The 57671-nt window shown below is 36.2% G+C and carries 58 protein-coding genes and 1 tRNA gene (2 of these 59 cut by a window edge); 18 read left to right on the top strand and 41 right to left on the bottom strand.

What is annotated here, in order from left to right; all coding sequences use genetic code 11:
- The 17 genes from nuoL to tpiA all read right to left on the bottom strand — a co-directional run.
- Nucleotides 1-1638, bottom strand: the 5' portion of a protein-coding gene (gene nuoL / locus CUN60_RS03445) for an NADH-quinone oxidoreductase subunit L (protein ID WP_102950692.1). Its footprint begins 369 nt before the window's first position; only the first 1638 of its 2007 coding nucleotides appear in the window; it begins with the start codon at nt 1636-1638; its stop codon lies off the left edge, out of view.
- Nucleotides 1639-1655: 17 nt separating this feature from the next.
- Nucleotides 1656-1961: an NADH-quinone oxidoreductase subunit NuoK gene (nuoK, locus tag CUN60_RS03440; protein WP_102950691.1), complete on the bottom strand. Its 306-nt coding sequence runs from the start codon at nt 1959-1961 to the stop codon at nt 1656-1658.
- Nucleotides 1958-2605 (bottom strand): NADH-quinone oxidoreductase subunit J, encoded by a 648-nt coding sequence (locus tag CUN60_RS03435; protein WP_102950690.1) that lies wholly within the window; start codon nt 2603-2605, stop codon nt 1958-1960. The genes nuoK and CUN60_RS03435 overlap by 4 nt, the downstream gene beginning before the upstream one ends.
- A 9-nt stretch (nt 2606-2614) precedes the next feature.
- Nucleotides 2615-3094, bottom strand: a complete 480-nt coding sequence (nuoI, locus tag CUN60_RS03430; protein ID WP_102950689.1) for an NADH-quinone oxidoreductase subunit NuoI — start codon at nt 3092-3094, stop codon at nt 2615-2617.
- 4 nt (nt 3095-3098) lie between these two features.
- The gene (gene nuoH / locus CUN60_RS03425; RefSeq protein ID WP_102950688.1) at nt 3099-4145 is read right to left on the bottom strand and encodes an NADH-quinone oxidoreductase subunit NuoH; all 1047 of its coding nucleotides are present in this window, start codon (nt 4143-4145) and stop codon (nt 3099-3101) included.
- A gap of 9 nt (nt 4146-4154) precedes the next feature.
- On the bottom strand, nt 4155-6509 hold the full coding sequence (gene nuoG / locus CUN60_RS03420; RefSeq protein ID WP_102950687.1) for an NADH-quinone oxidoreductase subunit NuoG: 2355 nt from the start codon (nt 6507-6509) through the stop codon (nt 4155-4157).
- A gap of 31 nt (nt 6510-6540) precedes the next feature.
- On the bottom strand, nt 6541-7836 hold the full coding sequence (gene nuoF / locus CUN60_RS03415; RefSeq protein WP_102950686.1) for an NADH-quinone oxidoreductase subunit NuoF: 1296 nt from the start codon (nt 7834-7836) through the stop codon (nt 6541-6543).
- A 14-nt stretch (nt 7837-7850) separates the two neighbouring features.
- Nucleotides 7851-8354, bottom strand: a complete 504-nt coding sequence (locus CUN60_RS03410; protein WP_102950685.1) for a hypothetical protein — start codon at nt 8352-8354, stop codon at nt 7851-7853.
- Between the two features lie 2 nt (nt 8355-8356).
- The gene (locus tag CUN60_RS12885) at nt 8357-8527 is read right to left on the bottom strand and encodes a hypothetical protein (protein WP_158649273.1); all 171 of its coding nucleotides are present in this window, start codon (nt 8525-8527) and stop codon (nt 8357-8359) included.
- Between the two features lie 18 nt (nt 8528-8545).
- Nucleotides 8546-9019, bottom strand: a complete 474-nt coding sequence (gene nuoE / locus CUN60_RS03405) for an NADH-quinone oxidoreductase subunit NuoE (RefSeq protein ID WP_102950684.1) — start codon at nt 9017-9019, stop codon at nt 8546-8548.
- Nucleotides 9019-10272: an NADH-quinone oxidoreductase subunit D gene (locus CUN60_RS03400; protein WP_102950683.1), complete on the bottom strand. Its 1254-nt coding sequence runs from the start codon at nt 10270-10272 to the stop codon at nt 9019-9021. The genes nuoE and CUN60_RS03400 overlap by 1 nt, the downstream gene beginning before the upstream one ends.
- Entirely contained in the window at nt 10259-10861 is a 603-nt protein-coding gene (locus CUN60_RS03395) for an NADH-quinone oxidoreductase subunit C (protein ID WP_102950682.1), read from the bottom strand. The genes CUN60_RS03400 and CUN60_RS03395 overlap by 14 nt, the downstream gene beginning before the upstream one ends.
- The gene (locus CUN60_RS03390; protein WP_102950681.1) at nt 10861-11346 is read right to left on the bottom strand and encodes a NuoB/complex I 20 kDa subunit family protein; all 486 of its coding nucleotides are present in this window, start codon (nt 11344-11346) and stop codon (nt 10861-10863) included. Before CUN60_RS03390 ends, CUN60_RS03395 begins: the two co-directional genes overlap by 1 nt.
- Nucleotides 11337-11696 carry an NADH-quinone oxidoreductase subunit A gene (locus CUN60_RS03385; RefSeq protein WP_102950680.1) on the bottom strand — a complete coding sequence of 120 codons (360 nt, stop codon included), beginning with the start codon at nt 11694-11696 and terminating at the stop codon, nt 11337-11339. The genes CUN60_RS03390 and CUN60_RS03385 overlap by 10 nt, the downstream gene beginning before the upstream one ends.
- Before the next feature lie 25 nt (nt 11697-11721).
- Nucleotides 11722-11807: transfer RNA gene (locus tag CUN60_RS03380), tRNA-Leu, on the bottom strand.
- An 8-nt stretch (nt 11808-11815) separates the two neighbouring features.
- Entirely contained in the window at nt 11816-12211 is a 396-nt protein-coding gene (gene secG / locus CUN60_RS03375) for a preprotein translocase subunit SecG (protein WP_102950679.1), read from the bottom strand.
- 49 nt (nt 12212-12260) lie between these two features.
- Nucleotides 12261-12995 (bottom strand): triose-phosphate isomerase, encoded by a 735-nt coding sequence (gene tpiA / locus CUN60_RS03370; protein ID WP_102950678.1) that lies wholly within the window; start codon nt 12993-12995, stop codon nt 12261-12263.
- Between the two features lie 148 nt (nt 12996-13143).
- Between tpiA and CUN60_RS03365 the strand changes: the two genes are divergently transcribed.
- Genes CUN60_RS03365 through CUN60_RS03350 form a run of 4 tightly spaced genes read left to right on the top strand, consistent with a single transcriptional unit; the run spans nt 13144 to nt 16344 of the window.
- Nucleotides 13144-13692 (top strand): inner membrane-spanning protein YciB, encoded by a 549-nt coding sequence (locus tag CUN60_RS03365; RefSeq protein WP_102950677.1) that lies wholly within the window; start codon nt 13144-13146, stop codon nt 13690-13692.
- Complete coding sequence (locus CUN60_RS03360) at nt 13682-14554, top strand: phosphorylase family protein (protein ID WP_102950676.1); 873 nt, start codon at nt 13682-13684, stop codon at nt 14552-14554. Before CUN60_RS03365 ends, CUN60_RS03360 begins: the two co-directional genes overlap by 11 nt.
- A 15-nt stretch (nt 14555-14569) precedes the next feature.
- Entirely contained in the window at nt 14570-15445 is an 876-nt protein-coding gene (locus CUN60_RS03355; RefSeq protein ID WP_102950675.1) for a phosphorylase family protein, read from the top strand.
- Nucleotides 15442-16344, top strand: a complete 903-nt coding sequence (locus tag CUN60_RS03350; protein WP_102950674.1) for a LysR substrate-binding domain-containing protein — start codon at nt 15442-15444, stop codon at nt 16342-16344. The genes CUN60_RS03355 and CUN60_RS03350 overlap by 4 nt, the downstream gene beginning before the upstream one ends.
- Here the strand turns inward: CUN60_RS03350 and CUN60_RS03345 are convergent.
- A complete protein-coding gene (locus tag CUN60_RS03345; protein ID WP_102950673.1) occupies nt 16341-17162 on the bottom strand; it encodes an FUSC family protein in 822 nt (273 codons plus the stop codon). The two genes, CUN60_RS03350 and CUN60_RS03345, sit on opposite strands and share 4 nt — an antisense overlap.
- Entirely contained in the window at nt 17141-18067 is a 927-nt protein-coding gene (locus CUN60_RS12880; RefSeq protein ID WP_158649272.1) for a hypothetical protein, read from the bottom strand. The genes CUN60_RS03345 and CUN60_RS12880 overlap by 22 nt, the downstream gene beginning before the upstream one ends.
- 180 nt (nt 18068-18247) lie before the next feature.
- Between CUN60_RS12880 and CUN60_RS03340 the strand changes: the two genes are divergently transcribed.
- On the top strand, nt 18248-19261 hold the full coding sequence (locus tag CUN60_RS03340; protein WP_102950672.1) for a hypothetical protein: 1014 nt from the start codon (nt 18248-18250) through the stop codon (nt 19259-19261).
- On the opposite strand, the gene CUN60_RS03335 is transcribed toward CUN60_RS03340, so the two are convergent.
- Genes CUN60_RS03335 through ppk1 form a run of 6 tightly spaced genes read right to left on the bottom strand, consistent with a single transcriptional unit; the run spans nt 19258 to nt 25708 of the window.
- Complete coding sequence (locus CUN60_RS03335; RefSeq protein ID WP_102950671.1) at nt 19258-19773, bottom strand: hypothetical protein; 516 nt, start codon at nt 19771-19773, stop codon at nt 19258-19260. The genes CUN60_RS03340 and CUN60_RS03335 overlap by 4 nt on opposite strands.
- Nucleotides 19774-19808: 35 nt before the next feature.
- The gene (locus CUN60_RS03330; RefSeq protein ID WP_102950670.1) at nt 19809-21101 is read right to left on the bottom strand and encodes an NCS2 family permease; all 1293 of its coding nucleotides are present in this window, start codon (nt 21099-21101) and stop codon (nt 19809-19811) included.
- Between the two features lie 21 nt (nt 21102-21122).
- Nucleotides 21123-21905 carry a PhzF family phenazine biosynthesis protein gene (locus tag CUN60_RS03325; protein ID WP_102950669.1) on the bottom strand — a complete coding sequence of 261 codons (783 nt, stop codon included), beginning with the start codon at nt 21903-21905 and terminating at the stop codon, nt 21123-21125.
- Between the two features lie 6 nt (nt 21906-21911).
- Nucleotides 21912-22913, bottom strand: a complete 1002-nt coding sequence (gene holA, locus CUN60_RS03320) for a DNA polymerase III subunit delta (protein ID WP_102950668.1) — start codon at nt 22911-22913, stop codon at nt 21912-21914.
- Nucleotides 22894-23421: an LPS-assembly lipoprotein LptE gene (locus CUN60_RS03315; protein ID WP_102950667.1), complete on the bottom strand. Its 528-nt coding sequence runs from the start codon at nt 23419-23421 to the stop codon at nt 22894-22896. The genes holA and CUN60_RS03315 overlap by 20 nt, the downstream gene beginning before the upstream one ends.
- 1 nt (nt 23422) lies before the next feature.
- Nucleotides 23423-25708, bottom strand: a complete 2286-nt coding sequence (ppk1, locus tag CUN60_RS03310; RefSeq protein WP_102952434.1) for a polyphosphate kinase 1 — start codon at nt 25706-25708, stop codon at nt 23423-23425.
- A gap of 276 nt (nt 25709-25984) precedes the next feature.
- On the opposite strand from ppk1, the gene CUN60_RS03305 reads away from it, so the two are divergent.
- From CUN60_RS03305 to nadD, 8 genes are all read left to right on the top strand, one after another.
- Nucleotides 25985-26371, top strand: coding sequence for a hypothetical protein (locus CUN60_RS03305; protein WP_102950666.1), 387 nt, complete (start codon nt 25985-25987; stop codon nt 26369-26371).
- 258 nt (nt 26372-26629) lie between these two features.
- Nucleotides 26630-27055 (top strand): protein YgfX, encoded by a 426-nt coding sequence (locus CUN60_RS03300; RefSeq protein ID WP_102950665.1) that lies wholly within the window; start codon nt 26630-26632, stop codon nt 27053-27055.
- The gene (locus CUN60_RS03295; protein WP_102950664.1) at nt 27031-27966 is read left to right on the top strand and encodes a bifunctional folylpolyglutamate synthase/dihydrofolate synthase; all 936 of its coding nucleotides are present in this window, start codon (nt 27031-27033) and stop codon (nt 27964-27966) included. Before CUN60_RS03300 ends, CUN60_RS03295 begins: the two co-directional genes overlap by 25 nt.
- Complete coding sequence (locus tag CUN60_RS03290) at nt 27945-28283, top strand: glutamate ligase domain-containing protein (protein WP_102950663.1); 339 nt, start codon at nt 27945-27947, stop codon at nt 28281-28283. The genes CUN60_RS03295 and CUN60_RS03290 overlap by 22 nt, the downstream gene beginning before the upstream one ends.
- 39 nt (nt 28284-28322) lie before the next feature.
- Complete coding sequence (locus CUN60_RS03285) at nt 28323-29111, top strand: SPOR domain-containing protein (protein WP_102950662.1); 789 nt, start codon at nt 28323-28325, stop codon at nt 29109-29111.
- Nucleotide 29112: 1 nt separating this feature from the next.
- Nucleotides 29113-29673 carry a CvpA family protein gene (locus CUN60_RS03280; RefSeq protein ID WP_102950661.1) on the top strand — a complete coding sequence of 187 codons (561 nt, stop codon included), beginning with the start codon at nt 29113-29115 and terminating at the stop codon, nt 29671-29673.
- Nucleotides 29674-29675: 2 nt separating this feature from the next.
- Nucleotides 29676-31139, top strand: coding sequence for an amidophosphoribosyltransferase (purF, locus tag CUN60_RS03275; protein ID WP_102950660.1), 1464 nt, complete (start codon nt 29676-29678; stop codon nt 31137-31139).
- The gene (gene nadD / locus CUN60_RS03270; protein WP_102950659.1) at nt 31136-31756 is read left to right on the top strand and encodes a nicotinate (nicotinamide) nucleotide adenylyltransferase; all 621 of its coding nucleotides are present in this window, start codon (nt 31136-31138) and stop codon (nt 31754-31756) included. The genes purF and nadD overlap by 4 nt, the downstream gene beginning before the upstream one ends.
- Before the next feature lie 35 nt (nt 31757-31791).
- Here the strand turns inward: nadD and CUN60_RS03265 are convergent, their stop codons facing one another.
- From CUN60_RS03265 to CUN60_RS03230, 8 genes are all read right to left on the bottom strand, one after another.
- Nucleotides 31792-32628 (bottom strand): DUF6671 family protein, encoded by an 837-nt coding sequence (locus CUN60_RS03265; RefSeq protein ID WP_102950658.1) that lies wholly within the window; start codon nt 32626-32628, stop codon nt 31792-31794.
- 49 nt (nt 32629-32677) lie between these two features.
- Nucleotides 32678-33139: a MarR family winged helix-turn-helix transcriptional regulator gene (locus tag CUN60_RS03260; protein ID WP_102950657.1), complete on the bottom strand. Its 462-nt coding sequence runs from the start codon at nt 33137-33139 to the stop codon at nt 32678-32680.
- Between the two features lie 113 nt (nt 33140-33252).
- The gene (locus CUN60_RS03255; protein ID WP_158649271.1) at nt 33253-34683 is read right to left on the bottom strand and encodes a TolC family protein; all 1431 of its coding nucleotides are present in this window, start codon (nt 34681-34683) and stop codon (nt 33253-33255) included.
- Nucleotides 34676-35806 (bottom strand): HlyD family secretion protein, encoded by a 1131-nt coding sequence (locus CUN60_RS03250; RefSeq protein WP_102950655.1) that lies wholly within the window; start codon nt 35804-35806, stop codon nt 34676-34678. The genes CUN60_RS03255 and CUN60_RS03250 overlap by 8 nt, the downstream gene beginning before the upstream one ends.
- Nucleotides 35807-35809: 3 nt before the next feature.
- Entirely contained in the window at nt 35810-37522 is a 1713-nt protein-coding gene (locus CUN60_RS03245) for an ABC transporter transmembrane domain-containing protein (protein WP_102950654.1), read from the bottom strand.
- 205 nt (nt 37523-37727) lie between these two features.
- On the bottom strand, nt 37728-40136 hold the full coding sequence (locus tag CUN60_RS03240; RefSeq protein ID WP_158649270.1) for a putative inorganic carbon transporter subunit DabA: 2409 nt from the start codon (nt 40134-40136) through the stop codon (nt 37728-37730).
- 8 nt (nt 40137-40144) lie between these two features.
- Nucleotides 40145-42403: an NADH-quinone oxidoreductase subunit 5 family protein gene (locus CUN60_RS03235; protein ID WP_102950652.1), complete on the bottom strand. Its 2259-nt coding sequence runs from the start codon at nt 42401-42403 to the stop codon at nt 40145-40147.
- Nucleotides 42404-42497: 94 nt separating this feature from the next.
- The gene (locus CUN60_RS03230; protein ID WP_158649269.1) at nt 42498-42941 is read right to left on the bottom strand and encodes a MarR family winged helix-turn-helix transcriptional regulator; all 444 of its coding nucleotides are present in this window, start codon (nt 42939-42941) and stop codon (nt 42498-42500) included.
- Between the two features lie 134 nt (nt 42942-43075).
- Between CUN60_RS03230 and CUN60_RS03225 the strand changes: the two genes are divergently transcribed.
- Together CUN60_RS03225 and ilvD are read left to right on the top strand one after the other, a co-directional pair.
- Nucleotides 43076-44068: an L-threonylcarbamoyladenylate synthase gene (locus CUN60_RS03225; protein ID WP_102950650.1), complete on the top strand. Its 993-nt coding sequence runs from the start codon at nt 43076-43078 to the stop codon at nt 44066-44068.
- Between the two features lie 25 nt (nt 44069-44093).
- A complete protein-coding gene (ilvD, locus tag CUN60_RS03220; RefSeq protein ID WP_102950649.1) occupies nt 44094-45776 on the top strand; it encodes a dihydroxy-acid dehydratase in 1683 nt (560 codons plus the stop codon).
- A 58-nt stretch (nt 45777-45834) separates the two neighbouring features.
- Here ilvD and alkB read toward each other — a convergent pair whose 3' ends face one another.
- From alkB to CUN60_RS03185, 8 genes are all read right to left on the bottom strand, one after another.
- Nucleotides 45835-46488, bottom strand: a complete 654-nt coding sequence (alkB, locus tag CUN60_RS03215) for a DNA oxidative demethylase AlkB (RefSeq protein WP_102950648.1) — start codon at nt 46486-46488, stop codon at nt 45835-45837.
- Nucleotides 46489-46499: 11 nt separating this feature from the next.
- Nucleotides 46500-48035: a cryptochrome/photolyase family protein gene (locus tag CUN60_RS03210; RefSeq protein WP_102950647.1), complete on the bottom strand. Its 1536-nt coding sequence runs from the start codon at nt 48033-48035 to the stop codon at nt 46500-46502.
- A 1-nt stretch (nt 48036) separates the two neighbouring features.
- On the bottom strand, nt 48037-49452 hold the full coding sequence (locus CUN60_RS03205; protein WP_102950646.1) for a cryptochrome/photolyase family protein: 1416 nt from the start codon (nt 49450-49452) through the stop codon (nt 48037-48039).
- 66 nt (nt 49453-49518) lie between these two features.
- Nucleotides 49519-49617: a TIGR03643 family protein gene (locus CUN60_RS13060; RefSeq protein WP_222593292.1), complete on the bottom strand. Its 99-nt coding sequence runs from the start codon at nt 49615-49617 to the stop codon at nt 49519-49521.
- Entirely contained in the window at nt 49614-50333 is a 720-nt protein-coding gene (locus CUN60_RS03200; RefSeq protein WP_102950645.1) for an SDR family NAD(P)-dependent oxidoreductase, read from the bottom strand. Before CUN60_RS03200 ends, CUN60_RS13060 begins: the two co-directional genes overlap by 4 nt.
- A 411-nt stretch (nt 50334-50744) precedes the next feature.
- The gene (locus CUN60_RS03195; RefSeq protein ID WP_102950644.1) at nt 50745-51869 is read right to left on the bottom strand and encodes a hypothetical protein; all 1125 of its coding nucleotides are present in this window, start codon (nt 51867-51869) and stop codon (nt 50745-50747) included.
- The gene (locus CUN60_RS03190; RefSeq protein ID WP_102950643.1) at nt 51856-54048 is read right to left on the bottom strand and encodes a sensor histidine kinase; all 2193 of its coding nucleotides are present in this window, start codon (nt 54046-54048) and stop codon (nt 51856-51858) included. Before CUN60_RS03190 ends, CUN60_RS03195 begins: the two co-directional genes overlap by 14 nt.
- Nucleotides 54045-55319 carry a DNA cytosine methyltransferase gene (locus tag CUN60_RS03185; RefSeq protein ID WP_222593291.1) on the bottom strand — a complete coding sequence of 425 codons (1275 nt, stop codon included), beginning with the start codon at nt 55317-55319 and terminating at the stop codon, nt 54045-54047. Before CUN60_RS03185 ends, CUN60_RS03190 begins: the two co-directional genes overlap by 4 nt.
- A gap of 683 nt (nt 55320-56002) precedes the next feature.
- Here CUN60_RS03185 and CUN60_RS03180 point away from each other — a divergent pair.
- The 3 genes from CUN60_RS03180 to CUN60_RS03170 form a co-directional block, all read left to right on the top strand.
- On the top strand, nt 56003-56944 hold the full coding sequence (locus tag CUN60_RS03180) for an aromatic ring-hydroxylating oxygenase subunit alpha (RefSeq protein ID WP_102950642.1): 942 nt from the start codon (nt 56003-56005) through the stop codon (nt 56942-56944).
- 64 nt (nt 56945-57008) lie between these two features.
- Nucleotides 57009-57428: a nuclear transport factor 2 family protein gene (locus CUN60_RS03175; protein ID WP_102950641.1), complete on the top strand. Its 420-nt coding sequence runs from the start codon at nt 57009-57011 to the stop codon at nt 57426-57428.
- Nucleotides 57428-57671: the start of an SDR family NAD(P)-dependent oxidoreductase gene (locus CUN60_RS03170; RefSeq protein ID WP_222593290.1), read on the top strand. 485 nt of this gene lie beyond the right edge of the window; only the first 244 of its 729 coding nucleotides appear in the window; its start codon is at nt 57428-57430; its stop codon lies beyond the right edge, outside the window. Before CUN60_RS03175 ends, CUN60_RS03170 begins: the two co-directional genes overlap by 1 nt.

Raw genomic sequence — 57671 nt, 5'->3', positions numbered from 1 at the left:
AGTAGATAATGAATGCATCATCATTGCAATTGGCGATAACTCTCCTTTTGCCATTGCCTCACCAGTAAATTCTTTAAAGAAGTCAGCATTAAAAATAACATTTTGATAAAAATCACCCGGAACGAACTTGCTAAATGCAATCCAACCAATGATAACAGATGGAATAGCCAAAAGTATCAATGGAACAGTAATTACCCAAGGAGATTCATGCGGTTCTACCGGACCATGATGTCCATGATCATCATGACTATGGTGATCATCATGTGCATGACGGAATCTTTCCTCACCATGGAAAGTCATGAATAACTGGCGGAAACTATAGCATGCAGTTACAAATACCGCTGCATATACACAGAATACCACAAAAGAACTACCGTATAGTCCATGATGATGTGCATTTTCTGCAGCTTCAAGAATCATGTCTTTTGAGAAAAACCCAGCAAAAGGCGGAACACCAGCCAGTGCCAGATTACCAACTATGGTTACTAGATAAGTAATTGGCATGTATTTCCACAAACCACCCATCTTACGCATATCCTGTTCATGGTGCATACCCACGATTACTGAACCTGCAGCCAAAAATAACAACGCTTTAAAGAAAGCATGTGTCATCAGATGGAAAATACCTACTGAGTATGCTCCACAGCCTAAAGCAACTGCCATGTAACCTAACTGAGATAATGTCGAATAAGCCACAACTCGTTTAATATCAGTCTGAATAAGCCCAAGTAAACCAAGAAACAAGGCATTGATTGCACCAACTATGGCGATAAACGACAAAGCTGTTTCTGATAAATCATACATTGGCGACAAACGTGCAACCATAAATATTCCAGCTGTTACCATTGTTGCCGCATGGATCAATGCTGAAATCGGTGTCGGACCTTCCATTGAGTCAGGAAGCCAAACATGTAATGGAAACTGCGCAGATTTACCCATTGCACCAACAAAAAGTAGTAAACAAATTACAGTTATAACACTCCAACCAGTGCCTAGGAAAGTTTGTCCAGTAATTTCATTTAATTTTGCAAAAACCTCAGCATAATTCAAAGTACCAAAGTAAGCAAGCACTAGCCCAATTCCTAGCAAGAATCCCAAGTCACCAATACGGTTAATCAAGAATGCTTTCAAATTGGCAAAAATCGCTGATTCACGCTTAAAGTAAAATCCGATCAGAAGATAAGATACTAAACCAACACCTTCCCAACCAAAAAATAGCTGGATAAAGTTATTAGACATTACTAGCATGATCATCATGAAAGTAAATAATGAAATATAACTGAAGAATCTGGTATAACCATCTTCACCAGCCATATAACCGATAGTATAAATATGTACCATCAACGATACAGAAGTTACAACTGTAAGCATCGTTGCAGTCAGACTATCAATCAATACACCTACTGAATAAGTTTGATTACCAACAGTCAACCAAGTGTATAATGGACCATCAAAATATAAGCCATTACTCAAAACTTGATTTAAAACCATTACAGAACATACTGTTGAAATCAGTACACCCAAAATACATAACAGCTGACTTAGTTTTTTGCCAAGTGCACAGCCAAAAAGCCCAACCAGAGTTGATGAAACTAAGGGAGCCAGTATAATCGTCAAATATAAATGCATGCTATTCATTTTGCTACCCTTAAAAATTAACCCTTAAGCTGATCCATGTCGCGAACATTGATTGACCGTAAGTTACGGAAAAGGATAATCAATATTGCAAGACCAATCGCTGATTCTGCTGCTGCCACCGTTAAAGTAAAAAAGACAAATATTTGTCCAGCAACATTATGTAAAAAACTCGAGAAAGTAACAAAATTGAAATTAACCGCAAGAAGCATTAATTCAATTGATAGTAATACTACTATGATATTTTTACGGTTTAGAAAAATACCCATAACCGAAATAGCAAACAGTATTGCCGACAAAATAAGATAATGATTCATTCCTATCATTGTTTGTCTCCTGCTGTTTCCTGTTTATTTTCTTCGCTAGAAATTTCTTCAACTTCTGCTGCCATCTTAACCATTGTAAACCTAGTTTTGCTATCAACCGCAACCTGTGCGGCAATATTTTGATATTTAGCTTGCTTATCAGTCTTACGTAGGGTAAGAGCTACTGCAACTACCAAACCTAGTAAAAGAATCATTGAAGCTAATTCAACCGGGTACGAATACTGTGTATATAACACCCAACCAAGCTTATTAGCATTACTGATTTTACTTTCTGGATCAACATTAGCAACACTTGTTACAACTGGGTTTTTTACTATCACGAGTAACATCTCAAGTAGTACAACTACCCCCAAAACCAATGCTAATGGCATATTTTTCCAGAATCCTTTGCGTAATGACTCAAGATCAACATCAAGCATCATGACCACAAATAAGAATAGTACCATTACAGCACCAACGTAAACTAGAATCAATGTTAGTGCCAAAAACTCAACATTTAACATCATCCATAGGCAGGCTGAAGTTACAAATGCTAAAACTAGAAATAACGCAGCATGAACCGGATTTTTAGCAGTAATAACCCTAAAACCACTAAATAACAGTATCGCTGCAAAAACATAAAATAATACACTTACTATATCCATATTAACCTCTTAGCGATACTTATGATCTGCTTCTTTAACTTTAGCAATAACACTTTCGTATTTATCACCAATAGCTAGAAGCATTTCTTTGGTATAATGCAAATCACCACGGTTTTCACCGTAATACTCGTGAATTGGTGTCTCTACAATTGCATCAACAGGACACGCTTCTTCACAAAAACCACAATAAATACACTTAATCAGATCAATATCATAGCGAGTAGTGCGACGAGTACCATCATCCCGTTCATGAATATCAATCGTGATTGCTAGTGCCGGACATACTGCCTCGCAAAGTTTACAACCGATGCAGCGCTCTTCACCATTTGGATAGCGACGTAATGCATGTAATCCACGAAAGCGAGGAGATTGTGGAGTTTTTTCCTCTGGATAAATAATAGTTGGCTTTGGACGTAACATGACACGCCAAGTTACTGCCATCCCTTTTAATAACTCACCAAGCAAAAAAGTTTTAAAAAATCTCTTCATACTTTTACTTCCAAATAGTGAATGGAGAAACCATCCATACAGCTATAACAAAAATCCAGACTAGGGTAATTGGTAAAAATATTTTCCAACCTAAACGCATAATCTGATCGTAGCGATAACGTGGAAATGTTGCACGATACCAGATAAAACCAAATAATAGTATTAATACCTTAATTACCAACCATGCCATTGATTCATGTCCAAGTATACCCCAATTCCGAGGGAATGGTGATAACCAACCACCAAGAAACATTATTACAGTCAAAGTTGAAACTAAGAACATATTAGCATATTCGGCTAACATAAATAAGGCAAACGGAGTACCCGAATATTCAACGTGGAACCCAGCAACAATCTCTGACTCACCTTCACAAACATCGAACGGAGCACGATTAGTCTCAGCAACACCTGAAATAAGATAAACCAAGAACATTGGAAATAAAGGAATAAGATTCCAAGAAAGAATTGATCCAGCAAATTTGCCATATGCCTGACTATTTACTATATCAATAAAATTTAAGCTACCTGATACCATAATTACCGCAATCAAAGCAAAGCCCATTGCTAATTCATATGAAATCATTTGTGCCGTAGCCCGAACTCCACCAAGGAACGAGTATTTTGAATTACCTGCCCATCCCGCCAGAATAATTCCATAAACACCAAGAGAGGATACTGCAACAACATAAAGTAAACCAGCATTTACATCAGTAAAATATAATTCAGGGTTAAAAGGAATTACAGCCCAACACGAAAGCGCACAAAAAAGAATAATAATCGGTGAAAAATAAAATACACCACGTGACGCTTTATAAGGAACAATAATTTCTTTAAACACAAATTTGAATAAATCAGCAAATGGCTGAAATAACCCAAATGGTCCAACTCGGTTAGCTCCAATCCGCGCATGCATGAATGCCAGAATCCGACGTTCTGCCAGAGTAAGGTAAGCAACAGATAGAGTTAAGGGTACAATGGTCAGTACAGCCTTGATCAAATGCCAGATGGCAAAAGCAAGATCATGTCCTAAATAATGTTGTAAAAATTCCATATTGCCCCCTTAAGCCAAACTTAATTCAATTGGATCATAGGTACCAGCAAACCCAATTGTACTTTGATTTTTAGCTAATAACACCATGGTTTCCGGAATAGTTTCACATACAGCCAGATTAAATTGTTTCTGAGCGTGTGACTGCTTAACAGTAACATTAGCATCTGCTTTAAAACTTAGTTTTTCAGCTAAAACTGGTGATACAGTCAATGTTGGTAGTTTAGCCCATGGAGTTTGCTGTAATGCATTTGCCCTACGAGTAATACTATCTGCATTATAAATACCAGTAATTGCAAAACGAACTAACCCATTTAAGTCAGGTTTATTTATCGAAACTGGCTCTACTTTTACCTTATTATTCAAATAACTTGCAGTATCGTTTAAATTAGCTATTTCCGAACGGACATCTTCAATGCTATTATGATCAAATCCATCAAGATTGAATTTATTAGCTAAAACACGGATTACTTTCCATGCTGGCTTAGCTTCACCCATTGGGCGAGTTACACCATTAAATTTCTGCCATTTACCTTCCATATTTACATATGACCCAGCGGTTTCAGTAAATGGAGTAACTGGAAGAATCACATCTGCATATTGAAGCATATCTTCACTGATATAAGCTGTCATAGCAATTACTGATTCTGCTTTGCTAAGCGCGGCTATTGCAGCTTGTGAACTGAAACTATCTAGCTCAAGTTCAGTATTAAATAATACATAACCTTTGCGTGGACTTTCAAGCATTTCCCTAGCATTTAATCCTTTGGCATTATAGCCGTTAAATGCAGCGCGATATGGCGTAAAGCCAACTAATTGCGCACCAACTTCATTTGCTAGTGAAGGTAAAACTCCATAATGTCCACCAGTAAAATTAGCTATTTCTTGTGCCAAAATTACTACTTTAGAATAGTCAGGAAGAGTCCGTGCAACACGACCCAAAATAATTGTACCTTGATTTTTAACTAAACTTTCAGCAATCTGTTTTGCTTTTGAACAAGTATCAACATTCATCAAATTAATTTCAGTTGATTTTCCAGTAATCTCACTTACATATTTAAGAACTTGAGCAAGTTTATAGCTTAGTTTACGTGGATCAACTACCGACTGTGTCATCACTTTTGCCAGAAGGTCTTCTTTAATTACATTGATTGTGTGTAATTCGGTTCCTTTTTTGGCTGCCTGACGTAAGCGTTGTGCAATCAATGGTTGTTCTTCGCGAAGAACACTACCTACCACCAATACAGACTTACTACTAGCTAGTTCATTTACACTAGAACCAAGATAACTAACACCTTCAACTTTACCATCCAGATTGAAATCTATCATATCCAGACGATAATCTAGATTGCTAACTCCAATTCCACGCATGGCTTTTTGTAATAAGTGTAACTCTTCAGTAGTTGAAATAGCTGATGCCAAAACACCGATTGCATCACTACCATGATCATGTTTAACGCCAGCCATACTTTTTGCTGCGTAGTCAATAGCAGTTTCCCAATCAACTTTAATCCATTTACCATCTTGCTTAATCATCGGGTTAGTCGCACGCTCTTCGTGATATAAACCTTCATAACTATAGCGATCGCGATCAGAAATCCAGCATTCATTAATATCTTCATTCTCATAAGGTAATACGCGAACAACTTTATGATATTTATCAATTTGTGCTACCAGATTACTACCTAATGCATCATGTGGAGATACAGTCTTACGCCGTGATAACTCCCAAGTTCTTGCGGTATCTTGAAATGGTTTTGACGTTAGTGCACCTACTGGGCAAATATCAATAATATTGCCTGATAATTCGCTATCAACTGTTTTACCTAGAAACGGCATCACTTCAACATGGTTATTACGATAACTCATGCCTAATTCCTGATAACCAGCGATTTCATCAGTAAAACGAACGCAGCGTGAACAGTGAATACAACGTGTCATTTTGGTACGAACTAATGGACCAAGATCCTTATCCGTTACCGCACGCTTTTCTTCATGGAACCTTGATTCCGAACGTCCATAGCCTACTGCTAGATCCTGTAACTGACATTCACCACCTTGATCACAAATCGGGCAATCAAGCGGGTGATTAATCAAAAGAAATTCCATTACCCCTTTTTGCGCTTCTACTGCCATCTTGGAAGCAGTCATAACCTTCATACCCTCGGTAATCGGAGTAGCACAAGCCGGGACCGGACCTCTGGCTTTTTCAACTTCAACCAGACACATGCGGCAATTTGCCGCAATCGATAATTTTTTGTGGTAACAGAAGTGAGGAATATATTTACCTTCACGCAAAGCGACTTCAAGAACTGTAGCGCCCTGTTCGCCTTTTACTGCTTTACCATCTAATTCAAATTCAATCATTATTGATTCCTAACAACAACTATCTTCGGCATTAACACCAGCGATGATTTACCATACATTTTTTGTTTTCGATATGATATTCAAATTCATTTCTAAAATGCTTAGTAAAACTACGTACCGGGAAAACTGCCGCATCCGACAAAGCACAAATTGTACGTCCTGCCATCTGATTTCCAAGACTATTCAATAACTCAAGGTCTCCAGCTCTTCCCTGCCCAGTTTCAATACGATGAACGATCTGATATAGCCAGCCTGTTCCCTCACGACATGGAGTACATTGGCCACAACTTTCTTCATGATAAAAATAAGAAAGTCGCTCAAGTGCTTTAACCATACAGACATCTTCATCCATAACAATCACAGCACCAGATCCAAGCATAGAACCCGCTTTGGCAATCGAATCATAATCCATATTACAATCCATCATGATTTCTGCTGGTAAAACTGGCGCTGACGATCCACCAGGAATTACAGCTTTCATTTTTTTACCGCCACGCATACCACCAGCCATTTCTAGTAATTTGCTAAACGGCGTTCCCAAGGGAATTTCATAATTACCAGGACGCTCTACATGTCCAGAAATTGAGAATAATTTAGTTCCACCATTATTTGGAATACCCTTATCCATAAATGTCTGTCCACCATCACGTAGAATAAATGGAACTGATGCAAGAGATTCAGTATTATTAATTGTAGTTGGCTTACCGTATAAACCATAACCAGCCGGGAAAGGCGGCTTAAATCGCGGTTGACCTTTATGCCCTTCAACTGAATTTAATAATGCAGTTTCATCGCCACAAATATAGGCACCATAACCATGGTGGGCATGTAATTCAAACTCAAATCCGGAGTCCAGAATATTTTTCCCTAAAAAACCTGCAGCACGCGCCTCTGCAAGTGCTTCCTCAAACCTTTGATACAGCTCAAAAATCTCACCATGAATATAGTTATAGCCAGCTGATGCCCCGATCGAATAACCAGCAATAATCATACCCTCAATTACTGCATGGGGATTAAATGCAAGAATATCACGATCTTTAAAAGTACCAGGCTCACCCTCATCACTATTACACATGATGTATTTTTGACCAGGCATTGTACGTGGCATAAAGCTCCATTTAAGTCCAGTCGGGAATCCTGCACCACCACGACCACGTAAGCCGGATGTTTTCATTTCTGCAATAACTTCTTCAGCAGGAACTTTTGAACCAATGATACGCTTAAGCGCCTGATAACCACCGCGCTTGATATAATTATTCAATTTCCAGCAATCGGGATCATGCGTATCCACATCGGCAAATATAACACCGCTATGATAAATTGCCATATAAACTCCTTGGCTTAATAAATTATACCTATCCTGAAATCAAAAGTATTTGCACTCATGCTAGGATTATAGGTATTAATTGTATATGAGTAAATAAATTGTGTTGTCAATACTTTTGTAATATTATATTGTATGCTAGGACTAAAGCTCCACAAAGTATTAGTATTGCTTTGGTCTGGGTAATTATTTGGTGATACAAAGGATGATTTCGTATTTGAAAATAAAACATTAGTATCAAATCGAAATTTTAAAGTATCCCTAATCGCATCATATTCAGTTATTAACCCCGGTCCATATGCATCAGTATAATCAACCTGAGAAGAGTCATAGCCCGTACTCAATGATTGACCTATATGTTGCATTCTTACATAGGGAATAAGGTTAAGCTTATTTTCAAGAGTAAGAAATGCGTATCCTGCATTGATAGACAGACTAGCCCCTGTAACCTTATTTAATACACTACTGGTACGGTTATAATATAGTACATATCCAGCACCAGCTGATAACCATAGCCCCATATCTAGTAGGGCTTCAGCATGAATATCAATACCCCGGTTGAATCACCATCACCATAAATAACATTATAGTAGCCAAGAGTCAAGTTATTATCATAACGTTGAAAGGGACTACTTTCCGCCGCATAAACCAAACAACTTCCATTTAACAGTACTACTAATAAACTGATTCTCATCAGCCTTCGCGAGTACAACTACATTAATTCCGCTAATTTTTTATCAATTGCTTCAGGAGTCATAAAACTACACATTTTATGATTATTTAGCAACAATACCGGAGCATCACCACATGCCCCCATGCACTCACCTTCCATCAAGGTAAATTTACCATCCGAAGTAGTCTCACCTACTTTTATACCTAATTTGTCTTCAAGGTATTCAATAGAATTAACCCCACCACGCAATGCACATGGAAGATTAGTACAAACGGTAATTTTATATTTACCAACTGGCTTGAGATTATACATCCCATAAAAAGTTGCTACCTCCATCACTTGAGTAGCAGGTATCCGTAAATAACTAGCAACAAACTCCATTGTTTCTGGAGATAACCAACCTAATTCTTGCTGAGCAATTCTCAGCGCAGACATTGTTGCACTTCTACGTTGTTCTGCTGGATATTTAGCCAACTCAACATCAATTTTCTGTAATGATTCCTGAGATAACATTATCTATCAATCTCCCCAAATACGATATCTTGAGTACCAATAATTGCAACTACGTCAGCAATCATATGTCCACGACTCATTTCATCAAGCGCCGCCAAATGAGCATAACCCGGTGCTTTAATTTTTAAGCGGTATGGTTTATTGCCACCATCGGAAACAAGATAAATTCCAAACTCACCTTTAGGATGTTCAACAGCCTGATAAACTTCACCTTCAGGTACATGCATACCCTCAGTAAACAATTTAAAATGATGAATTAGCTCTTCCATTCCGTATTTCATTTTTTCACGATGCGGTGGAGCTACTTTGTGATCATCAACTATAACTGGACCAGGATTATTTTTTAGCCAAGCCACACACTGTTTAATGATTTTATTCGACTCACGTAATTCTGCTACACGTACCAAATAACGATCATAGCTATCACCATTTTTACCGATTGGAATATCAAAATCTAAATCAGCATATACGTCATACGGTTGTTTTTTACGTAAATCCCAAGCTAGACCTGAACCACGTACCATAGGACCAGAAAAACCTAAATTTAAAGCACGTTCTGGGGTAACAACACCAATACCAACTGTCCTCTGCTTCCAAATCCGGTTATCAGTAATTAAGGTTTCATATTCATCAACACATTTATCAAACCGATTTGCAAAATCTTCAATAAAATCAAGTAAACTTCCTTGACGTGCCCTATTTAAAGCATCAATCTGTTTTTTAGTTTTTACTTTTGATTCTGTATATTTTGGCATAGTTTCAGGTAAATCGCGATAAACACCACCTGGTCTAAAATATGCCGCATGCATCCGAGCACCTGAAACAGCTTCGTAGCAATCCATAAGATCTTCACGCTCACGGAAAGCATAAAGGAATACCGCCATTGCACCAATATCTAGAGCATGTGCACCAATCCACATTAGGTGATTCAAGATACGCGTAATCTCAGCAAACATAACCCGGATATACTGAGCACGAATAGGAACTTCAAGCCCCATTAGCTTCTCAATAGCTAGACAATAAGCATGCTCATTACACATCATTGATACATAATCAAGCCTATCCATATATGGCAAAGCTTGAATAAATGTCTTATGCTCAGAAAGTTTTTCAGTCGCACGATGCAGCAATCCAATGTGTGGATCCGCACGCTGAATTACTTCACCATCTAGCTCAAGTACCAAACGTAAAACCCCGTGGGCAGACGGATGTTGCGGCCCAAAATTCAGGGTGTAGTTCTTAATTTCTGCCACCGTAGCCCTCCTCACGTATAATGCGCGGTGTAATTTCACGCGGCTCAATTGTTACCGGTTGATAAATAACGCGCTTTTGTTCTTCATCATAGCGCATCTCAACATATCCTGATAAAGGGAAATCCTTACGGAATGGATGCCCAATAAATCCATAATCAGTAAGAATCCGACGCAAATCCGGATGCCCCTCAAATACAATACCATATAAATCAAAAGTTTCGCGTTCAAACCAATTAACTGAGCTCCAGATATCAACCACAGAAGGCACAATTGGAAATTCATTATTAGTAGCAAAGGTTTTTACACGTAAACGCCAGTTATATTTCTGTGATAAAAGATGGTAAACAACTGCAAAACGCAAGGCATCTTCAGATTTTTCTTCGTTTTTATAGCTTAAATAATCAACCCCACAGACATCCTGACATTGCTCAAAACTAAGTTTATCATTTAAAGCAAGCTTATTCATAAGCTCAATTAATCGATCAGGGCTTACCTCAATGGTAATTTCATTATAATGGCGATATAAATTACTGTATATATTACCAGCAACCTCAACTAAAGCTGCTTCCAGTCTATCTAATTTACTCATCAGGCACTCTTTCTGGCAATTGTAGAATCACGACGAATTTTATTTTGCAACTGGATTATTCCGTACATCAGAGCCTCAGCAGCTGGTGGACATCCAGGAATATAAATATCAACAGGAACAATGCGATCACAGCCACGTACAACTGAATAAGAGTAGTGATAATACCCACCACCATTAGCACACGACCCCATTGAGATTACCCAACGCGGCTCAGGCATCTGATCGTAAACTTTGCGTAAAGCAGGTGCCATTTTATTACAAAGCGTACCCGCAACAATCATAACATCTGACTGACGTGGAGAAGGACGAAAAACCGCCCCAAAACGATCTAGATCATAACGAGCAGCACCAATATGCATCATTTCCACTGCACAACAAGCCAAACCAAATGTCATTGGCCAAAGCGAACCTGTCCTCGCCCAATTAATCAACTTATCAGCGGTAGTTGTAACAAAGCCTTCTTTTAGAACTCCCTCTATTCCCATTCTAACGCTCCTTTTTTCCAGACATATACAAAGCCAGCGATTAATATCGTCAAAAATACCGCCATAACGACAAAGCCATACATTCCCAGATGACGAAATACTAATGCCCAAGGTAATAAAAATGCAACCTCAAGATCAAATAAAATAAAAATAATCGCTATCAAATAATAGCGAACATCAAATTTAACCCGTGCATCCTCAAACGCCTCAAAACCACACTCATATGGCGAATTTTTCTGATCATCAGGCTTATGACGACCAAGAAGACGTCCGGCAACAATCATTATGGATCCCATAATAGTCGCCAGCAACATAAAGAAAAGAATTGGAAAATATGAAGTATAAACCATTGTATTCCCTTAAAATATTAACTTATGGTGCCGACAGTGAGATTTGAACTCACACAAGCTAAGCTTACCACCCCCTCAAGATGGCGTGTCTACCAGTTTCACCATGTCGGCAAAAATCATCAATCTGGAATCTGATTCCCTGTTTCTTTTTTAGCTGTGGCTGCTTTCTTACTAGTTGATGGCTGACTGGCAGCAACTTGCGATGCAACCACTTGACTCGCTGAAGTCTTACCTGCATTTGTCATATTTGCCATAACCCCAAGATCGCCAACACGCCCATTACTTGAGATAAGAACCAAAGCTAGGGTAGTTACAAAAAATATTGCTGCACCAATTGCTGTTGAGCGGCTTAAAAAATTAGCTGAGCCACTAGCACCAAACAAAGAGGAAGAACCACCAGAACCGAAGGTAGCACCGGCATCCGCACCTTTACCCTGCTGAAGTAAAACCAATATAATTACAGAAATAGCTGAAACTATCTGAATAATCCACAATAACGTTTTTATAATTTCCATATAAGCAATAAATCTAAAAAAATCACGTTAAAATTAGAAACATAACAAACTAAACATTCTCACAAATTGCTGTAAAATCGGCTGTTTTTAGCGAAGCCCCACCCACTAATACCCCATTAACATTGGCAATAGCAAGTATTTCATGTGCATTTTGACTAGTTACACTTCCACCATACAAAACAGCTATTTTAGCATACGGGAAGTTTTTTTGCATGTAGCTGTGAATAAAATCCGCTACTTCTTGTATCTCAAGAAGAGTTGGAATTTTGCCAGTACCGATTGCCCAACACGGCTCATACGCTATAATCATTTCTTTTAGTTGAGGAATTTGCATCAAACCAGACAGTTGCTCTTCAATAAACTCCAAATAATCGCCTGCCTCACGATTAAAGATTGATTCTCCAACACATAAAATTGGTACAAGTTTATTATCAAAAGCATTAATTAGTTTATCAACAAGAATCTGCCCATTTTCACCAAGTAAACTGCGCCGTTCGGAGTGACCAACTAAGACATAGTTAACTCCAGCATCTTTTAGCATGCTTCCATTGATTTTTCCAGTATAAGCTCCGCAATCACGGTAATGACTCAAATCCTGGGCAGCAATTCTTATCAATGAGTTATTAAGAAGAATATGTTTTGCCCAGACAATATACAGATATGGTAGTGCCAGCACAACATTTGATTTATTTGTAGCAGGGTGATTAGCATAGTAGCTCAAATCAGAATTAACCTTATTTAGGTCACCATTCATTTTCCAGTTAGCTATAACCAGTTTACCCATTTCTAAATTCCCCAATATAGAAACTCATTAAATCTGACACGATTTTAGCACGAACAAGTACCTTAAAATTTCAAATTATTTTTTTAATTATCTAAAAATCCAGTATAATTGTCTATTCCTAGCGGTTTTTATATATATAAGTGGTCTTATGCAAAATAATCTTTTTTTTGAAATGCTGCCATTAATTGGCTTTTTCGCCGTTTACTATTTTACCAAAAACATTTACCTCGCAACTGGAATCTGTATTGTCCTAAGCTGGTTACAATTAGCACTATACAAGATAATTTATAAACGAATTGGTAAAAATACTTGGCTTAGCACATTACTAATAACAGTATTTGGTGGCTTAACAATCATTTTCCATAATAAAACCTTTGTCATGTTAAAACCAACCGTCCTTTACTGGATTATGGCGGTATCTCTGCTTGTTTCAGCAAAGTTAGGTAAAAACAGCATTAAACTACTCCTAAACGAACATATTTCCATTAGTGACAGAGATTGGTCACGCGTAAATTTAATGTGGGTTGCTTTTTTTGTAATAATGGGAATACTTAATCTAATAATTGCGTACTCATTCAGTGAGTTTGTCTGGGTCAAATTTAAAGTATTTGGTGGATTTGGCTTAATGCTTATCTTTACACTAATTAGCGGACTGTTTATTTACAGCAAAACACGGAAGATGCAGAATGAACTATGATAAATTAAATCCATTTTTCCAGAACCTTGAAGTTGACTATCTCTACCATTTGGGCTTTGATTCTGGACAAAATCTGGAACAAATGTTTGGTGATGTGGAGTATGTAATCCTCACTAGATCATTTAACAATGCAGATACAATTGCTAACGAATTTACGAAAAAATTCTACAGTATAAGAGATACTGATGTTAGATGTAAAACAATTGGAAAAAGAGAGCGTTACCACATCCATAAAATTCATAATAGTCTGATTGTTTCCCATGGAATTGGTGTACCATCACTATTAATCTGCCTAAATGAAGTAGTTAAACTACTCTGGCATGCCAAGGTAAAATCACCCAAATTCTTTAGAGTTGGACCATCTGGCGGTCTTGGTGTAAATCCAGGGCAAATAGTAGTCGGAACGGAAGCAGTCACCAACACATTGGAGGCACAGTTTGAATCAATTGAATTTGGTCAGTTACATCATTATCCAACACAGTTCTGCCATGCTTTAACTCAAGATTTTATTAATGCAATCAATAAAAATGAAACCGCCTCAATTGTTACAGGAAAAATAATTGGTGGAATGGGCTACTATAATGGGCAAGCCAGATTAAATGGTGCTATGCCATTAAGCTATACCCCTGAAGAGCAACAACAATATCTGCATAAAGCTTATAACCAAGGAGTCAGAAGTTTTGATATGGAAGCGACTGGTTTTGCTGGATTTTGTAATCAATTGGAAATCTCTTGTTGTGAGATAAATGCTGTATTGGTTGATCGCTTTTTAACCGATGAAATTTATATTTCCAAACAGGAACAAATTCTCCATTTCAAAAAAGCAGCAAATCTTGTAATTGACTATGTAATTAATCATTAACCAGCAGGTTCTATAATGCAAATAAATTCGCTACTAAAAGATCTTAAAGAAAAATATCTATATCTACTGGAACTAGAACTTACAGATGAGATTATTGGTAAATTCTCGGGGATAAAATATGTATTATTACAGGGAAGCAACGACCGAGCCAAAAACCTAGCACGAAAGCTGGCTCTAAGGTTTGCAAAAGTGCACCCGGATTTTTTTGAACCCAAAGATATCACGCCAACCAGCAGATACAAGATCTACCGGGTTGGAAATATACTATCCGTTTCACATGGAATGGGAAATACTTCTGTAATAGCCTTATTACATGATCTAACTAAAATACTTTACTATGCGGGCAATACTGACCTTGAATATATACGAATTGGTACTTCAGGGGGTATAGGCGTTGATCCAGGAACAGTCGTAATTACAGAAAAAGCATTTATGCCAAATCTAGCAGATTACTTACCATTACCATCTCTGGACAGAAACATTAATACACCTACCTGCTTTAATAGCAGACTTGCTAATGAAATACATAAAGTGCAACCTCGCGGTCTGGACTTTCAGGTTATTCTGGCAAATACAATAGCTGCAGATGACTTTTATCTTGGGCAGGGGCGTTTTGATGGTGCGATTACACCAAAATATGATCTCGCTTTCCGTACTCAATATTTGGAGAAGGTACGTGCCTTAGGTATCAGAAATTTTGAAATGGAATCCACTGCCCTTGCTGCCTTTTGCAATCAGGTGGAAATACCGGCAACGATGCTGGCCGTTACATTAGTGAATCGCTTACTTGGCGATCAGGTAACTGCAACTCCTAAAGAGCTGGCTGAATTTTCAGATCGCTCTCAACTAGTCGCGATTAACTACCTAAATACAAAATCCGACCTTATATGATCAATTTCACATTAACCGATCTAAAATATCTAGTAGCGTTAGCAGATGAACAACACTTTGCCAAGGCTGCCCAAAAATGTTTTGTCTCGCAGCCAACCCTATCAATTGCCATAAAAAAGTTGGAAGATAATCTGGGAATTACCATTTTTGAACGTGAGAATCACCGGGTGCTCATTACTCCATCAGGGGAAGAAATAGTAAATCAAGCGCGAAAAATAATTCTTGAAGCTCACAATTTACTTGATATTGTTGAAACCAATCAAAACCCATATAAGCAGCCACTTAAAATTGGTGCAATCTTTACTATTGGTCCTTATATTTTTCCGAAATTGATTCAGGAAGTCATCAGCAAGGAATCAAAATTACAACTGATAGTTGAGGAAGGCTATACTGATGGACTTACAAATAAATTACTAAAAGGTGAATTGGATGCAATTATTCTTGCAACTGAGACCAATCACCCAGAGTTAACCCAAATTGAATTATATGATGACAAACTGGCTGTCATTTGCGCTAAAGATCATAAGCTTGCAAAAATAAATAAAATCAGCGCTTCGGAATTGGAACAGGAAACCTTTCTCTTACTTGGATTAGGCAATTGTTTTCGTGACCAGGTATTAAAAATCTGCCCAGAATGTAATACAAATGCTAGCAATGGTATTGGTCTGATAACTGCAAGCTCGCTAGAAACAATTAAATTTATGGTAGCCATGAACATTGGGATTAGCATCTTGCCAGAACTGGCTTTAAAAAATCTTCCCAATGAAGTAAAAATCAAGCCCTTACCAAAGCCAGCACCGAGCAGAAAATTAAGCTTGGTATACCGCAAGAACTTTGCACGCTTCAATATTCTACAGAAAGTTCAGCAGCTGTTACAAAATCAACTAACAAATAACTAATTACAAAGATTATCTATAGGTAGCGACTTCTTATCCTGCAATACCCTTTTCTGACGACAAAGCAAACTAAAACCCATACTATTTAGCCAATCGTAGAGGCTAGTGAGTTTATTCTCATAACGTTCAATCAGATCAATAGTCTTAGTTTGTTCACTATAACCATGAAGACAGCTCTCTTTCAGTTCCTCCAACCGCTTTAATTCAATAATAAGAGGTTCTACTATTTTATTAAGTTTGCTGATCGTAACTAAATCACTCTCAGACATTTGTCGGATATTATCCCATGAGTTGATAACTAGCTCATCCAATCGTTTTGCTTCAACCAGAGCAATTGCATTATTATAATAACGGCTAAAAACAAAATACTCGTAGAATTGACAGATTGTAACCCCTATCAAAACGCATAGTCCACGATTAGCAATAAATGAAATTTCATTATTGATAAAAAGATTCATATAATCAAAATTAACACACAACATAATGCTAACTAACAGGATAAAATAAGTGTATTCTTGTAAAGCAGTAAAGGCAACCCCATAAATCAAGATTAGTGCTATAAAAACCAGAGTATTTGGATTATAATGGAGAAATAGCCATAAAATCAAGCTTATCAATAAGCCACAAATAGTCCCAAGAACGCGCTGGCGAGCTTTATTAATGGTTAATCCAGGGCTAAATGGTCCAACAATAGCCAAAATCGAAATCGGTATCCATAAGCCATCATCCCACTGACTATATTGATAAATAAATGCCCCAGTTGCAATCATTATGACAACGTGGATGATCCGGCGGTGAATTAGCTGCTCACGGCTTGGCATAGCTTATTCCAGTCTGATTTGATATTGTCATAAATACGATAATGATAACGTAAAGTATTATTAGCATCACTACTTATTGTAGCGGCTTCTGGAATCGAATTTCCTAGTTCAACTGCCAGAAAAAGTAACTCAATATCACGCCTAATTACACTTAATTCCTTTGAACTAACTCTTTCGCGCATTAATAAATCTGCCAAATAATAGTGATAGTAACTCAGGTATCGGGTAAGTTTTACAGCTGGACGAAGCTGTTCTTTTTTCAATAATCTTAGTACATTATTTGCTGCTAAATAATGGCGAAAAACTTCGCGTCCACGATGATTGTCAGAGTCTTCAAGCATCTTTTGTATGCTTTCTAATCCGCGAATAATGCTACTACGCCAAATTCGATGATACAAATTAGGAAGTAATTTATGTGCCCAAAACGTAATAAAAGCAAATTCCCAGATAAACATCAAGATATTCAGAATCACATAAAAATTACCTGTGTTTATCCCTTCAAGTGACATAACACCTAGCATAAGGAGGACACTTACTATCGGAAACAATTGCGGAGCTTTACTAAGAAGTGAATATAGAATAAATGCCCAACCAGCAACCACGATAATAAATGCCAGCTTAAAATAGACATAGCTAGAGAATAGCCCAATTGTTATCGAAATTAATATAATATAGCCCAGATAAATAAGATCTTTCTTCTTAAAGGTATTTATCGTTGGCATTTCTATAATCAGAACTCCCGCCGCGGCTACTAACATAATTAGAGGTGCTAGTGGGGGTTGCAAAAACATATTGGCAATAAAAAGTATCACAGCTGTATATGTTGCTTTTAGCCCTAAAAATCGCGAATACCAATAGGGGTCATATTTATCAAACCAGTGATTTAAGCGGGAAAGTAATTGCATTAAAATAACACATCAAATAGAAGCATAGTATTTCATTTTACCATAACGTCGATTATCCAGAATAGATGATTTTAGAAGTTAAATGACCATCAGCATAGCTAAACCCACAAAAATCACTCTCATCTAATGCTTACATTCAGTAGAATATTGTATGATTATTAAACTTGAAGGTAAATTTAGATGGAAAATAAATTCCATAACTTGATTTTAGCTACTATTAGCGCTATATCAATAGCAAGTTGCGATAAAAAACCCATAAATTCCAGTTGTAATAGTCCATCAATACAGCAAGAGTTAATAAGTCGGGCAAAATTTGTAACGAACGATAATCTTGTAAGTGAAAGCATTTTAACAATAAAACACTTAAATTCTGCTAATAAATGTGAAGTATCGATAAAATATCAGCATGTCATTTTTACCAATAAACAACTGGCTATAAATTATAACTATCAAATAAATAATGCCAATGGCAGCATTATAAGATTTGATCCAGAAAGTAAGCATAACTTACTCAAAAAATGGTACGCAGAAATTCCGGACGTTATAAATTTCCAGAAAACCCAAAGTGGTTATCTGACAATTATTCAGCTGCAAAACATGCAAAGACATAATCAGACACAGTCCCTATACCTTAATAACCAAGAAATTCGCCTCGAGAGCACTGGCTTTTCAAGCATAACTATTGATAAGAAATTTATGATTAATCATAGTGAAGTATTTCTAATCTCTGCCTATCATAACCAAAATCTAGATAAAAATACTGATCATAGTTATCTAGTCGCTATTGAATCCATCAATCACTTTGCTACAACTAAAGCATTTTCATACCAGCAAAACAGCTTCGTACAAACAGGAGATAGTTTAAGATTTAATGGATTAAATCATAAATGGTATGCTGAATCAACAGATTACCCAGTTTATCTTTATCAGAATAGACAGTTATTAAAAATAAAATCGACCTTACCTGACAGCTATTACCTTAATAAATTCAACAAGATAACCGCAGAACAAATTATAAAACAGGTAAAAGCGGATGGATGTCTTAATGGTGATCAGTTTTACTCTTCTGATATATGTAGTCAGAAAAAAATTCGCTACTGCCAAGAGTTTCAGCTTATAGGTCAAAAAAATAAAAGCCGGGCATATACCCAGCTAAAACAAATGTGCGCCCCATATCAATTTTCCGAATATTAATGATCCACAGGAACGGGTGCCGAAGAATTAGCTGAAGCGGAAGCATTAGCCGAGCGATCTTGAATGGAAGTATTCTGGCTGTCCAAAATTGGCTGATATTTCTGCAAGTCAGCCAAAGGCATTTCAGTGTTTAATGGTGGTGCAACCTGCACTAGTGTTGACTCGATAAAATCGTTAAATTGATAACGAACAACATAACCGGATTGAGTCTGACTCTCCTGCATCACGGTCTTACAAACCTCCTGATTATTGGTAACAGTAACGTATTCAGGATGTTTCTTACTATCAAACATACGATTGAAAAAATTACTATTTTTATTTTTCACCTTCTTGCTTGTTGTTACCTGATGACACTCTTTCGTAGGTACCTGAGTAGCCACCATATTCGGAGTAACGGCAAGAATCCGAATATTTTCCGACTGGTTTTCTCTAATATTTTTCAGATAGTATAGTCCCGCTCCGGCACCAATAACAACAATTACAGAACCAATTACAATTTTTGATACTGCCATAATAAATCCCTTATAAATCTAGCTTAAACTTAATTTTAGTTAATAAAAAACCATCCACTGCAAACTATCGCTACGATAATCAATGTAACCGACAGTTCATTATATTTGCCCAAGAGTAATTTTAACAGCGTGTAAGATAAAATACCAAATATTGCTCCCGCAGTAATCGAAAAACATAATGGCATCATCACAATAGTCAACATACTAGCAACAATATCTTCAAAATTTGTCAAATCAATTCTTCTAATATTTGAAAGCATGATTAGCCCAACCACCATTAATACTGGGGAAGTTGCAGCATCTGGAATAATCGCAATTAAAGGTGACAAAAAAATGAATGGTAGACATAATAAAGCAGTAATTGCTGAAGCAATCCCGGTACGAGCCCCATTATGTATAGCAGCAGAACTCTCAACAAAAATTACACTGGGAGAGATGCCAATCAAACTAGATAAAACCCCTCCAAAGCTATCGGTAATTAATGCCCGCTTCAGATAGGTTACTTTCTTATGCTGATTATCAAATTTTATCTGCGATAGCAAGCCCATTGTTGTAGAAGTAGCATCGAAAAAATTAACCACGAATAATGATAAAATCGCAGGTAGTACGCTTAATTTGAAAGCTTTTGCGACATCAATCTGCATGAAAAGGCTAAAATCTGGCATTTCGAGAAATTTATGTGGTAATGTTTCTGGATGGATAAATGCATTAATAAGTGTAATCAATATGATTGGTAATAAAAACGCATAATTTTTATGCTTGATAAAAAACACTGCTGACATAATAAAGCCAAGACAACACAGGATGATATCAATGTTAAACTTACCAATTCCAATGAGGGTATTTGGATTAGCAACGATAAGCCCAATATTTTTAATACCAATCATGAAGAGAAAAAAGCCGATTCCAGCACTTAATGCGATTTGCAAAAATTCAGGAATTGCATGAATTATTACTTGCCGAATTTTACTCACAGAAAATACAAAAAGAAGAAGACTAGAAAAAAGAATGACTCCCAGTACTGTCGGGATATCAAGCTTTTCATGTAAAATCAACGTATAAGAGATAATCGCATTTATCCCCATACCTGGTGCTAACACAAATGGTAAACGAATAAAAAAGGCAGCAAAAAGCGTCATGATAACGATGATAACAACCGTTGAAGTTATGGCTGCATTAAGCGGAAACCCAGCACCATCAGCATGAAGAATTATCGGATTTACGGCAATTATATAAGCTATTGCCATAAAATTAATAACCCCTCCGATTACTTCACGCGATAAGGTGAATTTATGCTCACCATCCAAACAAAATAGTTTTGCTAACATCTATCAGTCTTCCCCGCTCTCTTATAAATAAAATACATTTCCGGTTAGTTTGATCGTATCATTCTCAAACCTTACATCAAGCACACAGCTATTATCTAAATTACCCCCCTGAATAACTTTAATACTCGCTGAAAGAGCATAGCCCAGCGCAGCTGCCGCAACACCAGTTGCACTATCTTCAATCTTCTCATCCAAATGATTAAAGTTTCTAGCAAATATTACCTTATCTTCCTGATAATAGGCATAGATGCCATTAATTGCGACGTGTTCATTCCATAAATTTAGTGCGGCTAAATCAGGTTTTAATGAAAATAATTTTTCTTTACTATTTATTTTAACAATTAGCTTAGGGCTTCCTACCGAAGCAACTAATGGCTTAATGAGAATATCATCTAGATCTATGCCAAGTAATTTACTAACATCATCAATATACCCTCCCCCATCACGAATAAACTCGGGGACTAACTCAAGGAAAATTACCTCTCCATTATCTAAAGAAGCGGTGAGTATTTTCCCCATTGAGCTTACAATTTGGATACAAGTACTATGAGGGTTTCTAGCAAAAAAGACCTTTGCGGCAGCCAGCGAGCCATGTAAACATAATGGACTTTTCTTATGTGGATAGAAAAAAGAAAGTTCTAATTTACTTCCATCCATACTATCAATAAATACACATACGGGTACGTTTTGTTCAAATGCAAATTGCTGCCGTGCGACTTCATCCATAGTGTCACTTTCAATCACATAGGCAAGATTACCAGTTTTTGCATCACTACCAAAGCATTTTAATTGAGTTATAATCATTGCTAACTATTGCCTGCCAATGCAAATATCGGTGACCAACTTCTCAAGAAGCGTCAGAGCATCTTCCTGCAATATGCCCTTCACCGCCATATCAATTTTAGCTAAATCATCTAGATACCCTAATATTTTTACATAAGTAAGTCGGCTAGCAGCCTTCTCAAAGGCAACGATTGAATTACCCCAGATTCGTAATGTTCCAGCAATAGCCCGAAAATTTGCTTCTGTTTTTTGTAAATTTTTTATTTTTATAAGCTTACGCAAGTCTTCACCAAGATTCCAGCTCATTAAGATTACTTCTTCATTTGCAATACAAACATGCTTAAAGATCTTGTGTGTTAATGTAAGATTACCTAAAAGATAGGCTTCAGACAAAGCATAGATACTATAATTTGAATTATCAATTAAATGTAGCTGAGCATCTTCAAGAGTAATTGTGTAGGGTGGCATAAATAATAGCGATAGCTTATTAATTTCTTGATTTAACTGAGTAAGATTTCCCTGATTTAATTCAAGTAGAAGCCCCAAAGCATCCTCATTAATAGTAAAATTATGCTCTCCAAGTTGACATTTAACAAATGCACTTGCTTCAGAAGCATCTCCAGTCAAAATAAAAACAAGTCCAGCTTTATCATAATATTTTAACCAATCATTAGCAAGATCTTTTTTATCTAGCTTATCACAAGTGAGAATCAGATAATTATTTTCATCCAATAAATCATATAATATTAATAATTTTTTTTGCTGTTCAAGAGTTGGTTTAGTTTTAAATGAGACAAGTAGAAGATTTTTTTCAGCAAATAATGAGCTACTTCGCATTATATCTTCAATTATTGCAAAATCAAAATAACGATCCGCTATAAATGACTGAAAATGCGCATTGGCGAGCAATTGTGAGACTTTTTTAACCAGTAGCTCCTGTATTGGAAAGCACTCTTCATTGCCACTAATTAACATGGCATACCCGTCAAGAGAAGGTACTTTTAACCAGCTAACGAGATTCTGAGGCATAAGCTGGGGAAACTAATGGTGCGTCATGAAAATACACGATCCTGCGTATAAGTGCATTAATAACATTCTGATGGAGCTGATCCCAAGTATTTTCTTCCTGCTGCTGTGATGACAGAATTAAACTATTATTATATGCCATAACCTGCTGATTTTGTACTATAATATCATTACCAAGCTGATCACCCTGCAAATTATAAATACGAGCTGTGACACGGTATGTAAGGATATAACTAGCAATTTGACCAACACTATTAAAATCGAGTGTATCACGACTAGTTTGTTCATTACTAACACTAATAACCACTTCAGCACTTTCCTTATTCGTTACAAGCATGGTCAGAGACTCTGCCTTGATCGTATTTTTCAAACCAGGACAAATAACAGGAGTATCACAATTCAAAAACACTGTTTTAAAAGGAAAACTATAACTACCAGCAACACCACGCAAATGAAAACCGCAGGCGGCTAAAATAAAAATAAACGACAATAATAGTAAATTTTTTAACATGTTAACCTTTAATAATCGGCTTTTTCAAACGTGGCTTAGGAGTAGTTTTTTCAGCTGGCTTTTCATTAGCTGTAGCTCGAGAGTTACGCTTTCGCGGGGTGGTGGTAACCATAGCAGAATCTTTTTTCACTGAAGGCACCGGAGCTTTACTATTAGCTCGTAAGGCTTCTACCTGTTGGGTAAGCTGCATAGCTAAAGTTTCCTTAAAGATGGGAACACCCAACTTATCCATCAAAAATTCTTGGGCACAAATCCGCTTACCAGTCTGTTCAACTGGTGAATAGCTACCATCGGCATTCATATGCCATGAATTCACATTATCCTGCATATAAAGCTTCAAGCTCTCGTCAATTATCCGCCGTTTGATCTTATCATTTAAAATCGGGATACAAGTTTCGACTCGTTTAAAGAAATTGCGTTTCATCCAATCAGCAGAGGCAATAAAAACATCTTCGTTCCCAGAATCGTAAAAATAAAAAACCCGATGATGTTCAAGAAACCGACCAACTACCGACCGTACAGTAATATTATCTGAAATTCCGGGTATTAAAGGGCGTAATGAACATGCTCCGCGAACAATCAGCGTAATTTTAACACCAGCTTGTGATGCCCGGTATAACGCACGAATTATTTGATTTTCAACTAGTGAATTCATTTTGGCAATTATTTCTGCCTTCTTGCCACTTAATGCATTAAAGGTTTCACGCTCAATTGCCTTCATAACCATATCATGAAGAGTAAATGGAGATTGAAATAATACCCCTAAAACCCCTGCCTTTCCTACACCAGTTATCTGACTAAAAATATTGTCAACGTCACGGGCGATTTCCTTATTTGTAGTTAGTAAACCGAAGTCAGTATAAATTTTTGCAGTTGTTTGGTGATAATTACCAGTACCAAGATGAACATAATGTCTTAGTTGCTGACCTTCTTTGCGAATAATCGTCAGCATCTTTGCATGAACTTTGTAGCCCATAACTCCATAAACCACGTGCGCACCAGCCTCTTCAAGCTGATTTGCCAATTCAACATTGGCTTCCTCATCAAAGCGTGCAAATAGCTCTATCGAAGCAACCACCTGTTTACCCGCACGGGCTGCTTTAATCAAATTCTGCACAAGTTCGGAGTCATTCCCAGTTCGATATACTGTCATTTTAACAGCAAGTACATTCGGATCCTCTGCCGCGCGACGAGTTAATTCTACTACAGGATCAAAGGACTGATATGGAGTATGTAATAAAATATCTGTTTTGGTCATCGCCTTAAAAATATCTGGCTCAGAGACCAATTCTTTAGGCAACCCAGGATTATAAGGTGTAAATTTAAGGCTATCATTATCTACCAGATTAGCAACTTCTGACAATCGAGATAAATTAACTGGACCGTTAACCCAATATAAATCGGGTTTACTCAAATTAAATTGTTTTAGTAGTATATCGGTAAATTTGTCTTCTGGCTGACCGTTCGAAACATCTAGTTCAATCCTTGAACATTCAGCATATTTACGTTTTAATAACTCTCGCGTAACGGCATGGCGTAAATTTTTCTGATCAGAGTTAACATTTATGTCCGCGGCTCTAGTAACCCTGAATGGATAACAGCCCCTTACTACCATTCCATAAAAGAACTCATTTACATGCTGGCTAATAATATCTTGTAACAGGATAAAAACATGCTTATTACCAGATAATTCTGGCGGTAATGCAATAACCCGCGGTAAAATCCGCGGTGCCTCAACAATGGCAATCTTTGATTCACGCCCAAACTGATCCTTACCATCCAATTCAACTGCAAAATGTAAGCTTTTATTCGGCACTCGGGGAAATGGATGTGATGGGTCAATGCTTATAGGAGTAAGAACTGGTTTTAATTCATTAATAAAATAGTTATATGCCCATTTTTGCTGTTCTTTATTCCAGTTTCTTGCCTGTAAGATAAAAATATCCTGTTTATTTAAGGCAGGAATCATCGTATTATGATAAATAGAGTAAATATCACTATATAACTTGTACACTTCACTACGAATAAGCGCCAACGCTTCAGTAACCTTCAAACCATCGGCGAGCAGTTTGGTTGGTTGCTCTTTTTCCCATTTTAGTAATCTAGCAACTCGCACTTCAAACAATTCATCGCAGTTCTTGGTAACAATACAAAGATAACGTAGCCGTTCAAGTAATGGCACATTAACATCAAGCACTTGCGCTAAAACCCGGCGATAAAACTGAATCAGTCCAAGTTCCCGGTTAAGCATAACTTCGCGATCGTTGAGGATATTTATAGTAGTCATAGGCAAAAACTTATACATTGTATTGTAAAATTAACAGATAGTAATTGCTACCTTAGCACATTACGCAGCTCCCCAATTTTAACATAATCTTATACATAATTACCTTAAAATGTAAACACTCCTTAGTGTAACAGCCTCAACATGAAGCAACCCGAAGAACAGCTGCAATAATGACTGCATATCAGATCATTAGCAATGCCAACCTGATATTAATATAAGCAATTAGCTAAAAATCAGCTATAATCGCTTTCTAAACAGTAAAAGGAATGATTAATAATGTTTTATGTGGTTGAGAGATCAATAGTAGTAATAAAGCCAAAACAACCTTTACTTGACTGGATAAATTCAAGTCTTGCAATTAGTGAAGGAACAATGTTAACACTCGAAAGTATCCGAATTGACTGTAATTCATATCTAATACCCGAAGTAGATGCAATTGAAGATGGCATCAGCTACGTTGACGATAACTTTGAAGCATTATTTCACCTTGAATTAGCCTCATGGTCTGAAGATCAGAATACCTGGCCTAATGAACTAAGTCTAAAAATGTTTTGGGAATGGTTTGACATCGAAATTTCACCAACACTTATAGATCTAACTGAAGACAATGGTGTGGAAACAGAGTCAGATGTAGAGGATGATTCACCTGAAACAGTTCACTAAATAATTGTAACCTAGCTTAAGAACTAGAGATAAAAATATAATAAGACTCGTCCGGACTTAATAGACCTCTTTCCTAACTTGCTTCTTTAACTCTGGTACGTTGTCATAAGGACTTCTGCGATATTCATGTACTTAAGTGTACACTCCGTTTCTCAAAGTCCTTATTCCTAGTCTAAGAATGAAATAATGGGTTATGAAAGAACTCTAATGTTAATCGGCTAATTTTGTAACATCAAACTTTTTAAGTATAAACCCTATATGTCAGATGAGCTATTAAGCATCTCGATTACTAAACGTAAATCTAACTGGTTAGTTTTTTTTGCTATAGTATCTATAATTATACTTATGGCTTCAGCCGCAAACATAATGAACTGGTATAAGCTACTGCTGGTGACGGTACTCATGCTTTGGCTATTGATTATTGCTTATCAATATTATTTCTATCATCCCGAAAAAATTGACCTGCTTTTAGCCATCAACAATGCCATTGTCTGGGAAAACAATCGCACCGAATTATATGACATTGTAAAAATAACTACTCTTAGCTATTTTTGTACAATTATCGGAATTAAAACCGCTACCAAAAAAACAAGATACCTATTAATAGCATTTAATAATATCCCTGTAACAAAATATAAAGCTCTAAGAAGACATATCAAATGGCAGCCGACAAGCAGCAACTAATTGACAAACTCCTTGCAACAGATAACTATAGTGCACCACTATCAGAAGTCAAACAGATTGCAGAAAAGCTGAGAATTACCCCTCAGTATCCAATCGTACTCATTGGTGGCACAAATGGCAAAGGTTCAACCTGTGCCTTTTTAACAACAATACTTAGTAATGCAGGCTACAAGGTTGGCACATTTACTTCACCACATGTATTTGACTATAATGAAAGAATCTGTCTCAATAATAACCCAGTAAGTGATAGCGAACTTGAAGATACTCTTTCGCAGGTTATAGCTGCAAGTGAAAAAAATCTTGGATTATTTAAATCATTTGTTCTCGCCAGCCATTTAATTTTTAGTGAACATAAGGTTGATATAGCAATTGTCGAAGTTGGTATTGGTGGACTTAATGATGCGACCAATATTTTCACCCCCAGTATCTCAGCTATCAGCTCAATTGGGATGGATCACTGTGAATTACTTGGTAATAGCATCGAAGAAATCGGATTAAATAAGGCTGGCATTTTCAGAAGCAACCAACCAGCATTAATCGCAGGAAGTAATATTCCTGAGTCAGTAATTAAATATGCACAGTCAATAAATGCCAAACTACAGATTATTAATCGCGATTTTAGCTATAACAGGCAACAAATCAGCTGGGATTTCATATCAGAATCACTTTGCTATTATGGACTACCGATGCCAAGTTTGCGTGGGAATGAGCAGCTAAATAATGCAGCTCTTAGTATTGCAATATTAAATAATATCCGGAATAGATTCCCAGTAAATCTAGGGCAAATAAAATCAGGTTTATTACAAACATCATTGATCGGCAGATTTCAAGTTTTACCTGGCACCCCCAAATTGTGCTTGATACTGCACATAATCCGCAAGCAATTGAGATGCTCTTACAAAATATGCTAAAATTACCCTTTACCAAACATAATTTGGCTGTTTTTGGCTGTGCCAAAGATAAAGATTGGCAACAGGCACTAAGAATTATTGGTGATAAATTTGATCACTGGTATTTGGCTAGGATACCAAACGACAGAAGCTCTGAAATTAATGAAATCAGGGATTTTCTGCTTAAAAATGGCTATAAGCCATCACAGATTGAATGCTTTGATGATATTAGTATGGCAGTAAATAAGGCTTATTCACAACTTGAAAAGGAAGACCGACTAGTTTGTTTTGGTTCATTCTTGGTTGTAGAATCAGCATATAAAATCATAAAAAGCTAGTTATAAGTTACTTTCAATTACAAAAAAAGAATAAAACAAATGCAACCAAAGTATACGCACAATAAAAGCAATATTATAAAAATTACAGAAGAGGCAAAGCGCAAATCAAGACAGCGCCTTATCGGCAGTATAATTCTTCTTGGGATTGCGCTATTTGTTTTACTAAATGTTACTGCAAAAGTAAAACCAATTGCCATCAACCCAGATGTAGTTGAAATAAAAAATAAAGCTGCAAGTGGTACAAATTCGACAACACTGATGGTCAAAAATAATGCCAGTGCAAATGTAAGTAATGCATCTGCTCCAGCAAGCATGCAAACTCAAAATGAAAGTATTGATCAAATAGCTGCAATTGCAGCAAGTACGCCAGTGAACAGTAAGAAATCTGCTTCTCAAGGAGCAGGATACAAAGCTGGTGTAGTTAATCGCAACAATAATGATACAACAGAAAATCAAGATACTGCTGTAGCTCCAGCAACTGTCAAAAAGCCCAGTTCTACACCAGCAAAAAAGCCAAAACCGAAGCAGTCAAATCCTGAAGACATCCTAAATGGTCTAGTAGATAATTCAACTAGTAAAAAGATGAATCAACCTCAAGGACTAGGCAAAAGTTACATTCAATTTGCTGCATTAAAAAACCAAAATAAAGCAGATCAATTACAGCAAGTACTAGCAAGTAAAGGAATAAATGCATCGGTTCAAGAAATCGAAACTGACAATGGAACACTCTATCGCTTACGTGCAGGTCCATTTAGCCGCGAAGATGCAGTTCAGAAATTACAGCAAATAACCGGACAAGGCTACTCTGGAATAGTAACAGGTAGCTAAAATGCCCCACTTAAGTAATTATGATTTTCTATTTGCATCCATAATCCTAATATCTGCAGCCTTAGCTACCATTCGTGGCGGGGTTTCCGAATTACTCTCGATAAGCACATGGTTTATAGCACTTTTTGTTACCCGTAATTATGCAGAACTCATTGAAAGATATATTCCAGAAATAATCAGCAATGAATTATTTCGCTCACTTATTACCTATATAATTTCATTCATAGGCGTAGCTATCATAATCACGCTACTCAAAATGATCTTTAATAAGGCAATCGCCAAAAGTGGATTAAGTGGACTAAATTATCTTCTTGGCGCGTTATTTGGTATAGTTCGAGGAATAATCATCTGTTCCCTATTAGTTATTCTAATGGAAATGTTTAGTATTGATAAAGATCGCGGCTGGAATAGTTCATGGTTTTCACCAATTTTAACCCCGGCAGTTAATATGATAATCAGTGCCATCCCGAAAAATATGGAAAATCTTAACAACGAAATTGGCAAACATGCTACGACAATAATTGAGCATGAAGCAAATAAACTTAAAGAGTCTGGAAAATAATTATGTGTGGAATTGTAGGAATAGTTACTGATCACCCAGTAAACCAGCTACTATATAATGCTTTAAAAGGTGTTCAGCATCGTGGTCAACAGGCCGCTGGCATGGCAACCATGGATGGCAACCTGATGTATCTAAAAAAAGGTATCGGGCTGATTAAAGATGTCATTTCAAATTATGATCTCTCTTACCTACACGGCAATATTGGTATTGGACACGTAAGATTTCCAACCGCAGGTTCTGCAGACGATCCTGAACAGGCACATCCATTTTATGTAAATTCACCATTTGGGATTATGCTCGCACACAATGGTAATTTGACCAATACCAAACAATTACGAGAAGAAGTTTTACATAAAAACCACCGTCATGTAAGAACCAAATCTGATTCAGAAGTACTAACCAATGCTTTTGCTTTTGAATTACAGCAATCAACGATTAACAATGAATTAGATAATCAGGCAATCTTCAAAGCCATTGAGAACCTGAATCAACGACTAAAAGGTGGTTACGCAGTAGTTAGCATGATTGCTGATTATGGTTTAGTTGGCTTCAGAGATCCATTTGGCATTCGTCCACTGGTTCTTGGTAAAAAGATCGAAGCAGATAACTCGATTAGCTATATGCTAGCATCAGAAAGTTGCACACTTAATAGCACAGGCTACGACCTAATTCGAGATGTAAGCCCAGGCGAGGCAATTATCATAACAGCGGAGGGTAAACTTGAAAGCAAAATCTGCCATCCCAACCCAGTATTAAATATCTGTATTTTTGAATATGTCTATCTGGCACGGCAAGATTCTGTCATTGAAGAAGTTCCCGTTCAACTAGCACGTAAAGCCCAAGGACATTATTTGGCACAAACAATACGTGAATATTATCCAAATCTGGAAATTGATGTAGTCATTCCAGTACCCGACATTGCTCGTCCGGCGGCAATTAGCCTAGCGATGGAGCTTGGCGTACCATATCAGGAAGGTTTTGTAAGAAACCATCTGGTAGATAATGAACCACACCCCCAAAATTCAGAACAACTACAGGTAACAGTTCAAAGCATGTTAAGCCCAATTGAGCTTGAATTTAAAAATAAAAATGTACTCCTTGTTGATGCATCAATTGTTCGAGGAACCAACTCAAGAGAAATTATCAAAATTGCTCGCAATGCTGGAGCTAAAAATATTTACTTTGCATCAGCTGCACCACGAATCAAATTCTCGAGCGTTTATGGAATCGATATGCCAGCCTATAATGCTCTCGTTGCCCATAATAAGACCGATAGTGAGATAGCTACTGCTATTGGTGCTGATCTGGTAATTTATCAGGATCTCGAAAACCTCAAAAAATCAATCAGGGAAATTAACCCAGATATTCCGGGCTTTGAGGCTTCGTGCTTTGATGGCAATTATATTACCAACGATATTGATGATGAATACTTGCTTTCTCTGGCAAATGGTGCATTTCACGCATGATAATTTTATTTGGTGGAACATTTGACCCAATTCATAATGGACATCTTAAGCTGGCACTACACATTGCTAGCAAATTCAACTGCAAAGTTGATTTACTGCCATTAAATGGAACACCAAATTATAAGCCAGCCCCGGTCGCCAGTTTGAAGCAACGACTGGAAATGTTAAGATTAGTTGTCACTATGTACCCGGAACAACTCCAACTAAATTTAAGTGAAACTGAGTACCATGAGTATAGCCCAAGCTATCTTACACTTTCTCGATTAAGAGCTAAGTATGGTAAAGAAGAAAGCTTTTTTTTCATAATTGGTGGGGATTCGCTTATTAGCCTCTCAACGTGGGATAACTGGAAAGAATTATTTAACCTGACTAATTTCATTGTTGCTATGCGCCCGGGATATACAGTTGAAAATCTTGATAACGAAATTATCAAACGCCTTATAGACATCAGGAACTACAATCAAAATATGCCTGCTGGTCAAATAATTATCACTGATTTCACCCCAGTAGATATCTCCTCAACCCAAATCAGAAAACAGCAGAAAAACTTGGATAGTATCGCTGACATGATACCAGAATCAGTCAACTTATACATTCAACAGCAAAAATTATATTAAATTTCCCAGCAGCTAGCAGCTTTATTGCCAATCAGTTATGGATTACAATAGTCGCAATATTTTGGATCAGCAAACTGTTTTGACAAGTCAATTACTTCTTTTTCAAGGTAATCACACTTGATGCATTTATGTTCACGATATTTTTTGATTTTGGTAGGTAAACCACACAATTCACAAAGTAGATAGCCACTTAGACTGGTTATACCAAACCCTGGAGTATCACATGACTTGCAGTGGGAGATAACTCTTTTTGCAAGCTTATTAGCAAGCAAACTGATCACTTTCATACGACTTGGATTATTCATTGCGCGCATGTCAGTTTCCAGCTTTAATTTGCCATATTTATGAATATTCTCAGCTACTAACTGATCAAGAGTTGCACGATCTTTAATACCTTTCGCGATTACTATATTCTCGGCTTTAAGTATCAGGGCATGTGATGGAAACATCACTTTATCAAGAAATTTACTATAATCATGATTAGGCTGATCAAACTCATAATCTGCAAGATTAGTTTCCATACTAATTTCATAATCGCTGATAAAATAATCATTCACACGATCATAAAACAATAGCATTTCGGTATCTGAATTTGCTAGTAGGTAATTTGGATGGGGTCCAAAAGCACCTTCACTACTAATCACATAATCATAGTTATATTGCTCTGCGGCAACAATTGCTTTTTGCTTTAGAGTTTCATAGGCAGTTAAAACCCGCTCAACTTCACCACTAAAAGTTCCAAATTGATCAGTATTGAAATTATCGATAACTTCAAGCCTACAGCCAACAATTTCTTCAAAGGGTTCTTGGATGGCTAGCTCTTTTTGATGCATTGAAGCAAGCAATACTTTTTTATTCTGATACGGACTCATGATTTTTATCTTTTAAACCTATATCTAACTTATGGGAATTTATTATTACTTACTCTTTATCACGATGAATAGTTTTTTTCCATTCTTCGGCAATATTTGCTGACATTTTGGTAACAAGACTACCAAAAGCTGCTCGCTCCTTATTACTAAAGCCAGCAAAACATAATTCCAGCACGCGATTTTTTTCTGCAATTATCTGTGAATACAACTCTCTGGTTTTTGCCGTAGGGAATAAATGCCAAACTCTTTTATCCGTTACGTCCTGCACTTTATTTATTAATCCAGAAACTATTAATTTCTGTACTGCCTTAGTAGTGGTAGTTTTATCAACTTTTAGGCGAAAAGACAGGTCAGCAAGGTTAATTCCTTCATTTTCACAAATTCGGGTAATGTAAGCAAACTGCCCCTTTTGTAGTGAATAGTTTTTAAAACTAGCTTCATAAATTGTATGAATCTCACGAACAATATTGTCCAAATCCCTCAGTAGAGTGGAAATTAAACTTGAATCCATAATTACCCCATTAGTAAGCAGTTGAAATATCAACCATTATTTTAATAAATTATTCAGAACAGCGTCAAAATAATTTACTTTGACTATGTCTTCCAGACTAAACATATATAATTTCAATTAAATTGTGGATAAGCTTTAGTTAGATGAACATTGTTCCCGGTAAGGAAATTATATTCAATTAGTGCCTGATAGTTTCCAGCTATAACGTTGATATAATTCAAATATGAGTTAGTTGCATTATCCTCACGCAAATTAAGCATAAAGAAATTACTATCCCCATTCTGCACTCGTCTATTTTCGGCATTTAATAAATCAGTTGCTAGTTTATTTTCTGTTTTAGACATGTCAACTTGACTAGCCGTTGCATCAACTGAATAATGTAACGTTTCAAGCTGTGCCTTTAGCTGATCAAGAAGTAACTGCCTATCATTTAGTAATTTGCGATAACTAGCTTCAGTTTCTTTATCCATACCTTTTCCGTAGCTCCGCTCAAGAGGCATCGAAAAATTTAGTTTACCAACCGCTTCCTGCTGATTCAGTTGAAAATATGACGAAGTTGCGGTATCTGAGTTATTTTGATTATATTGAACAGATAAATTTAATTTTGGTAACAAGTAGTTCCCAGCAAGCTTTTGCTGATTTACAATCTGTTGCAGCTGAGTTTGAATAATTTTAAATTCCGGACGATTTTTAACCGCATTATTTACCTCATCAACAATTGGCTGTTCAGGAATTTTATTAACTTCTGGCAATGTCTTGGGCAAAAGATTCTGATTTGGTGTAACAATATTACATCTTTGGTCGCGATAATATAAGGCTAGATATTGTGAAGCCTTATTAAAATAATCTTTTGCAGAAGTAACTTTCATTTTTCGCTTTAAGACGTTATTATAGTTCTCTTTCACTGATATTTCTGCAATATCACCATTTTTAAATCTTTTTTCAAGCGCATTTTGTCTCGTTTCAGCAATGTGTAATAACTTCTCATATGCTTGAAGCTCTGCACCAGCAATTACCCACCCCATATAAGCTTTCATTGCTTCAGTTTTTACCAGCAGTCTTGATAAATCCAACTCATAATCCGATTTTTCTTTATCTAGCATCGAGTTATATAAATTTAAGCGTTCTTCATCCATAGTAAAACCACTCAAGAGATTCATCTTTAATCCAACAAATTGCCTTCCCAGTGTTGAAGTAATTTGGGCAGAATCATATTGTGGAGTATAGCCACCAGAAATATCATATCCGGCATAAGCAGACACCGGAGAACCATAGAACCTTTTTTCTAATGCAATTTTCTGGTAAGTGGTATTATAGGTACTACCTTGTCGTTGCAAAGCATCAGCATCAAGCCTAAAATCAAATGGAGCCTCATTTTTTTTAACCTTACCCTGATTTAATTCCTGCTGAATAACTGCGCTTAGAATTTTGGGATAACAGCTGTTAATTGAGCTTTCAATTCTTGATATCTGAAGCTCATAAGCACCAGCACCCCATGGGGCTATTGATGAAAATAAATATAATAACCCCCGTAGCTTATTCACCCTTATCCTGCTTCTCATCCTTGCCTCCATCTTTGGTAGCACCATAACCTCCATCAGCACCATTCTTACCATGAAACAATGTCGCACTATTATTTTTGTTATTTATCGCAATTGGGAATCCGTTTAATTGTCGCCACATTTCATAGCCGAGTAAAACACGGTTAAGCTGGATATATCCCCGAGCTTGAGCACCCATCCGTAAAAAATTACGCGAAGGCCAAGCCTGATCATTAGGGTCTGGCTCGACTAGCACCCGGAACATACCATTTGAACTTGCGGCATAATCAACAACTTTTACAACTCCACCAAAAGTACCAATTGATACTGATGGCCAACCACTAAACTGAATAGATGGCCAACCATCAAAAACTAGCCGCACATGACGACCAGGGCTAACCAAAGGAACATCATTTCCACTTATATATAGTTCAACTGCAATATTATCCGTATCCGGGATAAAAGTTGCCAAAGCGTCACCAACTTTTACTACCTTCGTAGCCGAACTAGATAAAGTATTAACAATCGTTCCATCACGATCTGCCAAAATTATCTGACTATTTTGCTTTGATAACGATGATTGTGATTTAATTAATTGAGCTTTATAGTATTGCTGGTCGGCTACTGATTTCTGATAATTAATCTGTGCTAACTCAAACTCTCTTTTGGAGGTCAGTCCATCACGATAAAGACGCTGTTGGCGATCAAAATTACTCTTAGCAAGTCTAGTTGCCTCAATCGCAGAATTTAACCTTAATTCCATCGCTGAAACTTCTGAATTAAGGCGCTCTAACAGATATGGATCAACATCAATAATCTCAGCAACTTTGTCACCCTTTTTTACCTTGCTACCATCACGAACATACCATTTGCTAACTCGTCCATTAACTGTTGATACTATTTGCTGTACCCTGTCTTCCGGATGTAGCGCCGTTATTTGCCCTGGTCCAAAAGAAGTCTGTATCCAAGGTAAAAAGAGACTGCCAATGAAAAATGTTACCAGAACCAATATTAATATTGACAACCCTGGAAAAAACCTTGAAATAGCTGTCCTATCAATATTTTTAAACTTTGCCGCATCTTCAATCTTGTATACCTGGTGCTGTTTAACGTAATCAAGCTGCATGAATTATGATTCCTTCAATACTTTTCTTACAATCATTTTAAACTGGCTACTATCAGTAGCATGATAAGCTTCACGGCTTGCCAGTAAAAGGAATTTATCATAATGAATATGATTATCTTCATTTTCAGAAAAGCATATTAGCGTAATATCTGTGCTTCCCGTGATATAGTCAAGAATCTGCTTCTGAATCTTCTTATCAATCCGATCAAATATCTCAGAAATAACAATAACTTCGGGATTGATCAAGATTGCCTTAACTATTTTTAGGATAATTATCTGTTGCTCATGTAATGGATAGCCATCACCAATTAACATTGTTTCATATTTTTTAGGTAGGCTATGAATAAAATTACTCAATCCAGTAGCGCCAAGAATATCATTAATTTGATTATACATTGAATCTGCGATACCAAACTGGAGGAATTCACCAATAGTACAACCAAAAATATTTGAACTATTAACCATGTGAATTTTATCTCGCAGATAGTGCTGGTCATAATCAGCTGCATGAATCCCATAAAACTCAACAAAACCACTATCCGGATGAATATATTGATTCAAAAGATTAGTAAGAATCATTTTTGCATTTTGATCAACCGTTAGAATAAGATTTGACTGTCCTTTACTGATAGCAAAGTTATAAAAGTAACTTCTACCAAAATCATCGGTATAGGATACATTATTAAAGTTAATAATTGGATTCTGATTATCAGCTTGAATAGGAGTTGGACTACTATTGATTTTACCAAAATGTTCATCATCAATAACAAACACATGGCTCATTTCATCAAGTGAAGCCATCAAATTATAATACTTATCATAATAAATACTAAGTTTTGATATCCCATACAATGAAGTAGTATATAAAATCTCTGCAGCTACTAGCTGCCCCAAGCTTAACTGCCCCTGAATAACCAAAATTGAACCAACAGTAACCAGAGTTACCGTGATCGCGACATAAAGTAAGGTTAAAATAATTAACTGGGTAAAAGAAATATTCCAGTATTTACAACGGGCACGAATATAGGTTTTTATCAGATCTAAGCCCTTGTCTAATGCATAGGTTTTCGTTGTTCTACTTTTAAAGAACCCACTCATCCTAAATACATCGTCAATCCATGCAAATACTGCAAATTTAGCTTCTGATCTTGCTACTGCATAACCAACAGCTTTTTTAGTAAATAATGACCAGCTAAGCCAAACAATACCTAAAATAATCAAATTAAGGATCAAAAAATATGGGTGATAAAAACTCGATAAAATAAAGCTTACAATAATAGTTAATAAAACTAAAAAACCTTCAACAATAATGTCTGATACATTATTTTGGATATTAAAAATCTCAAAATAACGACTACTCAAATCACTACTGTTATGGGCACGAAAACTCTGGTGATCACTATAGATGGCTTTTAATAATATGTCTGATGCTATCCGTGAAAAAGAGCTTCGCTTATAGATTTCAATCAGAAATTTTTGTAATACCCCAAGTAAAGCCGAAAAGCTTATCAAAAACAGGAGGATTAGCCCAAGAATTAACACTGGAGTGATCTGGGCAGTATAGATAATGGAGGTTATCAAGACCTGAATCGATAATGGCAAAGCAAGATTAAGCAATGCAACTATCACCCCATAAGTAATAATCAGCGAGAAAAATTTCTTATCGCGAAATATCAGATAACTGGCAGCTTTTTTTAAAGTTTCCTTACTTTGCATAATTTCCAATTCGTTTATTTATAATATTTAGTCATAGTGATTTTTAACCAAGGCTATCATTACCAATATCAGGTCGATAGCCATGACTTTAACAAATTTAAGTTGCAATGTCAACTATCGACACTATTTAATCAATGAATCTTTTAAATGACAAATTAAAACAACTAGCTAATACCTAGATATACCTAAAATAGATATACACCTGCTATTTATGATCTTTTGCGTAATTTTCAAGTCCAACTTCATCTGGATCAAGTACTACTAAATGCGCCCAACGACCATTAAAGATATTTGCGACTGCCGGTGATTCTGTCAATATCTTAGCAACAAGTTCCCGACTGGCATAAATAATTACCAATAGTCGCATTGGCTCATGAACCCTTGAATCAAGACAACTAAGACTTTGTATTGGTAATCCAATTTTAAAGTCACTAAAGTTACCTTCCATTACACCAAAGCCACCTACTACGTTATGGATTGCTTTATTTCCACTACCATAAATCTCATGATCAGTCGATGAGAAATAATATTGGCTATTAATCCAATGCCCAACTAATACAGGGGCATTCAGAATAAAAGAAAGTATTTTACCATCACTATCCTCTGCTGGCTCATATGAATGGAGAAAGGTTCTTCTTTGTAACTGAAGATTTGCAGTAATTTGACGTGGTCCAATAATGAAAGCTGCATTATTAGCCAAAGCAATCTCAGGAATTAATTCCGCCCAATTCGTTTGCCGTATATGGGGGCTATCATCATTATTAAGCACCATCATACGTTCAAGTCGAAGTAGTTGGCAGGCACTATTAATATCTGATTTAACCTTTTCAAACTCCTCCCCTTGAAGGCTACTCATAGTATCCAAGTTGTAGTATTCAAACTCATCTGTAGTGGTTAGATGACAACTACTAATAAATACTGTATCATCTGGAATACTTATTGAAAATTTTTCAGACAAGATTCTACGAACTTGAGAATTATTTGCGGCCTGACAGAATGCTATTGCATTGGGAATCCCACCATTTCCCCCGCAAGCACCGCAGTCAAGACTAGACTGAAAAGGATTATTTTGACTCTCAGCTTTATGTCCAGCAATAATTACAAATGGTGCAAAATTTTCTGTAAGCCCAATAGCCTTAAAAACAAAGCTCAAACTTTCTGCAACCCCCTCCTGCGTAAAACCTCCGTCTTTAGCAAATATATCAAGGCTTTTATCAGAGAATTCATTTTTCCCTCTAAGCTTCTTCTGTAAATTTTTAACATAGCGATAGATAGGCTCAGGGAAAAATGTTTTCCCAAGTAAAGTAGTGCTAAACCACCCACCTATTGCATCAAAAAGAACAAAAGGAGAGAAAAAACCCGACTTACTTTTATTTATAGCTGAAGCAAAAAGATTCCATGAGTTTAGTAAAAAGCTATTCTTTACAGGTTTATTTATCAACGTCTTGTCTGGAACTACAATTGCGGGACACTGTAAGGAACAGTTGTGCGTCTCGTTATCAACAAGTTTAAACCCTACACCAAAAAAGCCAGCAAACCCATAGGTCTGATAGTTACCCATACTTTCAAAATGACGGCGAATCCCTTCAGAGCGAGTATCGATACAAAATACCGCCTGTGCACTGGAACGATCAGCATTATTGATAATTTTTGGGACAGATTTAATCTGATTAATTAGCTGTTCCTGATATGAATGCTCATAAGCACGTTGCCAAATCAGCCCTAGGTGAAACTTGTTAATTTTACTAGCAATACCTTCAGGTAAGGAATAATTTCTCAATAGCTCAAGAATTGCTAAATTATTATCAGATAGTTTAACCTCCTCATAGGTAATTGCATATTTCTCTTTTAAGAGTAGTTCATATGCAAGCCAAATAGCTAGAAGGTCTTCTAGATTAGCCTTTTTAGAAAAATATGGATTATCCGGACGAGATTCCAACCATTTAATAACTGAAGCCCAGCCAAGCATTTGGAATGCAACGGTCGAAAGATAATCATGCCAACTAGTTAATGGTATGCCAAGCCTTAAAAGTAGCTCAGTTAAAGCATCGAGTGGCTGATCACTAATATTTTTAAGTATTTTTACAAATCTCCGATCATCTATACACGAGTATTTTAACCATGCAGGAAAAAGTCTATCTTCAGATATCGGCATCTTCCATTTGGCTTGCCCTAAATCAAAAAAATCATTACAAAATGCAACCACTTGTCGTTTAACTTGATTATCATTTTCAGTATAAACTAGAGCGCGCTTAGCAAATAAATTTACAGAAAAATCTACAACGGATACATCTACTTTCTCTAATTCTTCCTGAAATAAAGGGTTACTTAGCGATTTAAGAATAAGTCCTTTATAATCCTGACAGTGCTTATCAATAGAAAACTCACTAACAGCAAACTCCAGATTTGCCAATGAGATCTTTCCATCCCGGTAATATTGATGGTATTCATCAAACCTTAATGCTCCTTTGATATCTGTATAACGAGATACCGCCAAAAGCGCAGAATCAATTGACTCTGTGGTTAAATCAAATAATGGATTTACAGCAATAAAACTCTGTAGCGGCCAGTTTATAGGAATGTATTTTTTAATTTGTTCAATAATTTTTTTCATTTTAGCAATTACCTTAAAAACCATTCAAGTTGATTTAGCAGCCAATCAGGATAGACACCACTGGATATATTTATAAAAATTGCGAATAAAATAAATAGCTGCTCCCCAGAGGTAAGATAAATATTTTTAGGCAAAAATATTGATTTACTATTAAATACGTGCTCCTGTAATGCATGCATTATCGCAATTGCAAGTAATAGGAAACCAACCCCAGTCAGGAATATATAAATGAGATCATCACTAGCTAGACTCAGTAAGATGTTTAATTCCGAAATAAAGCTTGCTGTTCCCGGTAGCCCGATTAGTAAAAATAGTAAGAATGAAAAATAGGAGCTATTTAAACTAAGTAAGTTCTTATCCACTCGTTCACTGATTTCACGACTTCTACCTCTAAGAAGGATATTTATCGAACTAAAGACTAAAAAGGAATTTATCACTTGAAAAAGCACAACACTCTTTTCAATTGACTCAGTTCCAAATAAACCAATATTTATTAAACTAATCTGGGATACAAAAAGATACAAATTTAGTCGATCAATATTTAATGCCCGATTTGCAGCAATAAGCATGACAAAATATATCACCTGATTTATAAGGATATTATAAGGGCTTGCAAAAACTTCACCGTGTGAAAAACCAAGATAAGTATAGAAAGAGGCAACAAACGCCAATAAAATGAAGCATACTTCATGATATTGACAAAAAATTTTATTCAGATAATCACCAAAATGACGATACGGATTAAGCAGGTATTTGCGATATCCATCCTCAATGAATAGTTTATTCCGGCTTAAATGATAAACCCATAGCGTAAGCTTCTCAGGTAATATATTTGTGCACGAAGGAATTAACCAAATCCCAATTTGAACAATTAATAAAGTTAAGCCAATTATAACTTTGTATGAATCAAGCATATTTAGGTTAATATAATTAGACAAAATAGTTTCCGTTGAATTAACTAGTAACATATACATGGCAAAAACTAGAGCTACAACCGCTATTGCTAGAATCTTATTTCTAAGATTAAACTGCATAACAAATATTTCTGCAAGGATTTGCGCAAGCGTTATAGATATAAATATAGCCATAATTAAATTACTATTTAATGAATTTCCAGTTGTTTTTACGTAGAAATAATACCCGACAAGAATCACTAGAGTAAAAATAATGCTAAGTAATACTTTTGCCATCTGATGATCAGCCTTTTTCTCTTTATATAAGAGATTATTACCCGCAGATAAAAACAGGAAAGCCTTAAAAAAGCCATGGGCAATTAGATGAAAAATTGCAGCTGCATATAGACCTAGCCCACACTGCATAATCATAAATCCCATTTGTCCCATTGTTGAATAGGCAAGCTGCTTTTTGACATCTGATTGAGTAAGAATAAAGAATGAGGCACAAATAAAAGTAATAACACCGATTGTAAAGATCAAATCAGTTAGGAATAAGTTCCCGGCAATCATAGGACTAATTCTAGTTAATAAGAAACCTCCTGAATTAATAATACCTGCATGCATTATTGCCGAAACCGGAGTTGGTGCTTGCATTGTATCAGGTAACCAGATATGAAAAGGAAACTGAGCCGATTTTGTCATTACAGCCATTAGCACAAGTACAACAATTAGAGTATTTACTGATACGTGCATTCCGATGAAAGTAGTTTTTAACTCAGCATAATTTGTAGTTATAATATCAAAATCTGAGTTACCATAAAATTTGTAGCAAAGAATTACCGCGCTTAGGAAACAAAAATCACCGATTCTATTAATTATAAATTTTTTCTTAGCTGCCTTATTAGCATTGCTATCGTAATGATAATGATTTAGAAGTAGATATAATGAAAACCCAACAAATTGCCAAGCAAGAAAGGCAGTAAATAAGTTTCCGCTAAGTGCAAGGAATGAAACAGCCCCACTTAGTATCGATAACTGTGCCATAAATCTGCCATGAGTTACATCAGATGCCAGATAGCTAGTTGCATAGCGATGGATTATAAAACTCACAAAGTTAATTAAAAGTAACATAATGATACTCAAATTATCGATTTGCAGCTTGATAAATAATGACTTACCCATTACGTTAGTGAATGGAAACTCAAGATATTGAGGATGTCCAATAAAATTGATAAGTGTCACTGAGAGCAGGAACGAAATGAGGATAAATACATTGGTAAGAAGGTTCGTACTTTGATTACGAAAATGGTAAATCAAAGTCAGTATCCCTCCAGTTAATGAAATCAGAGGTAAAGTAAAAAGCAAATTCATTTATCACTCCATCGAAAATTTATTTTCTAAGGTAAATTTCAAATATCTTCATAAGATATTCTAAACAAAACTACAGCCTGTAATTAACATGCTATTAATGTAACGACTTCAATGTATTAATATTGTTTGTAATTCTAGTTATATAGCTTTTTAAAAGCTCTATCTTTTCTTCTGAATAGTTGTTAAATAAAGAGCTAAAGATTTGGTTATATTGGCTATTTATTTCCAAATAAAATTCGTCAAGATTGTCTGCAGAATAAAGATGCCAGATCCGTTTATCTTTTTCATCTTGTAATTTTTTTATCACACCTGCTGCACATAATGACTTAATAGTTTTAGTAATAGTTCCCTTATCAACTTGCATTAAAAGAGCAAGATCTTGCATCGTTATTCCTTGGTTAAGAAATATTGCAATAAGATAAATTACAGAACGTCTTTTCAAAAATTCTTTTTTTAGCTTTAATTGTAAGAGTCTATTACTTTTCTGAATCGCTGACTGAAGCTCAATGAAAACAGCATCTAAATTACAAACTTCCATTTCCAATCTCACATTAGTTGAATTACCAACCATTAATATAACAAATTAAAGTTGAACTGTCAACTTTTTATTGTTGAATTTTCAACTTTATTGTGATATGATAATGTCATAAATAATTGTTACAAGGCTTATAAATGCAAGATAATAAAGACAATTCGCAACTAGTAGAAATAGCGGTTAGCCTATTAGAAGCCGGAAATATAGTAGCAGTTCCGACAGAAACAGTGTATGGACTTGCCTGTGCGATAAATAAGCAAGAAGCAATTAATCTGGTATATAAAATCAAAAATCGTCCAACGCAACACCCACTCATAGTACATATAGCCAAAGCTGATGACTTATCTAATTATGCCAAAGACATACCAAGCTATGTCAGTTTACTGACTAATTCTTTATGGCCGGGTCCACTTACACTAGTGCTGAAAAAAAGTGAGAATGTACCAGATGCAATTACTGGAGGACAAGATTCTGTTGCGATAAGGACGCCAGCCCAGCCACTTCTACAACAAATCATAGACCAACTTGGTGTTCCAATAGCTGCACCTTCTGCCAATAAATTTGGCGGAATCAGTCCTACTGAAGCTAGTCATGTAATTGCAGAATTTGGCAACCAAATAAAGGTTATTGATGGAGGAAGATGTCAACACGGTATTGAGTCAACTATAATAGACGTAAGAGATCATAAGACGTGTACTATTCTAAGACCGGGTCCAATTAGTAAAGGAATGCTTGAAAAAATTCTAAGTTTTAATAGCGAACCTGTAGATATAATTGATATTCAGGATAAGAGTATAAGATTCCCAGGGAAATACGACAAACATTACGCGCCTCGGAAAAAACTCATTTCATTTAAGAATGTTTATGAACTTTCAAAACTTAAAGAAAAACACCCAGAACCTTACGTAATTCATCATACCCCTTTTACTCTTGAATCTATAAAAAGTTATCAAATTGATTCAGAGGCGATTATCTATTCAAGAGAAATCTATAAAGCATTACGAATTGCCGACGAGTCAATGTGTGAAGTCATTTTGATAGAAAGACCTCCTTTAAATAATGATTGGCTAGCTATCAATGACCGTTTAAATCGAGCAATCACACTACATTACAGAGAAATAATTGATTAATCACTTTTAATGGAGATAAATAATCATGACTAAGAAAAACAAATATAGTGCAGTAATCACCGAAGATATTTCTCAAGGTGCATCACAAGCAATGCTTTATGCAACCGGACTTACGGAAGCAAATATTAATAAACCGCAGATTGGCATTTGTAGTGTCTGGTATGAAGGTAACCCATGTAATATGCATTTATATGACCTAGGGAGCGAGGTTAAAAAAGGCGTTACTGCAAATGATATGGTTGGGATGAGGTTTAATACAATTGGCGTAAGTGATGGAATATCAATGGGTACTAGTGGTATGCGCTTCTCGCTTCAATCAAGAGAAATAATCGCTGATTCTATAGAAACAATTGTAAGTGCACAATGGTATGATGGCTTAATTACGATCCCTGGCTGTGATAAAAACATGCCAGGATGTGTAATGGCAATGATTCGTCTTGATCGTCCATCTCTAATGATCTATGGCGGGACAATCAAAGCTGGGAACTATAATGGCAAGCAGCTTGACGTTGTGTCAGCTTTTCAAGCATATGGAGAATTTATCAGTGGTAAGATTTCGGATGAAGAAAGAAAAGGAATAATTCGTAATGCTTGTCCGGGTGCAGGCGCATGTGGTGGTATGTATACGGCAAATACAATGGCAGCCGCAATTGAAGCTTTGGGATTATCACTGCCAAATAGTGCCTCACTTGGTGCAACCGATCATCAAAAAGTAGAAGAATGCAAAAATGCTGGACTAGCAATTAAAAATCTTCTAGAAAAAGATATAAAACCAAGTGATATCTTGTCAAAAAAATCTTTTGAAAATGCATTTAGATTAGTAACGATACTTGGTGGTTCAACTAATGCTGTATTACACCTACTTGCAATAGCCAAAACTGCAAAGATAGACTTTACATTAAAGGATATAGATCGCTTAACAAAAGCTACTCCATTACTTGCTGATTTAAAACCAAGTGGTAAATATGTGATGAGTGATCTGAATCAAATCGGTGGAATCCCATCAGTTATGAAATTTATGCTAAAAAATGGGCTTTTACACGGTGAATGTCTGACGGTAACTGGCGAGACCATTGAAGAGAACTTAAAAAAAGTTAACTCCCTACCCGAAGATCAGGATATTATCAGAAACCTCAGTGAACCAATAAAATTGACTGGACACATACAGGTTTTATACGGCAATATCGCATCAGAAGGAGCAATTGCTAAAATAACCGGAAAAGAAGGCACAAGATTTACAGGTAATGCAAAATGTTTTGATAATGAAGATGCGATGGTTGAAGCTCTAAAACAAAATCAGATTCAGAAAGGTGATGTAATAGTAATCCGTTATCAAGGTCCAAAAGGTGGACCAGGAATGCCTGAAATGTTAAAACCTACCTCTGCAATAATGGGAGCTGGACTTGGTAAAGATGTAGCATTGATTACAGATGGAAGATTCTCCGGTGGCTCACATGGCTTTATTGTTGGACACATTACTCCTGAAGCCCAGATTGGAGGAAATTTAGCTATTATTCAAGATGGTGATTCAATTACAATTGATGCAGACACAAATAGCATTAATGTTAATATTTCAGATGCTGAAATTGAGAAACGAAAACAACAATGGGTTGCACCTGAATATCGAGTTAAAAGTGGAACATTAGCAAAATTTATCAAAAATGTGAAAACGGCTAGTGAAGGATGCATAACCGATGAATTAATCTAGAAAATTTAAGCTAGTGGTTTTAAGTATGTAAACCACTAGCTTTATAATAAGCACACAGTTAAAATGAAGCTTTTCTAAAGGTTAGATTTATTCTTTGTTGTCCTAATAATGGATGATTATCAGATTTTATCGGCGATATTGAATGATAGGCAAGCCGTAAGGATTTACCCCAAACCACTACATCACCATGATGAAGCGGAATACTAAATAGCTTATCGCTTCTCTTCATGTCACCAATTTTGAAAACCGCAGAAAGTCCAAGTGAAACTGAAACTATCGGTGCACTAAAATCATTCTCATCCTTATCTTGGTGGAGCGACATCTTAGCACCCGGTAAATATTGATTGATTAAACAGGCATCAGGGGAAAATAAAGGGTAACCAGCTTTTGTTGCAGCAAGACTTGCCAATTGTCTAAATACCGGTGGCATTTGTGGCCAAGCTAAGCCAGTTAATGGATCTAATGCTGAATATCTATAGCCAGATTTGTCTGATACCCAGCCCACTTCGCCACAGTTAGTCATAGCGACGGACATTTGATAGCCGCCTGGGGTTTGCATTTGACGTAATGGTGACTCTTTAGTGACTCGATCAATTTCAAGCAATAATTCATCTATAAAATCAAACGCCAGTCCTGAAAAATAATGAAAATCGGTTACTGGCTCAGATAGCCGCTCTTCATTAAGCTCCTCAAACAAATAAGCTTGCTTCATCGATAATACACCTAAGAATTTACATACATATTTGCAATAAACTTGAGGTTATCTTCTTCGATCTGCGCCTTTTTATCAGCATCCATCTGATCATAAGTACGGTAGATCATACCAAGTCGTGGATTAGTAGCTAACTTATCTCGGTTTCTTGCAAGAAAATGCCAGTACAGATAATTAAACGGACAGGCGTCACTACCATTTTTTTGTTTAACATCATAGCTACAATTTTTGCAATAATTAGACATTTTATTGATATAGCTACCACTTGCTGCATAAGGCTTACTAGCCAGATAACCACCATCGGCAAATAGTATCATTCCTGAAACATTTGGTAATTCTACCCACTCATAAGCATCGGCATAGACAATCAAAAACCACTCATTGACATCTTTAGGGTCTATTCCGGCAAGTAAAGCAAAGTTCCCAAGAACCATCAGGCGCTGAATATGATGAGCATAGGCATTATTCTTGGTATCAGTGATACACTGCCGTAAACAATTCATTTTAGTATCAGTAGTCCAATAAAAATCAGGGAGTTTATTTTTAGCCAAGAAAAAATTACGCTCAGCATAATCCGGCATTTTAAGCCAATAAACACCACGAACATATTCGCGCCAGCCCATAATCTGACGGATAAAACCTTCCACCGAATTAAGCGGAGCTTTACCAGAGGTGTAAGCTTCTTCAGCCTTTTTTATACATTCCATAGGTAGAAGTAAGCCACAATTAAGATAAAGGCTCAAATGAGAATGAAATAACCAAGCATTCTCCTCTAACATCGCATCCTGATAGTCGCCAAATAAGCACAAGCGCTCTTCGATAAATAGCTCAAGTGCTGCAATTGCTTCGATACGAGTTACTCCATAATGAAACGGATATAAATCACCAAAATGGCTAGCAAAACGCTTTTCTACTAAGGATAATACCTCCTCTGTTATAGCATCAGACTTACTCTGATAAGTAACCGGTATTACCATTTGTGACTTTATTGGCTTACGATTATTTGCATCGTAATTCCATTCACCACCAGCAGGCTTGTCGCCATCCATTAATATCTTAAATTCTTGGCGTAACTCACGATAAAAATATTCCATCCTTAGCTGAGTGCGACCTCGTGCCCAATTCGCAAATTTAGTTGGACTAGATAAAAACCGACTATCCTCACGAATTTCAACCGGAAGATTGAATGTTGCTTGCCATGATTCGATAGCTTTAAGTACCCGATATTCGCCAGGAAAAGTAACGACTATTTTATCTAGCGGATTATTTTTTAGCATCCTTGCAACTTCTGCAGTAAATGAGCCAGCATTATCAGGATCATCTAGCTTGGTGTAAATCACCTTATAGCCTTTTTGTTCTAATTCAATAGCAAAATGACGCATCGCAGAAAATAAAAAAGCAATCTTTTTCTTATGATGCTTTACATAACTAGCTTCTTCCCAAACTTCTGCCATAAAAATAATATCATTACTTTTATCACAATCAGAAAGACTCGAAATAGAATGACTTAATTGATCGCCAAGAATTAACCTTAAAGAGGCAGTCATATTACCCCTTTAATGAAGCAAATGCTGCTAGCGCCTCTTCTCGTGATAGCGAAAGATCAACTATTGGATTAGGATAATTAACACCCAGCTCTACTCCTGCATTAGCCAGTATAGCCGCTGGGGCTTCCCATGGGCTAAATAAATAACGAGTTGGTAAATTTTTAAGTTCAGGTAAATAATGACGGATATATTCGCCATCTGGATCAAATTTTGCACCTTGCGTGACCGGATTAAAAATCCTAAAGTATGGTGCAGCATCTGCTCCACATCCAGCAACCCATTGCCAGCTAGCGCTATTATTGGCTAGATCAGCATCTAAAAGACAATCCCAAAACCAGCGTTCACCGAGTCGCCAATCCAGAAGTAAGTTTTTTACCAAAAATGAACCAACAATCATTCTAACCCGATTATGCATATAGCCAGTTTCCCATAATTCACGCATACCTGCATCAACCATCGGAATCCCGGTTAACCCTTTTTGCCACGCTAGGAGCTTCTCATCATTTTCTTGCCAAGGAAAAGCATCAAACTTAGCTTGCAGATTCTTTTTGGGTAACTCGGGGTTATAATATAGCTGACTATAAGAAAATTCACGCCAGCCTAGTTCACTACAGAAATGATCAGTATTGATATTATCGCCTAGTTGCTTAATCGCATACCATGCCTGATTTGGTGATATTTCACCAAAATGAAGATATGGGGAAAGCCGAGATACAAATTTCTTTGCTGGATAATTCCGCCCTTCCTTATAATCAATGACACCAGACTCAAGAAAGCGAATAAGATAATCTTTGGCTGCCGCTTCACCAAATCCCCAATAACCAAGCATTTTTTTATCCCAAGCGATAGTTGGTAATAATTGTAAATCATCAATCGCTAGAGTGCCCGTATCATCACGGATAAAATTTACATTATCAGGTTCTCTGAGTGGATTACGTGGGTATGGAGCACTTAGGCATCCTTTACGATAAAATGGCGTAAATACCTTATATGGTGTGCCATCATTTTTGCTAATCGTCCATGGCTCCCAGAGTAATGATCCGTTATGGCTTTCGACATCTACGCCTAGTGATTTCAAATGTTCCTTAATCTGCTTATCACGGGCTATTCGCCAAGGCTCATAACAACGATTCCAAAATACTTTACTGATATTATGGCGAGAGCATAAATCTGGAAGAATCTGCGAAGGGTCGCCACAATAAATCGATAATTTGCCACCAAGGCTTTGATTTAATGAAGTTAGCGAATAATGTAGCCAAAATCGGCTAGCACCGCCCATTTTATACTCCTTAGCATTAATATCATCAAGTATATATACCGGAAGTATATCGCCATTAATCGCAGCTTCATATAATGCAGGATTATCACTTAAGCGTAAATCCTGTCTAAACCAGTGAATAACTTTTAATTTTGTCATAACTCCAACTCCATTTGTTCTAATTCCTGTTTCTTAATCGGTTTTTTAGTATTTACTCGTCTAGTTTTACGACTTGCATGTATTTAACTTAATGCTATCAAAAGATACCTCATCACTCCATGCCATTTCAATTATCTCACTAACATGGATACCATTATATATCATGCTAAAATCTCCTCTCCATCCCAAGCATAGCATTTTCCGCTATTTTCAGGAGTTAATGTATTAATCACTTCAAGCATTTTTGCTACGGCATAATCAGCGGTAAATAACTTGCCAGCCGGGACATTAGCCTGAAATGGTTTTGAAAGTCGACTATCAACAGTTCCTGGATGAAGCCCAACTATGATTGCTTGTTTGTAACGCATTTTCATTTCAATTGATAGATTTTTGATTATCATATTTAGTGCAGCTTTAGATGTACGATAACTATACCAGCCACCAAGCTGATTATCGCTAATACTCCCTACTCGCGCAGATAGTGCAGCAAAAACCGCGCGCCGATCTTTGGCTAGCTTAGGTAAAAAATGCTTAGCTACCAATGCCGGAAAAATAGTATTCGCTAAGATAATCTCTTGAAATTTGGCAATTGATAATTCTTTCATTGATTTTTCTGGCATAAATGCCTCATTATGTAAGATACCCGTTGCCACTATTACTAAATCTAACGGAGCATTTTCTGCTGCGATCTCTGCTGAATTGGCGATTGACTCTTCATTAGTATAGTCAATCTCATAAAATTTTGCATTTGCGATAGTAGAACTTGGCTTATTCCTTGAAAAACCAGAAATCTGCGCTTCCGGACAAAGCTCACTAAGTTTTCTGATAAATGCACCACCAATCGTACCCGAACTACCAATAACTGCAATATTATTCATCATATCATCCTATTAATAGTGAAAGCATTAGCAAATAAGTTGAAATATCAACCAGTATTTTAATCAATTGGTAGGGTTTTGTGGATATTTATGTTTAGTTTATAAAAGATAGATCAGTATCTGTGCTTTCATAACTGTAAATTTTTTGAAGTTTATGAGTGGAACTGGGAGTTCAATACATCAGTACTTGAGTGTTGGACAGACTCTCCCCGAATGTTTTGTATTAGTCATAGCTCATTGATGCGGCTACATCAAGATTTGAAATCTCAAAGTTATAACTATGACTTGGTAAAAAGACTAGTAACTTGAGAAACGGCTTATCGACCACTAGTGGTTAAAACTTTTGAATTACCGCTGGTAGTTATATCGAAATCATGACTTTATGTGAAAAATTTAATATATGCGATAATCTTATTAGTGTGATGTTAGTTGCATATATAACTTACCTGTATCAAAATCAGGTGCCCCCTGCCTTGAATAATAAGCTGAATATTTTTCAATAATATCTTTAATAAAAGGCGCTGAAATGGTTGCTACCCGTACCAAGCGTCCATTCTCAAGCAATTTATTTACACTTTCAGTTGATAAATGGTAGATTTTTTCAAAATTTATTAAACTAGCTTCAATTGTATGAAATTTTGGTAAAAAATAGTATTCCTGCTTTTTGTTTTTTAAAAAATTTTCCAACTTTGTTCTATTTTTATTATTTGATCCGGTTTTAGAATTTAATGAAGAAACGTCAACGAATTTACTAAGTAAATCAATTCCAGCAAAAACTATATGTTCTGCGTTTATTTGACCTTGTTCTCGAGGCTCAATACTACAAGCAGGAGTCATAACTATAAACAAAAAATTACTATGGCTGACAATATCTCCAGAAGACAAGTATTTTTTTACAGGAGGATAGATGTAAAACTCGTTGGGATTATATATTTTTACTGACTGATCTATATACTCATTAATATGAAAAAAAACGCTCCTTAGAAGTGATGATTCCTTTTCCTCTGGTGACTGCTCATATTTGCAGTCAATCCAAGATTCAAAAACCCGCGAAAAATGGCTCCAAAACAAATTATTAAGGCACTCTTCAATTTTACCTTTTTTATTTAATATCTTGGTAATCCCCGTATTATAGATTTTAAATATTGTTTCGATGATATGAGTATTATTATTCCCGAATTGATCCTTGGTAATTACTTTTAAAAAACAACTTTGTGTATAATTAGAGTCAATTTCTCCCGGGGTTGATGTGGCAACAATAATCGGCAGTCTTGTATGCTTTTGTAGAATTTCAATTACTTTATTCCCGTTATTGGTATCTCTATCCGCTCCTCTGGATAAAGTGAGATCTATAATCGCAATGTCAAACACTTCGTTTAAATCAGAAAGTCTCTTTATAGCAGAATCGACATCTACTTCTTGAGTAACCATTAATTGACAATCAAGCTGATTCTCATCGCAAAACATCTCAGCAGCTTCTTTATATTCACTGGCCAACTCTCTTTGATCATCCACTAAAAGTACCCTAACTATTTCCATTCTTTACCTCCAATAAAAAATAAGCACCCTCTGAAGAGGATAATACCTTCAGCTCTCCGTTAAATCTTGATACAGCTTCGCCAGCTAGAGCAAGACCAATCCCCATACCATTTGATTTAGTACTAAATCCAGGTTCAAAAATCACAGAACTCTCAATCAGACTATCTTTAATTCCAGGTCCATTATCGCGGTAATGAATTTCCAGACCATCATCACCGTCAATTACATTTATAAAAATTTTTTTATTCAATGTACCATTAAGCCAATATATGCTATTTTCGATAAGATTTGTCATACATATGGATAAGTCAATTTCCCATCCATAGATATTTAACCCCTCCGGGCAGTTAAACTCATAAACAATTTCATTTTGCTCAAACATTGAAGCAAAAAAATCATAAATTTCATTAAATACGTTACTGACATGGAATAACTTCTTTGGCCCCCTTTTATTTGAAGCAAAAGGATCAAACCTTTTAAAAACTTTGGAAAGAAAATTTGTTTGAGTTTTAAACCTATTGCCGCTTTCTTTTAATCTTTCAATATGCTGAAAATTTTTTGTTTCATCATATTTCTTTAACTGGAAATCAATAACTTTAGCTTCATGATTGAATACTTGTATTGGTCTTCTAACTTCATGCAAAAGAACTGTTGTAATCTTACCCAATGTTGCCTGCCCTTGATAAACAGCTATTTTCTGTTCAATATCCTGTAACAGATGACCTTTATTTACTGCTTCAAGTTCAATCATCTGCCGGACTTCTTTTATAACCGAGTCATTAATACTTAATTGTTTTAGCTTTTTATCTATATTATCGGCTATAGTCCTAAAACTAAAAAGATCTCTAACATCTTCTACAATTTTAGATTTTCTTCCTCTTTTTGTTTTTTGACGATAGGCAAGCCGGCGAATCTCAAGTTCATGTAGAGCCTTCTTAATTTGACTCACCAATACATCATATGACTCATTTTCTTTCAGCCCATCCCGAGCACTTTTTTCAATTAGGTTAGAATCTTCCTCACCTTCAATTGTAACAAAACCAGCAATCTGATTATTACTAACTCGAAGCGTAAAATTCTGAATTCTATCCTTATCAAGTTCTAGCCAATCATTGCCATCAGCACCATATGGACTAATCCTGAATTTATTGCGATATAAGTGTACACCATAAACTTGGTCAAGTAATTTTTTTGCCTCACGTTTACCAAGAGGACTACCATCTGAACTCACCAATCCTTTACCAATAAGATTGTTAATCGCTTCTGTATCACGATCATAAACTCTAAGATCCAGATAAATTTTTCCACAATTAGTATCTAACTTTGGCAAATCAGATTTAAATGTTACTATTTCGCTTTGAGTAATTCTCTCAACACCATTTTCATAAGTTAGACTTGCGGTGCCATCTTTATCAATTACTCCAAATATCCTATAATCATAGTAAGAAAGTATTTCACTTGGCTTTATCTCAATCGTCTTACCAAAATAATCGGAAACAGGGCAATTAATAAAACTCACATTAATGCTAAATTCATCAATTTTATTTCCTTCACCTTGTACAATATCAGAAAATGGCGAAATTAGACGTTGTAATTCAAACGTTAGCTTGTCAATCGTGGATTTGTCCTGCCAAATTTTATATTTATCTTCCATTGCCACGATCTCGATTCTTGTACCGGGTGATCGATTTGACTCCTTACGCTCTATCAGAATATCAACCTCATCAAGGAATTTCTCTGAAGTAAATTTGTCCCATTCAATGAAAAAAGAGCTGTACTCTGCTTCAGTACAACTTTCAATAAGCAATTCCTGTCCAAGAAATGCCGCTGCAAATCTTCCCAGCCCTTTTCTCCCTTGCATAATACGCCGCTTATCTGGGCTTATTTTTCGAACCAACTTATCATCCGTTGCAGGTACAAGCCATTTACCAGTGATGGTATCAAAGCTCATACCATGTCCATCATCTTCAATTATAATCTTAAGAGAGTCGTTGTCATTATATTCAAATACAATTTTAACCTCATTAGCATCAGCATCATAACCATTTTTTACAAGTTCAAAAATAGCTGCTGCAGCATTACCAATCAGCTCACTTCCAATACTATGAATAAGTTTTGCTAATGGTCTAAATTTAAAAACTGTTCCACTTTCTTTATCTGAATTTATAATTCCATTCATAGCATTTCTTTCATTTTTGCAGCTATCTGTTTTGCCATCAAAGGCGGTACCGCATTACCAATCTGACGAAATGCGGCAGTCCGGCTACCCAAGTTACTCTTATAACCTTCAAAATAATAATTATCAGGAAAAGACTGTATCCGAGCTGCTTCCCTTATGCTAATTGAACGATTCTGCTTAAGATCTGGATGAATATAGTAGTGTCCATCCTTGGATATGTGAGCTACCATGGTATGAGAGGCATTAAGATCTGCCCCTACCACCTTGAAGCGGTCGGTAAATGCGGTTTCATTTTTATGAGTTTTTAGATGTTTTGGTAAATCTGCATAATCAAGACGTTGCTGACCACTTAACCACTTGGTTATAGCAATACGGTAGATTTCTAGATCCTGATCATTATGTGGACGAGTAACATGCTGAGTCAATACATCTTCTTGGCTGCGTATTCCAGAAGCCACCAAATACTCATTTATTGTGTTTTTTGCATAATTACAACGCTTGAAACTACCCTCACCATTCTGCAATGCTGGCAGATCAGTAAAAAGATCAGCAACAAGAAATTTTTTATCAGTCATAAAATTAATTTGTTTTAAATCAGGAATATTTGCCCCAACATCTATATGACAGCCAACAATAATCAGCCGAACGCGGTTTTGCAACACACCAAAAGCACGTGCATTCAACCTAAAAACTTCTATTTCATACCCTGATTTTCGAAATTTCTGTTGCATATCAGTAAGGTATTTACCATTCTGTGCTGACTGCAAACCAAGTACATTTTCAAATACAAACATCTTGGGTCTGTAATAATTTAGGTATTTAACATATTCGAGATACATATAATTCCTAGCGTCATTCTGCATGCCATCTGCCGAACGTGAGCGACCAACAACTGAATAAGCTTGGCACGGCGGACCACCAATAATTAAATCAACTTCCCTACCATTAAGACTGTTATTAATCTGGCTAAAAATCTGCTCATTATTTTCTGTGCTGATTGCACTATTAATTATCTTAGCATGTTCGCTTTCTGGAAGATGGTTATATAGTTCATCTCTTGTTATTTTTCCAGAAAGATAGTCTAAATATACATCATATCTGTGGTTTTCACGCAAATAGTAATAACACGATCTTGTTTTTAATGTCTTACATGCTGCAGAATCTATTTCCACATGAGCAATTGGTGTGTAGCCAGCCTGAATGAACCCTTCAGAAAGTCCACCAGCTCCGGCAAATAAATCAATAAATGTAATATTTTCGCTTTTCTTCATTGCAAAATTGAATTGTAATATTTCTATAATATATTATACCAGAATAGCTTATTTTATTAGGTACTTAATCTACTACATGAAAATGATGATCTAAAAATGGAATAAAAAAACTGCCGTGGATAACAACGGTAGGAAAACTTTGCCATGTGACAAAGTAAGAAAGGGAAGATGTTGAAAACAACAATAGACCTCTTTCATAACCCATTATTTAGCTCTTAGACTAGGAATAAAGCCTTTGAGAAACGGAATGTACACGTAGTACACGAGTATCGTAAAAGTCTTTATGACAACGGATAAGAGTTAAAGAAGCAGGTTAGAAAAGAGGTCTAATACTTTATTCTACAATTATCTACTATATTATAGCTTTCCCATTTTTGGGAACGCCTATCACGTGTTTTACATATATACTCGGAAATGATTATCATTTAACTCAAGGAAAAGAAAATGCCACTGGAAAACCAATGGCAATTTTGAAGGGAACTGGTAGAACAAGGATTCTTTCCAGTAGCGATATTATAGTTTATCCCCTACCCATCGCCAACTCCAATTTACTGGACTATCATTACCAGCGAATAATTTATCATCCAATATGGCTAATATGATAAAAGTCTAATAATAAGATGCTTTGTTGAAGCTTTTTACGTATAATAACGCTAATTTAGCTCTCAAAAGAATCGATAGCAATGAGTGAATCAGTGACTTTATCAGGCTTTGATGGCTTCCCTTCTGGTTGGTACGCCATTTTACATATTAGTGAATTACCAAAAAGCAAACCCTTTGCTTGTATCCGATTTGGAATTCCGCTAGTTATTTGGAAAGATTCTAGCGAAGTTGTGGTAATGGAAGACCGCTGCCCGCATCGATCTGCCAAACTAAGCCTAGGCAAAATTTGCGACAATAAAATCCGCTGTCCATTTCATGGCTTTGAATTTTCTAAAGATGGTAGCTGCACTCACGCCCCTGAATTTAATAAAGCGATTCCTAAGCTAATGGTAAAAAAATATCCAAGTAGAGTTACTCTCGATATGATCTGGGTAATGTTTGGTAATCCTAGTGGCGTAGATGATATTAGTCCGCTAGAAAATGTATTTAATAGCTTTAATGGTAACTACAGCTTTTTTAGCAAAAAATGGGATAGCTACATTACTCGCTGTATCGAAAATCAACTTGACTATACGCATCTGGCAGAAGTTCACAAAACAACGATAGGTCGCAATTTTGTTATGCCACAAAACCCAAGGTTTGAGCAAACTGACAGTTCTATTATAACTTATCAGCGAGATGGTGATTCTTCTCCTTCTACCATTTATGTTTACCCTAATTCATGGATACTTAATATCAGCGATAAGATGAAAATTATCGCCTACTTCGTGCCAGTTAGCCAAAACCAAAGTATTATTTATATTTTCACCTTTAGGGGCTTTTTAACTGCAAAACCAATCAAGCCAATTATTGATTTTGTAATGAATATAAGTAATAAAATCATCCTTAAACAAGATCAGAAAGTCGTTGAATCTCAAGCATCATGGAATTATAAGCTTGAAGATGAAGTCCTAATGAAGCACGATAAAGCGATCAAGCTATTCCGGAATATGTGGAAGTCAAGACAGCAGAAACATAGTTGAAATGTCAACTATGTTTATGATATAATAACGTTAGAATTAAAGCAAGTTAGATAAGGGATAAGATATGTCAGTTATTGATAAGCTTCAGAATGTATTTAATCAGCTTAATGCCAATAATCTTCATTTACTAAAAGAAATCTATGCTGATAATGCATCATTTGAAGATCCGGCACACCGTATTTACGGAATAAATAACCTCACCAACTATTTCAGCAACCTTTACTCAAATATTGGTAGCTGCAAATTCATCTTTAACTCAACCACGGTTGCAGATAAAACAGCATTCCTTGAATGGAATATGCACCTAACCCACCCAAAACTCAATAAAGGCAAAGTTGTTATCGTTAGCGGGATAAGTAAAATCATATTTGATGAAAAAATTGTCTATCACCGCGATTATTTTGATTTGGGTGAAATGCTTTATGAGCAACTTCCATATTTGGGAGCTATAATAAGACAGATTAAAAAAAGACTGGGACAATAATGAAGATTCTAATTACCGGAGCTACATCAGGAATAGGTCATGAATTGGCAAAAATCTACAAACAAGGTAACCACGAAGTCATTGCACTGGGTAGAAATCAAGAAGCATTAAAAAACCTTGAAAATATTGGGATTGAAACCAGACAAGTTGACTTATCGAATCTTGAAGCTACTAGAGAAATATTTAAAGCTATTGAAGCAAAGCATGGACATATTGATCTAGCAATTTTAAATGCCGGGAACT

Source organism: Aquella oligotrophica (genome assembly GCF_002892535.1).
Taxonomy (GTDB): domain Bacteria; phylum Pseudomonadota; class Gammaproteobacteria; order Burkholderiales; family UBA11063; genus Aquella; species Aquella oligotrophica.
Note: the sequence above shows the minus strand (reverse complement) of the source record. Positions and strands in the feature narration are given on the sequence as shown.

Coding starts and splice junctions, on each gene's coding strand:
- nuoK (WP_102950691.1), bottom strand. CDS start 1,961: ATGATAGGAATGAATCATTATCTTATTTTGTCGGCAATACTGTTTGCT.
- CUN60_RS03435 (WP_102950690.1), bottom strand. CDS start 2,605: ATGGATATAGTAAGTGTATTATTTTATGTTTTTGCAGCGATACTGTTA.
- nuoI (WP_102950689.1), bottom strand. CDS start 3,094: ATGAAGAGATTTTTTAAAACTTTTTTGCTTGGTGAGTTATTAAAAGGG.
- nuoH (WP_102950688.1), bottom strand. CDS start 4,145: ATGGAATTTTTACAACATTATTTAGGACATGATCTTGCTTTTGCCATC.
- nuoG (WP_102950687.1), bottom strand. CDS start 6,509: ATGATTGAATTTGAATTAGATGGTAAAGCAGTAAAAGGCGAACAGGGC.
- nuoF (WP_102950686.1), bottom strand. CDS start 7,836: ATGGCAATTTATCATAGCGGTGTTATATTTGCCGATGTGGATACGCAT.
- CUN60_RS03410 (WP_102950685.1), bottom strand. CDS start 8,354: ATGGGGCTATGGTTATCAGCTGGTGCTGGATATGTACTATATTATAAC.
- CUN60_RS12885 (WP_158649273.1), bottom strand. CDS start 8,527: ATGAGAATCAGTTTATTAGTAGTACTGTTAAATGGAAGTTGTTTGGTT.
- nuoE (WP_102950684.1), bottom strand. CDS start 9,019: ATGTTATCTCAGGAATCATTACAGAAAATTGATGTTGAGTTGGCTAAA.
- CUN60_RS03395 (WP_102950682.1), bottom strand. CDS start 10,861: ATGAGTAAATTAGATAGACTGGAAGCAGCTTTAGTTGAGGTTGCTGGT.
- CUN60_RS03390 (WP_102950681.1), bottom strand. CDS start 11,346: ATGGGAATAGAGGGAGTTCTAAAAGAAGGCTTTGTTACAACTACCGCT.
- CUN60_RS03385 (WP_102950680.1), bottom strand. CDS start 11,696: ATGGTTTATACTTCATATTTTCCAATTCTTTTCTTTATGTTGCTGGCG.
- secG (WP_102950679.1), bottom strand. CDS start 12,211: ATGGAAATTATAAAAACGTTATTGTGGATTATTCAGATAGTTTCAGCT.
- tpiA (WP_102950678.1), bottom strand. CDS start 12,995: ATGGGTAAACTGGTTATAGCTAACTGGAAAATGAATGGTGACCTAAAT.
- CUN60_RS03365 (WP_102950677.1), top strand. CDS start 13,144: ATGCAAAATAATCTTTTTTTTGAAATGCTGCCATTAATTGGCTTTTTC.
- CUN60_RS03360 (WP_102950676.1), top strand. CDS start 13,682: ATGAACTATGATAAATTAAATCCATTTTTCCAGAACCTTGAAGTTGAC.
- CUN60_RS03355 (WP_102950675.1), top strand. CDS start 14,570: ATGCAAATAAATTCGCTACTAAAAGATCTTAAAGAAAAATATCTATAT.
- CUN60_RS03350 (WP_102950674.1), top strand. CDS start 15,442: ATGATCAATTTCACATTAACCGATCTAAAATATCTAGTAGCGTTAGCA.
- CUN60_RS03345 (WP_102950673.1), bottom strand. CDS start 17,162: ATGCCAAGCCGTGAGCAGCTAATTCACCGCCGGATCATCCACGTTGTC.
- CUN60_RS12880 (WP_158649272.1), bottom strand. CDS start 18,067: ATGCAATTACTTTCCCGCTTAAATCACTGGTTTGATAAATATGACCCC.
- CUN60_RS03340 (WP_102950672.1), top strand. CDS start 18,248: ATGGAAAATAAATTCCATAACTTGATTTTAGCTACTATTAGCGCTATA.
- CUN60_RS03335 (WP_102950671.1), bottom strand. CDS start 19,773: ATGGCAGTATCAAAAATTGTAATTGGTTCTGTAATTGTTGTTATTGGT.
- CUN60_RS03330 (WP_102950670.1), bottom strand. CDS start 21,101: ATGTTAGCAAAACTATTTTGTTTGGATGGTGAGCATAAATTCACCTTA.
- CUN60_RS03325 (WP_102950669.1), bottom strand. CDS start 21,905: ATGATTATAACTCAATTAAAATGCTTTGGTAGTGATGCAAAAACTGGT.
- holA (WP_102950668.1), bottom strand. CDS start 22,913: ATGCCTCAGAATCTCGTTAGCTGGTTAAAAGTACCTTCTCTTGACGGG.
- CUN60_RS03315 (WP_102950667.1), bottom strand. CDS start 23,421: ATGTTAAAAAATTTACTATTATTGTCGTTTATTTTTATTTTAGCCGCC.
- ppk1 (WP_102952434.1), bottom strand. CDS start 25,708: ATGACTACTATAAATATCCTCAACGATCGCGAAGTTATGCTTAACCGG.
- CUN60_RS03305 (WP_102950666.1), top strand. CDS start 25,985: ATGTTTTATGTGGTTGAGAGATCAATAGTAGTAATAAAGCCAAAACAA.
- CUN60_RS03300 (WP_102950665.1), top strand. CDS start 26,630: ATGTCAGATGAGCTATTAAGCATCTCGATTACTAAACGTAAATCTAAC.
- CUN60_RS03295 (WP_102950664.1), top strand. CDS start 27,031: ATGGCAGCCGACAAGCAGCAACTAATTGACAAACTCCTTGCAACAGAT.
- CUN60_RS03290 (WP_102950663.1), top strand. CDS start 27,945: ATGCTCTTACAAAATATGCTAAAATTACCCTTTACCAAACATAATTTG.
- CUN60_RS03285 (WP_102950662.1), top strand. CDS start 28,323: ATGCAACCAAAGTATACGCACAATAAAAGCAATATTATAAAAATTACA.
- CUN60_RS03280 (WP_102950661.1), top strand. CDS start 29,113: ATGCCCCACTTAAGTAATTATGATTTTCTATTTGCATCCATAATCCTA.
- purF (WP_102950660.1), top strand. CDS start 29,676: ATGTGTGGAATTGTAGGAATAGTTACTGATCACCCAGTAAACCAGCTA.
- nadD (WP_102950659.1), top strand. CDS start 31,136: ATGATAATTTTATTTGGTGGAACATTTGACCCAATTCATAATGGACAT.
- CUN60_RS03265 (WP_102950658.1), bottom strand. CDS start 32,628: ATGAGTCCGTATCAGAATAAAAAAGTATTGCTTGCTTCAATGCATCAA.
- CUN60_RS03260 (WP_102950657.1), bottom strand. CDS start 33,139: ATGGATTCAAGTTTAATTTCCACTCTACTGAGGGATTTGGACAATATT.
- CUN60_RS03250 (WP_102950655.1), bottom strand. CDS start 35,806: ATGCAGCTTGATTACGTTAAACAGCACCAGGTATACAAGATTGAAGAT.
- CUN60_RS03245 (WP_102950654.1), bottom strand. CDS start 37,522: ATGCAAAGTAAGGAAACTTTAAAAAAAGCTGCCAGTTATCTGATATTT.
- CUN60_RS03240 (WP_158649270.1), bottom strand. CDS start 40,136: ATGAAAAAAATTATTGAACAAATTAAAAAATACATTCCTATAAACTGG.
- CUN60_RS03235 (WP_102950652.1), bottom strand. CDS start 42,403: ATGAATTTGCTTTTTACTTTACCTCTGATTTCATTAACTGGAGGGATA.
- CUN60_RS03230 (WP_158649269.1), bottom strand. CDS start 42,941: ATGGAAGTTTGTAATTTAGATGCTGTTTTCATTGAGCTTCAGTCAGCG.
- CUN60_RS03225 (WP_102950650.1), top strand. CDS start 43,076: ATGCAAGATAATAAAGACAATTCGCAACTAGTAGAAATAGCGGTTAGC.
- ilvD (WP_102950649.1), top strand. CDS start 44,094: ATGACTAAGAAAAACAAATATAGTGCAGTAATCACCGAAGATATTTCT.
- alkB (WP_102950648.1), bottom strand. CDS start 46,488: ATGAAGCAAGCTTATTTGTTTGAGGAGCTTAATGAAGAGCGGCTATCT.
- CUN60_RS03210 (WP_102950647.1), bottom strand. CDS start 48,035: ATGACTGCCTCTTTAAGGTTAATTCTTGGCGATCAATTAAGTCATTCT.
- CUN60_RS03205 (WP_102950646.1), bottom strand. CDS start 49,452: ATGACAAAATTAAAAGTTATTCACTGGTTTAGACAGGATTTACGCTTA.
- CUN60_RS13060 (WP_222593292.1), bottom strand. CDS start 49,617: ATGATATATAATGGTATCCATGTTAGTGAGATAATTGAAATGGCATGG.
- CUN60_RS03200 (WP_102950645.1), bottom strand. CDS start 50,333: ATGATGAATAATATTGCAGTTATTGGTAGTTCGGGTACGATTGGTGGT.
- CUN60_RS03195 (WP_102950644.1), bottom strand. CDS start 51,869: ATGGAAATAGTTAGGGTACTTTTAGTGGATGATCAAAGAGAGTTGGCC.
- CUN60_RS03190 (WP_102950643.1), bottom strand. CDS start 54,048: ATGAATGGAATTATAAATTCAGATAAAGAAAGTGGAACAGTTTTTAAA.
- CUN60_RS03185 (WP_222593291.1), bottom strand. CDS start 55,319: ATGAAGAAAAGCGAAAATATTACATTTATTGATTTATTTGCCGGAGCT.
- CUN60_RS03180 (WP_102950642.1), top strand. CDS start 56,003: ATGAGTGAATCAGTGACTTTATCAGGCTTTGATGGCTTCCCTTCTGGT.
- CUN60_RS03175 (WP_102950641.1), top strand. CDS start 57,009: ATGTCAGTTATTGATAAGCTTCAGAATGTATTTAATCAGCTTAATGCC.